This is a genomic window from Janibacter sp. CoH_79_TC_3 (genome assembly GCF_058197955.1).
This window is the reverse complement of sequence record NZ_JBXWIV010000008.1, coordinates 57,672-115,342: the sequence shown is the minus strand read 5'-3', so window position 1 is coordinate 115,342 and position 57,671 is coordinate 57,672. Positions and strand designations below refer to the sequence as shown.

General features: G+C 43.6%; 51 protein-coding genes (2 of these 51 cut by a window edge). 27 read left to right on the top strand and 24 right to left on the bottom strand.

From position 1 onward, the window contains the following. The 3 genes from potC to AC2FA3_RS08960 form a co-directional block, all read left to right on the top strand. Positions 1-54, top strand: the end of a protein-coding gene (gene potC, locus AC2FA3_RS08970; protein WP_490509273.1) for a spermidine/putrescine ABC transporter permease PotC. Its footprint begins 765 nt before the window's first position; the window shows 54 of its 819 coding nt (coding positions 766-819); its start codon lies off the left edge, out of view; the stop codon is at positions 52-54. Between the two features lie 119 nt (positions 55-173). Then, on the top strand, positions 174-1,064 hold the full coding sequence (locus AC2FA3_RS08965; protein ID WP_490509272.1) for a LysR family transcriptional regulator: 891 nt from the start codon (positions 174-176) through the stop codon (positions 1,062-1,064). Between the two features lie 277 nt (positions 1,065-1,341). Continuing rightward, the gene (locus tag AC2FA3_RS08960; protein WP_490509271.1) at positions 1,342-1,719 is read left to right on the top strand and encodes a tetratricopeptide repeat protein; all 378 of its coding nucleotides are present in this window, start codon (positions 1,342-1,344) and stop codon (positions 1,717-1,719) included. Between the two features lie 137 nt (positions 1,720-1,856). On the opposite strand, the gene AC2FA3_RS08955 is transcribed toward AC2FA3_RS08960, so the two are convergent. The 4 genes from AC2FA3_RS08955 to AC2FA3_RS08940 all read right to left on the bottom strand — a co-directional run bounded on the left by AC2FA3_RS08955 (position 1,857) and on the right by AC2FA3_RS08940 (position 4,593). Continuing rightward, the gene (locus AC2FA3_RS08955) at positions 1,857-2,228 is read right to left on the bottom strand and encodes a CrcB family protein (RefSeq protein WP_490509270.1); all 372 of its coding nucleotides are present in this window, start codon (positions 2,226-2,228) and stop codon (positions 1,857-1,859) included. A gap of 58 nt (positions 2,229-2,286) precedes the next feature. Further along, a complete protein-coding gene (gene tsaD / locus AC2FA3_RS08950) occupies positions 2,287-3,345 on the bottom strand; it encodes a tRNA (adenosine(37)-N6)-threonylcarbamoyltransferase complex transferase subunit TsaD (RefSeq protein WP_490509269.1) in 1,059 nt (352 codons plus the stop codon). Between the two features lie 185 nt (positions 3,346-3,530). Continuing rightward, positions 3,531-4,049, bottom strand: coding sequence for a c-type cytochrome (locus AC2FA3_RS08945; RefSeq protein WP_490509268.1), 519 nt, complete (start codon positions 4,047-4,049; stop codon positions 3,531-3,533). Between the two features lie 133 nt (positions 4,050-4,182). After that, complete coding sequence (locus tag AC2FA3_RS08940; RefSeq protein WP_490509267.1) at positions 4,183-4,593, bottom strand: hypothetical protein; 411 nt, start codon at positions 4,591-4,593, stop codon at positions 4,183-4,185. A gap of 428 nt (positions 4,594-5,021) precedes the next feature. Here AC2FA3_RS08940 and rpsU point away from each other — a divergent pair, with 428 nt between their 5' ends. After that, a complete protein-coding gene (gene rpsU, locus AC2FA3_RS08935; RefSeq protein WP_201545528.1) occupies positions 5,022-5,237 on the top strand; it encodes a 30S ribosomal protein S21 in 216 nt (71 codons plus the stop codon). A gap of 204 nt (positions 5,238-5,441) precedes the next feature. Further along, positions 5,442-5,891 (top strand): GatB/YqeY domain-containing protein, encoded by a 450-nt coding sequence (locus AC2FA3_RS08930; RefSeq protein WP_490509266.1) that lies wholly within the window; start codon positions 5,442-5,444, stop codon positions 5,889-5,891. Between the two features lie 198 nt (positions 5,892-6,089). Here the strand turns inward: AC2FA3_RS08930 and AC2FA3_RS08925 are convergent, their stop codons facing one another. Further along, positions 6,090-7,640 (bottom strand): M48 family metallopeptidase, encoded by a 1,551-nt coding sequence (locus AC2FA3_RS08925; RefSeq protein ID WP_490509265.1) that lies wholly within the window; start codon positions 7,638-7,640, stop codon positions 6,090-6,092. A 398-nt stretch (positions 7,641-8,038) separates the two neighbouring features. Here AC2FA3_RS08925 and AC2FA3_RS08920 point away from each other — a divergent pair, with 398 nt between their 5' ends. The 4 genes from AC2FA3_RS08920 (at position 8,039) to thiS (ending at position 10,439) form a co-directional block, all read left to right on the top strand. Further along, a complete protein-coding gene (locus tag AC2FA3_RS08920; protein WP_490509264.1) occupies positions 8,039-8,524 on the top strand; it encodes a sulfurtransferase TusA family protein in 486 nt (161 codons plus the stop codon). A 79-nt stretch (positions 8,525-8,603) separates the two neighbouring features. After that, on the top strand, positions 8,604-9,629 hold the full coding sequence (rpoH, locus tag AC2FA3_RS08915; protein WP_490509263.1) for an RNA polymerase sigma factor RpoH: 1,026 nt from the start codon (positions 8,604-8,606) through the stop codon (positions 9,627-9,629). Between the two features lie 59 nt (positions 9,630-9,688). Beyond that, positions 9,689-10,060 (top strand): DUF423 domain-containing protein, encoded by a 372-nt coding sequence (locus AC2FA3_RS08910; RefSeq protein WP_201611927.1) that lies wholly within the window; start codon positions 9,689-9,691, stop codon positions 10,058-10,060. A gap of 178 nt (positions 10,061-10,238) precedes the next feature. Next, positions 10,239-10,439, top strand: coding sequence for a sulfur carrier protein ThiS (gene thiS, locus AC2FA3_RS08905; protein WP_490509262.1), 201 nt, complete (start codon positions 10,239-10,241; stop codon positions 10,437-10,439). A 213-nt stretch (positions 10,440-10,652) separates the two neighbouring features. On the opposite strand, the gene hpf is transcribed toward thiS, so the two are convergent. Then, a complete protein-coding gene (hpf, locus tag AC2FA3_RS08900) occupies positions 10,653-11,033 on the bottom strand; it encodes a ribosome hibernation-promoting factor, HPF/YfiA family (RefSeq protein ID WP_201545504.1) in 381 nt (126 codons plus the stop codon). 435 nt (positions 11,034-11,468) lie between these two features. Next, a complete protein-coding gene (gene rpoN / locus AC2FA3_RS08895; protein WP_490509261.1) occupies positions 11,469-13,154 on the bottom strand; it encodes an RNA polymerase factor sigma-54 in 1,686 nt (561 codons plus the stop codon). A 300-nt stretch (positions 13,155-13,454) separates the two neighbouring features. Between rpoN and AC2FA3_RS08890 the strand changes: the two genes are divergently transcribed. Next, positions 13,455-14,351: a nitrilase-related carbon-nitrogen hydrolase gene (locus tag AC2FA3_RS08890; protein ID WP_490509260.1), complete on the top strand. Its 897-nt coding sequence runs from the start codon at positions 13,455-13,457 to the stop codon at positions 14,349-14,351. A 46-nt stretch (positions 14,352-14,397) separates the two neighbouring features. On the opposite strand, the gene AC2FA3_RS08885 is transcribed toward AC2FA3_RS08890, so the two are convergent. The 4 genes from AC2FA3_RS08885 to lptM all read right to left on the bottom strand — a co-directional run bounded on the left by AC2FA3_RS08885 (position 14,398) and on the right by lptM (position 18,408). Beyond that, complete coding sequence (locus tag AC2FA3_RS08885) at positions 14,398-15,435, bottom strand: tyrosine recombinase XerC (protein WP_490509259.1); 1,038 nt, start codon at positions 15,433-15,435, stop codon at positions 14,398-14,400. 58 nt (positions 15,436-15,493) lie between these two features. Beyond that, positions 15,494-16,381, bottom strand: coding sequence for a diaminopimelate epimerase (gene dapF / locus AC2FA3_RS08880; RefSeq protein WP_490509258.1), 888 nt, complete (start codon positions 16,379-16,381; stop codon positions 15,494-15,496). Between the two features lie 230 nt (positions 16,382-16,611). After that, the gene (gene lysA, locus AC2FA3_RS08875; RefSeq protein WP_490509257.1) at positions 16,612-17,946 is read right to left on the bottom strand and encodes a diaminopimelate decarboxylase; all 1,335 of its coding nucleotides are present in this window, start codon (positions 17,944-17,946) and stop codon (positions 16,612-16,614) included. Positions 17,947-18,069: 123 nt separating this feature from the next. Then, on the bottom strand, positions 18,070-18,408 hold the full coding sequence (gene lptM / locus AC2FA3_RS08870; RefSeq protein ID WP_490509256.1) for an LPS translocon maturation chaperone LptM: 339 nt from the start codon (positions 18,406-18,408) through the stop codon (positions 18,070-18,072). A 733-nt stretch (positions 18,409-19,141) separates the two neighbouring features. Here lptM and AC2FA3_RS08865 point away from each other — a divergent pair. The 8 genes from AC2FA3_RS08865 (at position 19,142) to AC2FA3_RS08830 (ending at position 26,969) form a co-directional block, all read left to right on the top strand. Next, the gene (locus tag AC2FA3_RS08865) at positions 19,142-20,374 is read left to right on the top strand and encodes an acetate/propionate family kinase (RefSeq protein WP_490509255.1); all 1,233 of its coding nucleotides are present in this window, start codon (positions 19,142-19,144) and stop codon (positions 20,372-20,374) included. A 180-nt stretch (positions 20,375-20,554) separates the two neighbouring features. Further along, positions 20,555-22,711 (top strand): phosphate acetyltransferase, encoded by a 2,157-nt coding sequence (gene pta, locus AC2FA3_RS08860; RefSeq protein ID WP_490509254.1) that lies wholly within the window; start codon positions 20,555-20,557, stop codon positions 22,709-22,711. Between the two features lie 197 nt (positions 22,712-22,908). Beyond that, positions 22,909-23,805 (top strand): nicotinate (nicotinamide) nucleotide adenylyltransferase, encoded by an 897-nt coding sequence (gene nadD / locus AC2FA3_RS08855; protein WP_490509253.1) that lies wholly within the window; start codon positions 22,909-22,911, stop codon positions 23,803-23,805. A 141-nt stretch (positions 23,806-23,946) separates the two neighbouring features. Continuing rightward, a complete protein-coding gene (gene rsfS, locus AC2FA3_RS08850) occupies positions 23,947-24,360 on the top strand; it encodes a ribosome silencing factor (protein WP_490509252.1) in 414 nt (137 codons plus the stop codon). Between the two features lie 237 nt (positions 24,361-24,597). After that, on the top strand, positions 24,598-25,365 hold the full coding sequence (locus tag AC2FA3_RS08845) for an MOSC domain-containing protein (RefSeq protein ID WP_490509251.1): 768 nt from the start codon (positions 24,598-24,600) through the stop codon (positions 25,363-25,365). 95 nt (positions 25,366-25,460) lie between these two features. Further along, positions 25,461-26,345, top strand: coding sequence for an N-acetylmuramoyl-L-alanine amidase (locus AC2FA3_RS08840; protein WP_490509250.1), 885 nt, complete (start codon positions 25,461-25,463; stop codon positions 26,343-26,345). Between the two features lie 28 nt (positions 26,346-26,373). Then, positions 26,374-26,565, top strand: coding sequence for a hypothetical protein (locus tag AC2FA3_RS08835; protein ID WP_490509249.1), 192 nt, complete (start codon positions 26,374-26,376; stop codon positions 26,563-26,565). A gap of 8 nt (positions 26,566-26,573) precedes the next feature. Further along, the gene (locus AC2FA3_RS08830; RefSeq protein ID WP_490509248.1) at positions 26,574-26,969 is read left to right on the top strand and encodes a hypothetical protein; all 396 of its coding nucleotides are present in this window, start codon (positions 26,574-26,576) and stop codon (positions 26,967-26,969) included. Between the two features lie 378 nt (positions 26,970-27,347). Here the strand turns inward: AC2FA3_RS08830 and purL are convergent, their stop codons facing one another. Continuing rightward, the gene (gene purL, locus AC2FA3_RS08825) at positions 27,348-31,361 is read right to left on the bottom strand and encodes a phosphoribosylformylglycinamidine synthase (protein WP_490509247.1); all 4,014 of its coding nucleotides are present in this window, start codon (positions 31,359-31,361) and stop codon (positions 27,348-27,350) included. 503 nt (positions 31,362-31,864) lie between these two features. On the opposite strand from purL, the gene AC2FA3_RS08820 reads away from it, so the two are divergent. Both AC2FA3_RS08820 and AC2FA3_RS08815 read left to right on the top strand, forming a co-directional pair. After that, positions 31,865-32,359 (top strand): pyridoxamine 5'-phosphate oxidase family protein, encoded by a 495-nt coding sequence (locus AC2FA3_RS08820; RefSeq protein WP_490509246.1) that lies wholly within the window; start codon positions 31,865-31,867, stop codon positions 32,357-32,359. 354 nt (positions 32,360-32,713) lie between these two features. Further along, positions 32,714-33,208, top strand: coding sequence for a pyridoxamine 5'-phosphate oxidase family protein (locus AC2FA3_RS08815; protein ID WP_490509245.1), 495 nt, complete (start codon positions 32,714-32,716; stop codon positions 33,206-33,208). Between the two features lie 116 nt (positions 33,209-33,324). Here the strand turns inward: AC2FA3_RS08815 and AC2FA3_RS08810 are convergent, their stop codons facing one another. The 5 genes from AC2FA3_RS08810 to acs form a co-directional block, all read right to left on the bottom strand. Then, on the bottom strand, positions 33,325-34,140 hold the full coding sequence (locus AC2FA3_RS08810) for a hypothetical protein (RefSeq protein WP_490509244.1): 816 nt from the start codon (positions 34,138-34,140) through the stop codon (positions 33,325-33,327). A 247-nt stretch (positions 34,141-34,387) separates the two neighbouring features. Beyond that, positions 34,388-35,074 (bottom strand): CDP-diacylglycerol--glycerol-3-phosphate 3-phosphatidyltransferase, encoded by a 687-nt coding sequence (gene pgsA / locus AC2FA3_RS08805; protein ID WP_490509243.1) that lies wholly within the window; start codon positions 35,072-35,074, stop codon positions 34,388-34,390. Between the two features lie 623 nt (positions 35,075-35,697). Further along, on the bottom strand, positions 35,698-36,081 hold the full coding sequence (locus AC2FA3_RS08800) for a hypothetical protein (protein WP_490509242.1): 384 nt from the start codon (positions 36,079-36,081) through the stop codon (positions 35,698-35,700). Between the two features lie 220 nt (positions 36,082-36,301). Beyond that, a complete protein-coding gene (locus AC2FA3_RS08795) occupies positions 36,302-37,504 on the bottom strand; it encodes an NAD(P)/FAD-dependent oxidoreductase (RefSeq protein WP_490509241.1) in 1,203 nt (400 codons plus the stop codon). 236 nt (positions 37,505-37,740) lie between these two features. Next, on the bottom strand, positions 37,741-39,702 hold the full coding sequence (acs, locus tag AC2FA3_RS08790; protein WP_490509240.1) for an acetate--CoA ligase: 1,962 nt from the start codon (positions 39,700-39,702) through the stop codon (positions 37,741-37,743). A gap of 383 nt (positions 39,703-40,085) precedes the next feature. Here acs and AC2FA3_RS08785 point away from each other — a divergent pair, with 383 nt between their 5' ends. Both AC2FA3_RS08785 and AC2FA3_RS08780 read left to right on the top strand, forming a co-directional pair. Then, positions 40,086-41,387: a BaiN/RdsA family NAD(P)/FAD-dependent oxidoreductase gene (locus AC2FA3_RS08785; RefSeq protein WP_490509239.1), complete on the top strand. Its 1,302-nt coding sequence runs from the start codon at positions 40,086-40,088 to the stop codon at positions 41,385-41,387. Between the two features lie 258 nt (positions 41,388-41,645). Beyond that, positions 41,646-42,617 carry a pirin family protein gene (locus tag AC2FA3_RS08780; protein WP_490509238.1) on the top strand — a complete coding sequence of 324 codons (972 nt, stop codon included), beginning with the start codon at positions 41,646-41,648 and terminating at the stop codon, positions 42,615-42,617. 115 nt (positions 42,618-42,732) lie between these two features. Here the strand turns inward: AC2FA3_RS08780 and AC2FA3_RS08775 are convergent, their stop codons facing one another. Then, positions 42,733-43,836 (bottom strand): alkene reductase, encoded by a 1,104-nt coding sequence (locus tag AC2FA3_RS08775; RefSeq protein ID WP_490509237.1) that lies wholly within the window; start codon positions 43,834-43,836, stop codon positions 42,733-42,735. A gap of 356 nt (positions 43,837-44,192) precedes the next feature. On the opposite strand from AC2FA3_RS08775, the gene AC2FA3_RS08770 reads away from it, so the two are divergent. Beyond that, positions 44,193-45,326 (top strand): hypothetical protein, encoded by a 1,134-nt coding sequence (locus tag AC2FA3_RS08770; RefSeq protein ID WP_490509236.1) that lies wholly within the window; start codon positions 44,193-44,195, stop codon positions 45,324-45,326. Positions 45,327-45,439: 113 nt separating this feature from the next. Here AC2FA3_RS08770 and AC2FA3_RS08765 read toward each other — a convergent pair whose 3' ends face one another. Beyond that, positions 45,440-46,846: an outer membrane protein transport protein gene (locus AC2FA3_RS08765; RefSeq protein ID WP_490509235.1), complete on the bottom strand. Its 1,407-nt coding sequence runs from the start codon at positions 46,844-46,846 to the stop codon at positions 45,440-45,442. 322 nt (positions 46,847-47,168) lie between these two features. On the opposite strand from AC2FA3_RS08765, the gene AC2FA3_RS08760 reads away from it, so the two are divergent. Further along, positions 47,169-47,894 (top strand): YidX family protein, encoded by a 726-nt coding sequence (locus tag AC2FA3_RS08760; RefSeq protein ID WP_490509234.1) that lies wholly within the window; start codon positions 47,169-47,171, stop codon positions 47,892-47,894. A gap of 48 nt (positions 47,895-47,942) precedes the next feature. Here AC2FA3_RS08760 and AC2FA3_RS08755 read toward each other — a convergent pair whose 3' ends face one another. Then, complete coding sequence (locus AC2FA3_RS08755) at positions 47,943-48,845, bottom strand: DMT family transporter (RefSeq protein WP_490509233.1); 903 nt, start codon at positions 48,843-48,845, stop codon at positions 47,943-47,945. 97 nt (positions 48,846-48,942) lie between these two features. Further along, entirely contained in the window at positions 48,943-50,169 is a 1,227-nt protein-coding gene (trpB, locus tag AC2FA3_RS08750; RefSeq protein WP_490509232.1) for a tryptophan synthase subunit beta, read from the bottom strand. Between the two features lie 379 nt (positions 50,170-50,548). Here trpB and AC2FA3_RS08745 point away from each other — a divergent pair, with 379 nt between their 5' ends. Further along, positions 50,549-52,147, top strand: a complete 1,599-nt coding sequence (locus tag AC2FA3_RS08745; protein WP_490509231.1) for a GMC oxidoreductase — start codon at positions 50,549-50,551, stop codon at positions 52,145-52,147. A 97-nt stretch (positions 52,148-52,244) separates the two neighbouring features. Here the strand turns inward: AC2FA3_RS08745 and AC2FA3_RS08740 are convergent, their stop codons facing one another. Beyond that, positions 52,245-53,231, bottom strand: coding sequence for a hypothetical protein (locus AC2FA3_RS08740; protein ID WP_490509230.1), 987 nt, complete (start codon positions 53,229-53,231; stop codon positions 52,245-52,247). 142 nt (positions 53,232-53,373) lie between these two features. On the opposite strand from AC2FA3_RS08740, the gene lplA reads away from it, so the two are divergent. Further along, positions 53,374-54,378, top strand: a complete 1,005-nt coding sequence (gene lplA, locus AC2FA3_RS08735; RefSeq protein WP_490509229.1) for a lipoate--protein ligase — start codon at positions 53,374-53,376, stop codon at positions 54,376-54,378. A gap of 33 nt (positions 54,379-54,411) precedes the next feature. Next, positions 54,412-54,828: a VOC family protein gene (locus tag AC2FA3_RS08730; RefSeq protein ID WP_490509228.1), complete on the top strand. Its 417-nt coding sequence runs from the start codon at positions 54,412-54,414 to the stop codon at positions 54,826-54,828. 104 nt (positions 54,829-54,932) lie between these two features. Here AC2FA3_RS08730 and AC2FA3_RS08725 read toward each other — a convergent pair whose 3' ends face one another. Further along, positions 54,933-56,360 (bottom strand): phospholipase D family protein, encoded by a 1,428-nt coding sequence (locus tag AC2FA3_RS08725; protein ID WP_490509227.1) that lies wholly within the window; start codon positions 56,358-56,360, stop codon positions 54,933-54,935. A gap of 360 nt (positions 56,361-56,720) precedes the next feature. Continuing rightward, positions 56,721-57,671: the 3' portion of a serine hydrolase domain-containing protein gene (locus tag AC2FA3_RS08720; protein ID WP_490509226.1), read on the bottom strand. It continues 255 nt past the right edge of the window; only the last 951 of its 1,206 coding nucleotides appear in the window; its start codon lies beyond the right edge, outside the window — the gene reads right to left on this strand; its stop codon occupies positions 56,721-56,723.

The window sequence follows — 57,671 nt, the reverse complement described above, 5'->3', positions numbered from 1 at the left end:
GTTGCTTCATTAATTTTGGTGGTTATCTCGCAATTGCTCCTACGTCGGCGCTAATTTTAATTTTACTTTCATAACAGCTTTAACATCATATTAGATAAAAAGTTTGAATCGTTCTTTCAGCCTTTATAAGTCGCAATTACTTATTTCTTTAACGTCAGTGGTTAGGTTATTTTATGCTAGAGCTCCGTCATCTTAATACACTAACTGCGCTGCGAGCCCATGGCTCATTGGCCGCTGCTGCCGATGAGCTACATGTCACAGCCTCTGCGGTCTCGCATCAGTTAAAAGAGTTAGAGAATTACTACGATATCAGCTTGGTTAATCGGCGCACGCGTCCGCTAACCTTTACGCCAGCAGGTAAAACGGTACTGGCACTTGCTGACAGCATCATGCCACAGGTCACGCGCACCAAAGCAAACTTAAAACGCTTAGCCCATGGTCAAGCGGGTCGATTGCGCTTAGCCTCTGAATGTCATAGCTGCTTTGATTGGTTGATGCCGATACTTAATCATTATCGCCGTGAATGGTCGGATGTCGAGCTGGATTTCGCCACTGGTTTTGAGCCTGAGCCGCATCACTTATTGATGGAAGGTGATATCGATTTATTGATTACCACCAGTAATTTACCGATAGAAGGTATCAGCTATCAGCCGTTATTTGAGTACGAGAGCCGTTTGGTGCTGTCGCCGACTCATGACTTGGCTGAGCAACAATTCATTCATGCCCAAGACTTGGTTGATGAAACCTTGATTGCCTATCCGGTGGAAGCTAAGCGCCTCGATATTATTGCCAATTTTATGACCCCGGAAGAGGTCAGTTTTAAAGCTATTCGTACCACCGAGCTAACGGCGATGCTTATTCAATTGGTTGCCAGCGAACGTGGGGTAGCAGCATTACCCGATTGGGTGGTCGCTGAATATGAGAAAAAAGGCTGGGTGGTTTCACGCCCATTAGGTAACGGCGTCTACTGTCAGCTGTATGCGGCGACGCGCACCTCAAGCCAAGAGACCGCTTATATGCAAGGGTTTGCCAGTTTATTAGAAGGAATTGTGAAGCCGCTGTAGTTTCATTACCAATTAGTTTTTTATAATTATGAAATATTAGCCACTTTTTCATATCATAACGACTATTATGGTAAATGATGGTTCCCTAGTAAGGACCTGAAGGTTTGGCTGTAGGCTAAGACTATCAAATGGTTTTGGTTGTTTACTTTATTGATAATATACTTAACAGATAATTTTTAATTACTGAGACAAACCTATGGTTTTTCCTATAATCAAGTTAACCGCCACTTTTTGCGTTGTCTTCTTATCGCCTATGCTACTTATAGGCTGTCATAAAATGCATAGCGCAACGAGTTCACAAATTTCTCAGGTGCAACCGCTAATCGAAGAAAGTGGTGAGATTATAAAACTAAAAAGATTTGCTGAAAAAGGCAATGCTGAGGTACAGTATAAACTTGGTTTGATGTATGACATGGGTAAAGACGTAGATCAGGACTATGGCAAAGCGTTTGAATGGTATGAAAAATCTGCTAACCAAGGACTCGCAAGTTCACAAAGTAAACTGGGTTCAATGTATCGATATGGCAAAGGAGTAGAGGTAAATCATGCCAAAGCGAGTGAATGGTACTGGAAAGCCTATGAACAAGGAAATGAAGAAGCTCATTATCAGCTTGGTACGATATATATATCAAACAAAGAGAAACTTAGCCATTAAAAAAACCATTCTTGTGTCACATGAGTCGATTTTCACTGGGGTATACCCATACCCTACAGGAACTAACTAAACAGACTTCTTAAACTATTCATAGACCACCCAAAATAGACTGTTAATTAAATGATATTTATTAAAGCTCAAAGCACCAACTTAAAAAAGTAAAATCCCAGCGCGGTTGCTAATAACGTCAGCCCAACATGTAATCCGATGAGCCCTAAACCCGCAAGCAGTTTGCCGTTATTGATAAAGGTAAATACTTCAACGCTAAAGGTACTAAAAGTCGTCAGTCCGCCCAAAAAACCAGTTATGACAAACAATCTGACATTTGGAGACAAGCTGCTGCCCACGCGTTCAAACCACACTAAGGCTAGCCCTATCAAAAGTCCACCTAAGACATTGGCACCCAAAGTGCCGAGTGGTATCCAACTATGCAGCGGATTAAAACGCGCCAGCCAGCCTCGCAGGCAAGCGCCAATGGCAGCACCTAATCCAATCGCAAGCCACTGCATAAGCTATCCTTGAGTGAGATAAAGTTTAATAAATTGGGTACAAGCGACTTTATAGCATTCATACTGCAGGCAGCTCGGTCATCGGCCAACGCGGTACGCAGCTAACAGCCAAATCATCTGCCTGACCTGCTTGCAAGCGCTCGTAACCGGCATAAGCAATCATCGCGCCATTATCGGTACATAACGCTGGCGGCGCGTAATGAACGGTGGCATTGATTTTAGCAAGCTCACTCTCTAATGTCTCACGCAAATGACTATTGGCACTGACGCCGCCAGCTATTACCAATCGGCTCATATCGACTTGTTTAAGGGCTTTGACGCATTTTTTCACTAGCGTATCAACTACCGCATGTTGAAAGCTTGCGGCAATATCAGCGCGCACTTGTGGATCGCTAGCAAAACCATTGCCTGAGCCGCCTGAACATGGGGTATCTTTAATCAGATTGTGCACCGCCGTTTTCATACCGCTAAAAGAAAAGTCTAAACCGCGATGCAGCATTGGACGCGGTAAATCATAAGCATTTTTATCGCCGCTTTCCGCTAATTTGGCAATATTTGGCCCACCAGGGTACGGCAGACCGAGCATTTTTGCCGCTTTGTCAAAACACTCGCCCGCCGCGTCATCGATGGATTCGCCGAGGATTTCATATTGCCCGATACCATAGGCGGCAATAAGCAAAGTATGACCACCCGATACCAGTAAGGAAACAAACGGAAATGCCGGAGGATTCGCTCCCATCAAAGGTGCTAATAAATGCCCTTCCATATGATGAACACCAATCGCTGGTATATCCAGACCATAAGCCAAGCTACGACCAAATAATGCACCCGTCATCAGCGCACCGATAAGTCCAGGGCCTTTGGTATAGGCAATGGCATCAATCTCATCTTTAGTGATATTGCACTGCTCTAGTAATTCGTTAAATAAAGGCACCAGCTTACGAATATGGTCGCGGCTCGCAAGCTCAGGCACCACACCGCCATAAAGGGCGTGCAGTTCTATCTGCGAATACAGCACTTGCCCGAGCAGACCTTTATTGTTGCTATCTATCTGCTCGCTATCGAAAATCGCTAGACCAGTCTCATCGCAAGAGGTCTCTAAACCCAATACTTTCATCTATATGCCTTTATATTTTGTCTTGCAGTGTTTATAACTGTGCATCGTTTATTATGACTATACAAAGTTTATTGCTTAAAAACAGCTTTTTAGAATATACGTTATAGCGGTATTGCATCGCCAATAAAAAGCCGCCACTGTTAGCTTACAATGGCGGTCATTCTAGCAAATTTCAACAAGCAATATTAGCTAGCGGCAGCAACCATATAATCAACTGCTGCATGAACTTGTGCTTCAGTGACGTCTCCAACCGCTTGCGCAGGCATTTTATTGAAGCCTTTGGCAGAATGCATACGTAATGTTTCTATGTCTTTGGCAAGGTGTGGCGCCCAAGCTGCTTTATCACCAAATTTCGGCGCTTCAAGCAAACCATTTTCATGACAAACTTTACACTGTTTTTCATACAGCTGCGCACCAGCATCTGCGGCCAACAATTCAGGCTCAGCAGCAGCTTCAGTTTCAGCTTCTACGACTGGCACTTCCGTAGGCTCTGCTTCAACCGCAGGCTCAGGAGTTACCACTTCAGTTTCTGCAGCAGGCGCTTCTGGCTCTAATACTGTTTCTGTCTCATTAACCGCGGCAGGTTCTTCTGCCTTATTGTCACCGCCACTACAAGCACTAAGTGCCAGTAAAGCACTAAGACTTAGGCTAGATAACGCTAATTTAGCAATCGATTTTTTCTTCATATTTTGTTGAATAGTCATAGTTATTCCTTCATCTATAGATTATTGGTAATGAACCCCAATGTAATAGCTGGCATAGTAGTCAAAAGCTGGCAATGATGAATCGCTATTATTAATCGAGCGTACTACTTACTGACTCGCTTGCTTATTGTTATTAATTGCTTGCGGGCGCATTAGCAGTCGCATCAGTACCTGCCATCTCTGTATCCGTACTAGCCACTTCGGTATCCGCACTTGCAGTCGCTGGCGCTTCTAATGCATCAGTGGCAACTGTACCGTCTTGTGCAGTAGCAATTTCAGTACCTGCTTCAGTATCAGTGGTCGCGTCTGTCTCAGCCGCTGGCATTGGCGCAGCTTCTGGGAAATCTAGCTTTTCTGCTTCAGGCGCATTTTTACGGGCAAGCTCTGCCGCTTCGTCTACTTTATCTTTTGCTAAGACTTCACCAGACTCTGCGCCCGCTGCTTCTTTATCATTGCTACACGCACTGATGCTAACGCCCATTGTAAGAAGCAAGGTCGCCCATAATGCCGTACTAACCGCTGTTTTTCTCATGCCAATTTTCATCGAAAAATCCTCAATATGATAGCTATAAAAGCCTTGTAGCGCCTGCCTCTACTTTTGGTTTAGGTTTCAAGGTCAGACTGAACATAGCATAGCATAGAGTTAATATAAGCCGTTATTGCCAAACAGGTGTTTTGTCCATCTTTTATTGATAATTTGTTAAAAGATTATTAAAAATATTAACACTTCTATTTAAATTAACGTCCTATTAAATTTGTACCGCTCAGTGTATGGTTAGTGACTGATACTTAAAATAGATACGCGAAAGCCTTTGACTTTGCTGCCATTTTTTATTAAAATAGGCGCCCTTGTGCTATTGCGCAAGATTATCCTAGTTTGAGCTGATGCCAGTAATCTTGAGATATTACGGCTAAACACTAATATACAGCCAAACTAATGCCCTTATATCTCATCCTAATCGAGGAGTCTTCATGCCTGCAGTTAAGGTTAAAGAAAACGAACCAGTTGATATCGCTATCCGTCGTTTCAAACGTGCTTGTGAAAAAGCTGGCGTATTGGCAGATGTACGTAAGCGTGAATTTTATGAAAAACCAACGCAAGTACGCAAGCGCAAAGCAGCTGCTGCAGTAAAGCGTTATAAGAAGAAATTACAACGCGAAACTATTCGTACCACTCGTATGTACTAATCGATTATTCGACTAGCTAAATACCAGCGCTACACTAACGCCACTGTTATCGATGAATAACAGTGGCGTTTTTTATGCTACAATTTTTGTTATTCATGCTGGCAAATACTCAGCAGATTTTATTTGAAACTTTATCCCCTATTACTTTACCAACAGTTATTTTACTAAAAATTATTTTATCCATACTCATAAGGAATAATAACAATGAGCCAGCTTAAACAGACGTTAACTGACACCATCATCGTCTCTATGAAAGCACGTGAGATTGAACGAGTCAAAGTCCTACGTAACGTACAAGCGGTTATCAAACAAATCGAGATTGACCGTCAAAAAGAACTTAACGATGCCGAAGTACTTGAGATTTTACAAAAACAGCTCAAGCAACGCCATGAATCCTTGACTATTTTTACCGAAAACGGTCGCGATGATTTGGCAAACAAAGAGCAGTTTGAGATTGATATTATCAATGAATATATGCCAAAACAGATGGATGATGCCGAGCTTGCCGCTTTGGTCAATGCCGAAATCGCTGCACAAGGCGCCACATCGATGCGTGATATGGGCAGCGTGATGGGTGTGTTAAAGAATAAAACTGCGGGCCGTGCTGACCCTGCCTTAATATCTAAACTGGTGAAAGACGCTTTGCAAGGTTAATTGAAGTTAAGAAAAGCGCTAGTTAGTTTGAAATAAACTTGATACGTTAATAACCACGTGCGACTGTTATAAATTTTCCTTGCTTGCTGCTATCACAGAGGCTACGAAAAATTCATCCCAGTCGCACTGTATCGACTTTAAAGCCCGTCTGCTATATATTCTTAATTATTGTATAAACTTAAGCTCTCAAACAACCGCCTAAGGCTTAAAGTCTTTGGCGGTTTTTACCGCTTTGATTTCCGCATTAATATTGGCCAGTAACGGTCGGGCGCTGCTCGCTTGCGCAGTTTTTTGCATTTGCTCAGTCAATTGCTTGGCTTGCGTCAACGAGGTCAGCGCACGCTCATAGCGTCCACTCCACAGCTGGTCATGACTTCGATAACGCAGCGCATTGATGGTGGCAATTTTTGCAAGCGGCACCGAGTCGGTGGTTTTAGCAATTTTCTCATTGGCCAATTGCAAACTTTGCCACGCATAACGGTCATTTGGCTGCTGCTCAGTCAAGGGTTTAAGCAATACTTGCGCTTTGGTTGGCTGATTGCTATTGGTCAGTGCTTCCGCTAAATAAAGACGCAGGTCACGGCGCTCAGGATAAAGGCGCTGCTGACTCTCGAGCAGTTCAGCCGCTTGTTGCCATTTATTTTGCTCAGTAAGGATTTGGCTTTGGGTAATGGACAATAACGGCTCTAATACTTGGCGCTGCGTTGCGGGTAATGCCGACAGCTCATTATATATCTCATTGGCCTCGCCAAAGCGCTGCTGCTCGCCATACCAATACATCAGCGCCAATTTTGCGCCGACGCTATTTTTAGCGGCAGTCGTCAGTGCGGTTTCAGAGACATGCTTGCCGGTACTTTGCGTACGCCAGTACAGTAAATCAAACAACGCTTGATGGCGTTGCTGCTTTGACAAAGGCAATGCATCATAACGCTGAGCACGGCTTTGCGACTCGCTTAAACGCTCATTGCTTAAAGGATGCGAGCGCACAAAACTGGGTAAGAATTGATTGGCGGTTTGGTTCAATTGGCTTTTTTGATTCATCGTCGCAAAAAATCGCGGCATGGCGCGTGGATCGTAACCAGCTTGGTTCATGATTTGCATACCGACGCGGTCAGCATCACGTTCATTATTACGGCTAAAAGCCATGCTGCTATTCATCGTCGCAGTTTGACTGCCCATCATGACGGCAGCGGCTGCATCACCATCGACCGCTGACGCGGCAATAGCCGCCAGCATGCCGCCTATTTGCATCAGCAAGGCTTTTTTACGCTCATCCGCGCCGCTCTCATAATGATGCTGACTAATATGTGCCACCTCATGGGCAACGACGCTGGCAAGTTCATCCATACTGCTCGCCGCTAGTATCGTCCCCGTATTGAGACCAATAACCCCACCTGGCGCCGCAAAAGCATTGATACTGGGATTATCAATAATAACCAAGCCAAGTGGCGCTTGCTGGCGGGCTTGCGCATTTAGTCGCCATGTCATCTCCTTGACCGTTTCTTGAATCCAAGGGTCATGCTCCATCTTAGTGCGACCATTAATGTTTCTTAATGACCATTCGCCAAGCAGTTTATTTTCATACTGCTCCGCAAAGCTTAATCCCTGCCCGCGTAAATTGGGCAAATCTAACTCTTCAGCATTGGTAGGCTGCCGTGAATCATAAGCAAATGGTGCCGCTTGCGTGCCAATACTGTTGGCAGTGGTTGCTAGCGCCAGCAAAGTAGCAGATATGCTAACCCTTAGCACAACAGCGCCTTTTAATGTGTTTAGCAGCGATGGTCTATGAGAATAATACAAGTGCGTATCCTATACGAGTAATCATAACGTCTTTTTGACTATACGAGCTTGTTTATTCAAGGTCAATTGTCGTCTGCTTCTGGCTACCAATCACGCTGCCGTGCGTCACGATTGTGCAACATGATTGTGTAAATCTAGGCTGTATAAATAGAAGCGGTAAATTTAAAGTATCAATCTATTATCCAATGCTAATAAGATATGCTGATTGACCAATCATTATGATGATTATATTCAACTGCAATTATATAGTGGCAATTTGCTATAATAGCAAGTCATGATAAAGGCTTCTGAGCAATACTATACTAAGCCAAGCTCTGTTAAACACTGATATTTTATAGGTTTATTTTATGTCCTTTGATAATCAACCCATCATTGTACGAGGTGAGTATGCTGTTTATTTGTCAGATGCTTTACCTGGAGTAAAGCAGCAAGTGATAAGACAACTGATGGATTTATTGAGCGACAATACTATTAGATTAATTGATAACGTTAAGCTAAATGATAACTCAAGTCTGACGCAAACAATCATTCAGATTAAAGATATAGTAGATGGGCGCGGACTTGCCTGCCCGATGCCGCTGCTAAAAACCAAAGTGGCATTACGTCAGGTAGCCGCGGGTGAATCACTATATGTGGTTGCAACTGACCCAAATTCGCAAGCCGATATCACTGCTTTTTGTGCGCAGAGTCAGAAAACGGACACAACAAACCTATTATTATTGCTTATTAATCAGAAGACAGTGGCAAATAGCGAAGAAGCTATAGCGACAAAACCTAGAGATTCTGTTGATACAATATATCACTTCATCATTACCAAAACTGATAGCAACTAAGCGGCGCTATCCTTTACAATTACAACTATAAAGATTTTTATCTGACTCATTGCTTATCTATTTAACCAAGGTCAAGAATATGGCTAATACTTCTACGAACGCTGCAAACTCCCGTAAAAAAGACAGTGCAGCGCCTGCAAAAAACGAAGCACGTGATGCGGCGTTAAAAGCGGCAGCGGCGCGTCCGCCTTATGACGCCAGTGCGCTTGGCGATACCAGCACCCGCGATTTGGTCCCTGCGATGCCAACGCATCTATCTGCGCCTGGGGTAAATTTGGGTGCCTATATTAATACCGTGCATCAAATACCAATTTTGACACCGACTCAAGAGCAAGAGCTCGCTCATCGCTACTACGATGAAGGTGATGTTGAAGCCGCACGCCTGCTAGTTATGTCACACTTACGCTTTGTTATTCATATTGCGCGCAGCTACTCAGGCTATGGTCTGCCACAAGCCGATTTAATCCAAGAAGGCAATTTAGGACTAATGAAAGCGGTTAAACGCTTTGACCCCAATAAAGGCGTACGTTTAGTATCGTTTGCTGTGCATTGGATTAAAGCTGAAATTCACGAATTTGTCATCCGTAATTGGCGTATTGTCAAAGTTGCCACTACTAAGGCACATCGTAAATTATTCTTTAACTTACGTAGCCTTAAAAAGACCAACAACCAGCTAACGCTTGAAGAAGCTGATGCGATTGCCAACGACTTAAATGTGACGCGCAAGCAAGTGCTTGAGATGGAGTCACGTTTGACGTCGTATGATGCGTCATTTGAAGCGCAATCAAGCGATGATGACGATGGACGCTATGCGCCGCAGCTGTTCTTAGAGGACGGTATCGACCCTGCAGAAATGGTTGAGGAATCTGACTGGGAAGAGAACAATTCATCTGCACTGCTAGCTGCAATGGATACTTTAGACGATCGTTCGCGCGATATCGTCGAGCAGCGCTGGCTTTCTGAGCAAAAATCCACCTTGCATGAGCTAGCGGCGGTTTACTCTATATCGGCAGAACGTGTACGCCAAATCGAGAAAAATGCCATGGATAAAATCCGTGAAGCCATGACCATCGATAGCGTGATTTTACCGAATGATATTCAGTAAGCTGCTTATCAGATGAAAAAAGCCATTATTAAAGCCCTTTCTATAACACGAGTTTTACCATGCTAAATTGGATAAGTATTGCGGCGCTTAATTTGGCTATCGCCGTGGCTTTAGGCGCCTTTGGTGCTCATGGCCTTAAAGCTATCGTCAGCTCTCAGCAGCTTGAATGGTGGCAAACGGCGACCTTATACTGGTTTATACATGGGCTTGGATTGTTACTCGTTGGTATACTCATTCGCCTTAACTATACGACTCAAACCACAGCTTGGTTATTACAAATCGGGGTGATTATCTTTGCCGGCAGTTTATATGCGATGACGCTTGGTGCGCCGCGCTGGTTTGGGGCCATCACCCCTATCGGCGGCGTATTAATGATTGCAGGTTGGTTATGGCTTGCTGTATCGACGTTCCGTTTAGGTCATGTTACTTAACATCTACCTGTTTAATAGGTATTTTCTTAGTAGCTACTCTGGTTTAAATAGTCAAAACGCTTCATCAATCATGCAAAATAAATTATTGGCAATCATATATAAAACATCAGTTAAATATCAGATTATACAAAAGAAAAGCTGATAAAAAGGAATATCAAGTCATTAGGGAGCACATACTATGAGTAATATTAGTGTAAACGGTAAAAGATTGCAGACCACCCATCAGACGGTACAATTGGTCGTCAATGAGCTTGGGCTTAGTAGTGGACGCTATGCCGTTGAAGTAGATGGCGAGCTGATACCAAAAAGTGAGCTTGATAAGCTACATGTCGTTGAAGGTATGAATATCGAAGTCGTACAAGCGGTTGGTGGCGGCTAGTATTTATAAATCATACAGCCTAAAACAAGATAATAAAAAAGACCTCAACAATGATACGTTAGAGGTCTTTTTTTTGCTTAGCTTAGTCAGCTTAGCATGTCGTTTTAATTACTAAAGCTGTCAATCATTTATCATTAACCATCCTGCTATTTATACTATTTATTGATTGGCTAAGATTGATTAATATTGCGACAGCAAATCCTATAATGGCAATTAAATCGCTGGTGCTGCTTCAGCATCTTCTAAATCTTCATAGCGTTCATCACGTCCTGGACCCTGAGTTTTCTTGCGGTCTTGACGGGTTTTATATTTACGCACTTGTCTATCAAGTTTGTCTGCCATCTCATTGATAGCTTTATACATATCATCTTCAAGCGCTTGAACAAACATCTCTTGACCTGCCACTCGCATAATCGCTTCGGCTTTATGGGTCTTTTTACCGCCATCACTTGCGCCGCTGTTGTCTAGCGATAATATCACTTTAATACTTTGAATCTGATCGAAGTGACGCTCTACCTTTTCAAGTTTTTCGCGAACGGCTTTGTCCATGGCATCGGTAATACTGATATGGTGACCACTGATAGAAACATTCATATTATTGTCCTTTTATTATTGCTTATATTTTTACTTACAATCAACAGATGAGCCAGCATTGCTGCTTTTATCACCCTGCCTTACCAAACATTTACCTAGTATCTTTTTTATCTCAGATGGCTTAGCTTTTAATTTTTTAGTGACTAACGCCTTTATTCCTCTACTCCTTTATTAAAATAAAAATGTATTTTTATCATATTTGATGATTAATAATTTATATAAATAAGCCAAACCGATACTTGGTGTTCGTTGTTGGTATGACTCTAATTTGTCATGAAAAGCGAATAGTAGCAAGACGTTAAAATGTAACCAAATGTAATAATAACTGATGTTTCTTTTATGTTTCTATATAATCAAAAAATTTTATTTTTTATTTCATTTGAAAATACTTTAATCACAGTAGCTCGCTATTTATAAGCCATTGAATCGCAACAATTAATACTTTTGTTTGCGCTGAGTGGAGGAGCCAATATTCATGGCTTCACGGTATTTAGCCACCGTTCGTCTAGCAATATCGATACCTTCTGCCAATAGAATATCTTTTATGCGACTGTCAGAAAGCGGTTTTTTTGGGTCTTCATCAGCGATGAGCTGTCTAATCATGGCGCTGATAGCAGTTGAGGAGATATCACCGTCGCTACTGCTAACATGAGATGAGAAGAAATGCTTGAGGGAAAATAACCCTTGTGGCGTCAAGATGGTTTTGCTAGTGGTCAGGCGCGAGACGGTCGATTCGTGCAAATCCACTTCTTCGGCAATGGCTTTTAGAATAAGGGGTTGCATAGCGGTTGCGCCATATTGCAAAAAATCTTGCTGGTAGCGCACGATACTGGTTGCAACTTTTAATAGGTTTTGATTGCGCTCTTCGATACTACGAATAAACAAGCGCGCATCAGTGAGATTTTCACGCAGATATTGATTATCAGGGCTATCATCACCGCGTTTGACTAAATTGGCATACTCTTGATTGACCCGTAGCTTGGGCAAGGTTTCAGGATTGAGGCGCACCTGCCAGCCATCTACCTGCGCACTAGTATCGCTGCCGTTTTTGTTATTGGTGGTGTTATTGCTATTGTGACGGCGAATAGGCGTAACCAACACATCAGGAATATCGTAGCTTTCTGATGGTTGCATATAATCAGGCTGACTGCTTTGGAATAACAAGCCAGGTGACGGGTTCAAAGTACGTAATAGAGTAAGAGCGGGTGTAATGTACTCAGGCGCGAGTCCCGTCAGCTCAGTTAAGGCTTTGATATTATTACTGACTAAATGTTCGCTTGCTGAGAGAAGAGCTTGGGCTTCTTTGAGATACTTTGTATTCGCATTAAGCTTGGATAATTGCAGCGCTAAGCATTCATTGAGAGTGCGCGCGCCAACACCAAGCGGATCACACGATTGGATAATGCGCATTACCGCCATGACCTCATCATGCTCAACACGCTCATCCCATTGGTAAAAGCTTGCCATGGTATCAAGGCTTTGCAATAACTCATCGATGTCAAGGCGTATAAAGCCCATGTCATCCATAGAGTCCATCAAGTATTCAGCGATGAGCGTATCTGTTTCGGAAAGATGTTTGAAATTCAGCTGCCAGCGTACATGGTCTTGAATTCTCGCGCTAGTACTGCCTTGATAACTATCAAAGTCTGCATCGCCTGTGTGACTGCCAGCGCTGGTCGCCGCAGAGGCATAGTTACTATTTTCAAAACCACTATAATCGTCGCCATCAAGCGCATAGTTGTCTATCGCATCATCATCAAAACTGGCTTGCTGTAATTTATCCAAACTGTCACTAAAGTCATTATCATATTCAGAGGCATTATCATCATCACCAGATGAGGTGGTAGACGATGTAGAAAATGCATCAATGCCAGTATGTTGATTCCAACTATCCAGCGTTAATGATTCGCCAAACTCATCAAATGCCTCATCTTTATGACTGTCGTACTCATCGTCATCATCTTCAATACGTTCAAGCAATGGATTGCTATCGAGCTTCGCCTGAACCTCCTGCGCAAGCTCAAGACTAGAGAGCTGCAACAATTTAATAGCTTGCTGCATTTGCGGGGTCAGTTTTTGCGAGGTACTTAGCGTGGTCGCCAATCCAAACGACATACTCATGGGTGACTTATTACACTCCGATCGTGGTGAGATTCTATATATTATGCTGGTTAAAGCCTGCGCTTATTAACGCTTATAATCATTAAAAAGCGCTTTAAGCTGTCAGGTCATGACGATAGCATTTTTTGCTACAATGTTGCTATGATAATTTATACTCTATTCAGATAAGCTATTTCTCGCCTCTTGCTCAAATCATAAAACATAAATAGCTTTGTAGGGATGTCGAGCCTTTAAATATAACAGGATAAAAAAATAAATAAGAGCAAAGCCTTATAAAGCTTAAAAATTGAGAACAACACTATGAATGAGACAATAAACAACGCGCACCTGACCGTTGCTGCTGTGCAAATGAATAGCCAGCAAAATATCGAAGACAATTTAGCAGATATAAAAGCCGCCATTATCGATGCAAGCAAGCAAGGTGCTCAGCTAGTCGTTTTACCAGAAAACTGCTGTAGTATGGGTCGACAGTTTGCCACTGCAGAGCGTTTTGATGAACTGTCCAAAACGATGGCAGAATATGTGCGTGCCTCTGGTATTTATCTATTAGCAGGCTCATTGCCCTGCCCTTACCGACCTGATGGCGTAATCGTACCCGATGGCAGGCTGCGTCAAGTCAGTCAACTGTTTGCGCCCGATGGTACGCGTGTTGCGCGCTACGATAAGATACACCTGTTTACCGCGACTGTTGCCGATAAGCAAGGCAGCTATAATGAAGCGGCGACCTTTGAGCCTGGCACGCAAACAGTGGTTGCAACATTAGAAGCAAATGATGCGGTTTATCAACTCGGTATGATGGTTTGTTTTGATTTGCGTTTTCCAGCCTTGGCGCAGCGCCTACGGCAAGCAGGTGCAGAATTATTGAGTGCACCGTCCGCTTTTACCTATCTAACCGGACAAGCGCACTGGTCGCTGTTGCTACGCGCGCGCGCGTTAGACAGTCAATGTATGGTGATTGGCGCAGCGCAAGGTGGTGATCACGTTTATAAAGATGGTCATGCACGGCAGACATGGGGGCATACGGCTATCACTGCTTATGATGGAACCGTTATGAGTAGCTATGAAGATAGTGAATTAAACCATTCTGCTAAAAAAGATCATAAAAATTATGCTTTAGTTTTGGCAACCTTAGATAAACAGGCACAACAGCAAGGGCGACAAAAAATGCCTATTTTTGACTGTCATCGTTTGGCATAAGGCTGTTTTCTAGCAAGATGCATTTTTAGAAAGTCATTCTATGAGATTAGGTGGTTGGATTGCTATCTTTAGGTGCGTGAGTTGCACGAGGATGGGCACGGTCATAGACTTGGGTTAATTTAGCAAAATCAACATGGGTATAAATTTGCGTGGTGCTGATATCGCTGTGACCAAGCATTTCTTGGACGGCTCGTAAGTCGCCACTGCCTGAGAGCATATGCGAGGCAAAGCAATGACGCAATAGATGCGGATACATATTTTGTGCGATACCTGCACGCGTGGCCGCAATTTTAAGACGCTGCTGTACCGCCCGTGTTGATAAGCGTGTACCTAATTTTTCACTAATAAATAAGGCGCTATCCATCTGCTCTACCCACAGATTTCGGTGCGGTAGATAACGCTTAATCGCCTCGGCGGCTTTGATACCTAAGGGCACTAAGCGCGTTTTATTGCCTTTACCTGTCACGCGCACACGCAAATCAGTCAAGTCAATATCTACTATATCAAGCGCAACCAGCTCCCCGACACGCAGACCACTGCTATAAAGCAATTCAAACATCGCTTTATCACGTAACCATAAGCGCGCCTGCTCGGGCGTATCAGGTATCTCTTGGTCGAGCAACTGAGTAAGCAAATCTACATCGGCAATAGACGGCAGCGGTCTAGGGCTGCGTTTAAGCTGATAGCCCGTGGTTGGATTGATACGTGCTAAATCCTCTTCTATCAGCCAGCCGTAAAAATGACGGATAGCCGATAGCTCTTGCTGAACGCTGGCAAGCGCTAACTTATCTTCATCGAGGCGTTGGCTAATATGTTGGGCCAATTGGCGCTTATCACAGCGCGTCCACGTCAGACGTTTACCGCGTAAAAACAGCGCCAATTGATTCAGCCCTGCAAAATAAGCCACTAGCGTATGTTCGGAATGGTTACGCACCGACAGCGTATTTAGCCAACGATGTACCGGCGCTAACAATTCTCGTAGTGCGGCATCCGACTCTATAGCAGCAGCGTGCTCAACTGATAGCCATGATTTTGACTTAGAATCCGGGGTACGCTCTGTCATCTGAGTGTTTTTACTGAACATAGCATTTACCTAACGGCTGATATTCACCGCTTATCGTTGTCCATTCAGCTATTATCTATTAGCCTTCTGGATTTGGCTTAATGCCTGCTTGCGCCATCAAACCATCTGGGCTAAACACACCTTCATAGACAAATACGGTTGGGCCGGTCATCATCACAGAATAACCTGGCTGCCATTTAATCACCATACTGCCGCCATAAAGCTGCGCGCGTACGTCTTCGCCTTCGTCGAGCCAACCTTCACGAATACCAACTGCCACGGCTGCACAAGCACCCGTACCACAAGCTTGGGTCTCACCAACACCGCGCTCATAGACACGCAGGCGAATATGACGCTGATTCATTACCTGCATAAAGCCAACATTGACGCGCTCCGGAAAGGCAGGATGTGATTCGATGGCTTTGCCCAGTTTTTCGACGTCGGCATCGAGTACGCTATCCACTTTGATAACCGCATGCGGATTTCCCATATTGGCCACATACAGCTGCACTGGCGTACCATTAACGTCTAAGTGATAGGCGTTTTGGATTTTAGTCGTCGCTTTTGGGGTAAAAGGGATTTCGCTTGGCTCGAATTTTGGCTTACCCATATCGACTTCAACCCAACCATAGCGATCTGTCGTCAGCGAAATAATCCCGCTTGCCGTCTCGACGCGCAAACGCTGCTTAAACGATAGCTTACGCGCTTGCACAAAACGGGCGAAACAGCGCGCGCCATTACCGCATTGCTCCACTTCCATACCATCGGTGTTAAAAATGCGATAGCTAAAATCAACATCCGGACGCATCGGCGGCTCAACGACAAGCAATTGATCAAAGCCAATGCCTAAATGACGATCGCCCAACAGTTGCACCAAATCTTTGGTCAACTCTAGGCGCTGAGTCACCAAATCGATGACCATAAAATCATTACCCAGCCCATGCATTTTTGTAAATTCTATTAGCATATCCTTGTTATCCTATCCTATTTTTATGTATGCCTTATATTAGCACGCTGTCAGATACAATCATAATTATCACCGCTATCAAACGCTAAGTTAACTTTATGCTAAATAAGCCTTATACCGTCAAATTATGTCTCTCAATAGACTTTTAATTAAAGCAGGCAATAAAAAACCCATTGTCGTTATAACAATGGGTCATTTTCTATCCGCAAAAAAGCGAGGTTTTTAATAGGCTATTTATCCTGCCACAACATCTCATCAGCATATAATGCTTCAAGCGTTTCGCGTTTACGAATCAATTGATGATTATCATCAGCTACCATCACCTCGCTGGCACGACCGCGCGAATTGTAGTTGCTACTCATGGTAAAGCCGTACGCGCCGGCACCGGTTATAGCCAAGATATCACCAGTGGCAAGTGCTAATAAGCGGTCTTTTGCTAAAAAGTCACCGGTTTCACAAATCGCGCCAACGATATCCCACGGCTGCATATCATCAGTATCAATGCCATTCTCAGGTAAAACACTTGGAATCACCGCCATTTCAGCTTGATATAAAGCCGGACGAATCAAGTCGTTCATTGCCGCATCGACAATAGCAAAGTTCTTATATGCGGTTGGTTTAAGTACATCAACTTTGGTTAATAGCACACCAGCATTGGCCACGATACTACGACCCGGCTCAAAAAATACCGTTAAACCAAGCTCACTAAGTTTTGGTAATAACGCTTGCGCAAATTCATCAATAGATACGGGCGTCTCATCGATATAACGCACGCCCAGACCACCGCCCAAATCGATATGACGCAGCTCAATCCCTTTATCACGCAGGCTATGTATCAGCTCAATCACTTTATCTAAAGCTGCGACAAATGGCGCAACTTCCGTCAATTGCGAGCCGATATGACAATCGATACCGACGATATCGATATGCGATAATTGCGCGGCTTGCTCATAGACAGCGACGGCATTTTCATGGTCAATACCAAACTTATTGTCTTTTAGACCGGTTGAGATATACGGATGGGTCTTGGCATCGACATTAGGATTGACCCGTAATGAGATTGGGGCAGCTTTATCTAACTTCGTTGCCACCTCATTGATTAAGGTCAGCTCACTGATTGACTCAACATTAAAGCAACCAATACCTTGCATCAGTGCATATTCGATGTCGCTATAGGTTTTGCCCACACCTGAGAACACCACGCGTGTAGCCTCACCGCCTGCCGCCAATACGCGCATCAACTCACCGCGTGAGACGATATCAAACCCTGCTCCTGCTTGCGCCAAAATACCAAGTACCGCCAAATTGGAGTTGGCTTTTACCGCATAACAAATCTGGTGCTTTAGACTGGCAAAGCTCGTCGTATAAGCTTGATAAACATCTAAAATCGCTTGCTTTGAGTAGACATAGCACGGCGTACCATAGTGTTTGACCACCTCAGCAATATCGACTTGCTCCATATATAACGCGCCGTTTCGATAATCTAGCGCGGGCAAATGGGTGGTTAAGGCTTCAGGATGCACATACAATCCTTGCTCAGTTTTGGTAGTGACTGACTGACTCATATAAGTATCTCTAATTTAATCAATGTATTAATGCATAGAGGTATTAATGCATAAAGGTAAATAGCAGCTCGGATACGCTAACAATAGTTAGTCTCTTAATAGTTAATAAGCAACGATTAATCATTAATAGTCGTTAGGATCGGTACTCGGCTCAGGCAACTGAAAACTATCTGCGTTTTGCTCTCTATTTTGATTGTCATCAATTTTAGCAAAGGCAGCATCTTGCGGATGACTGCTGCTCTCAAGTGCAGGCGCATTACCTTTCACTGTTTGGCTACTGGCGTCAGTTAGATATAAATCGCCTTTTTGTCCGCAGCCAGTTAATATTGCTGAGCCTAGCACAAGAGTAGTTAAAATGAGCTTATAAATAGCAGGGCGACTGGCGCTAATACTTGAAACATTTCTTGAAAAAGCGCTTAAGTCAGCGCTTTTAATAGTGGGAGTGCAGCGTATAGTAAACATAGAGTGACTAACCTTTAATCTTGCAACAATTTGTCTTGCAACGGCTTAGATAGAATCGAAATAAAAATAATTACCAGCGCAAAAAGCAAGGCTGCAATAGGGAAAATAGGACAATTTTTTAATCATAGCATTATTCGCTAAAGCTGTGCGCCTACGACCTCTGTTTGACCTATAAATTTATCAAAATAAATGCCTAAAACTATCAATAAATCGGCTGTATAGATAAGTCATAGAGAAGTGATAAAGCTCCACCAGATAAAATTAGACAAATTTACTTACAATTTTTATAAAGATTACATCTGTCTCATTATGGCTGATAAACACTGACGACCTTCGGTGTACACTTGTATTAAGCATGCCTAAGGTAGAAGATTAAAACCTTAGAGTTATCGTGGTATAAGCATAAAAATATGGTACATTATACTTAACACTTGTGGCTGTGACGAGGTGCTAGTCTGCGCCTTATTAAACTTTAAAAACCCAAAAACTTGGCGTTTGCCATAATTGGCAATAACAGATTTCTGAAAATAGCTTTCTAAAAACAGATAGCTATAAACCTTTAACGTACTTTAAGTCAGTCTCAGCCCAAGAACAATAAAAAAATCAGCGATGTCATGGTTTGTGTATGTCAGCTGTTTGGCATGCGCCAGCAAGGATATGGCTGGTTTTTTTATACAACCGGTGATAATCGATGATGACTCACCACTTACAAAATAAAATCTAAGGATAGAGTATGAGCGCCAGCCTAACCACAACTTTTGATGACAAAAATACCGGAACATCAAACCTGACCAACCCCACTTTAGTCCTCAACTGCGGTTCCTCTTCTATCAAATACGCCTTGATTAGTGAAGACAATGATACCCGTATCACGGGTCTGGCCGAAAACTTAGGACTCGATACCGCTCGTATCAAGCACACCACATTAAACGGCGAAAAGCTAGAAATCACCATTGCTGGTGGTCGTCATGAGCTTGCCTTAAAGAAAATCCTTGAGTTACTAGAGCAGTATCACTTTATCGCTGTTGGTCATCGTGTCGTTCATGGCGGACGTGAATATTCAGAAGCGGTGCGTGTTGATGATCATGTGCTGCAAGAAGTGAAGCGTTTAAAAGTACTCGCGCCACTACATAACCCGGCCAATGCGCTAGGTATCGAAGCGGTTCAAGCTATTTATCCTGATATTCCACAAGTGGTGGTATTTGATACCGCTTTCCATCAAACCATGCCGCCCGTTGCCTTCCGTTATCCGCTGCCAAAAGCCCTTTATGCAGAACACAAAATTCGTCGTTATGGCTTCCATGGCACCTCGCATGCTTATGTGTCAGAACGCGCCAGCGAAATCACCAGCGCAAAAGGACCACATGGTTGGTTAACGGCGCATTTAGGCAATGGCTGCTCAGCGACCGCTGTTTACGAAGGTAAAAGCCTTGATACTAGCATGGGTTTGACCCCGCTCGAGGGGCTAATGATGGGTACACGCAGCGGTGATGTTGACCCAAGCTTGCACATTCACCTTAAACGCCAACTCGGTATGAGCTTAGAAGAAATTGACAAAATGCTCAATAACGAAAGCGGTCTGCTTGGTATCTCGGGTTTATCGAATGACTTACGTACTATTGAGCAAGCAGCTGATGAAGGTCATCAAGACGCTAAACTTGCGATTGAGATGTTCTGTTATCGCGTCGCCAAATACCTTGCCAGCTTAAGCTGTGCGCTACCTAATTTTACCGGTATCGTCTTTACCGGTGGTATCGGTGAAAACTCGGTTTCCACGCGTACGCGTATTTTAGAGATGATGCCGCATTTTGGTATCAAAGTAGATGCCGATAAAAACGCCAGCTTGGTCGGTGGTAACGAAGGCAGTTTCCAAGCCGATGATAGCAGTATTGAGCTGTGGGTAATACCGACCGATGAAGAATACCGTATCGCGCAAGAAACGCGTGAAGCATTGGGTATAGAATAAGTCTATTATTAATATCTAAGGACTATTAGCAACGCGTCAAGACTAGTGGCAATGCTTAAAGGCTAGTAGCAACGCGTAAAAATTAATAGCAATGCAATGCGTATCAGAGGCTCTCAGAACCTTTTTATAGATAAAAGAATGAGAACCTCGTTAAAAATATAATAAACAGTAGGATACATTATGCAAACTTTTTTACTTGTGCCTATCAGCCGCGGTATCGGTGTGACGTCAGCGGCGTTAGGTTTGATTCGTGCTTTTGATTATAACGGTATCAAAGCGGGCTTTATGAAGCCGTTTTTGCAAGACGACACCCTTGATAAACAAAACAGTCTAGATAGCTCAAGCGCCCTAGCCATGCATGCTTTTGGTCTTAATCCGCCCAAGTCTATCAGCCGTCAACGCGTTGAGCGTATGCTTGGTGATGACAATCTTGATGATTTGATGGAAGAAGTAGTCGTTAATTATAATACCCTTGGTGATGACTATGATGTGGTCATTTGCGAAGGCTTAGTATCGACGACTGAGACCTCTTATGCGTCGCAAATCAACCGCGCGATTGCCAATGCGCTAGACGCCAAAATCATCTTTGTCAGCACCGCAGATAGCAGCAAACCTGCCTATTTAGCCGACAAGCTTGACGTCCATGCTCGTGAATTTGGTGGTATGGCCAGTGATCGTACGCTCGGCTGTATTTTAATGCGTATGCATGATTTGCCAAATGTCCAAACTACCATTGAAAATCAAATGGTCGCCCCGGGTGAAGCCGTCATTCATTTAGACCAAGGTTTTATACAAGAAGTTCAGCGCCTATCACCGCATTTTAATACTGAGCAGTTCCGTTTAATCGGTGTGGTGCCATTTAGCGATTCACTTTCGGTACCGCGTACGTGGGATATCGCCGCTGAGCTTGATGCTACTTGGTTAAATGTTGGTGAAGCAAAATCGCGCCGTATCAACCGTATCAGTTTGACGGCGCGCTCGGTTGCGCGGGTCGATGAAGTCTTTAAACGCGGCACGCTGATCGTCGTACCGGGCGACCGCGATGATTTATTATTGGCAGCGGGACTTGCCTGCATCAATGGCATCCCATTGGCAGGACTGGTGTTAACCGGCGGCGTAGCACCAAGCCCAACGGTAGCCGAGCTTTGGCAATCGGCGCTGAAAACTGGCATTCCGGTCATGAGTGTCGAGAGTGACAGTTATGAGACCGTACAAAGTCTTGTCCATATGAGCGCTGAGATTCCAAGCGATGATACCGAGCGCGCCGAAGAAGTGGCGAGTTATGTTGCCGCGTATTTAGACCTTAACTGGATTAAAGAATATTTCAGTCAAGAATATGAGACGCGTTTATCACCTTCTGCATTCCGTCATCAGGTGGTCAAAAAAGCACAAAGTGCCAAAAAACGTATCGTCTTACCAGAAGGCTCTGAACCACGTACGGTCGAAGCTGCTTGTATTTGTCAAAGCCGCGGTATCGCTAACTGTGTATTGCTGGCGAAACGTAGCGACGTCGAGCAAGTGGCTAAAAACCGTGACTTAGTGTTACCTGAAGGGTTAGAGATTATCGATCCTGACACCCTTGATATGGCTAAATATATTGCTGCCGTGGTTGAGCGCCGTAAAGGTAAAACCAATGCCGAAGTGGCTGCTGAATATCTAAAAGATACGGTTTATTTGGGTACGACCATGCTCGAGATGAATGAAGTTGACGGTCTCGTTTCTGGGGCGATTCATACCACGGCGAATACCGTGCGCCCAGCATTTCAGTTGATTAAAACTGCACCGCATTATTCGCTTGTATCGTCAGTATTCTTTATGCTATTACCTGAGCAAGTGGTGGTCTATGGTGACTGCGCTATCAATCCAAATCCAAATGCTGAAGAGCTCGCTGAAATCGCTATTCAATCGGCGCAGTCTGCCGCTGCCTTTGGTATCAATCCAAAAGTGGCGATGATTAGCTACTCAACTGGCTCATCAGGTACTGGCGCTGATGTCGAAAAAGTCATCCGTGCCACTGAAATCGTCCGCCAGCGTGCGCCGCATCTTGCTGTTGATGGACCACTGCAATATGATGCCGCTTCGGTCATGAGCGTCGGTAAACAAAAAGCGCCTGACTCACTGGTTGCAGGACAAGCCAATGTCTTTATCTTCCCTGACCTAAATACGGGTAATACCACATATAAAGCGGTACAACGTAGCGCCAATGTGGTCAGCGTCGGACCGATGTTGCAAGGCTTAAATAAACCCGTTAATGACTTATCACGTGGTGCCTTGGTCGATGATATTATTTATACCATCGCTCTAACTGCCATCCAAGCCGATAGCGATGCGATTTAATTACGTTAAAATTTATAAGTAATCATTCTATATTTAACCGACTATCGCTATGATGGTCGGTTTTTTATTGGCGCTTAACCGCTATAGTTAGGCATAATAAAATCGATAAGCACGATAAGTGAATGGCCACATGTTATAGTCCATTTAAAATAAATTAACCATAACCGCCTTTTTATCAGATTTTTATTCACTCATTTATGCCAAATACTGTTCATCATTACCCTACAATAAAAACTGCCCCAGTTATCCGCGCCTATTTGGGCGGCTCATTTGATCCTGTGCATAATGGTCATTTACAACTGGCAATGACCGTTTATCAAAGTCTGTTACCGCTAGCTAAGCAGCAACAGCGCGAGTTACAGGTTTCATTATTGCCAAACGCACGCTCGCCTTTTAAAAAAGACAGCACCGATCCTGAGCAGCGCTTGGCCATGCTAAAACTGGCAATACAAGATACGCCATTACAAATTAATGAGCTTGAACTTTGGCAAGCGCCGCCCGTCTATACCATCGATAGCGTACAGACATTACGCGACCGCTATCCAAATGACAGTTTGATATTTATCATGGGGATGGATAGCGCGCGCAGTTTGGATAAATGGAAAGACGGTTTACGCCTCACAGATTATGTCAATTTATGGGTGTTTAATCGTGAAGAAAATACTGAGTTTAACAAAGATTTCTCTAAGGCTAATTCGCAAACTCCATTAAAATCTCAACTGCCCGTGCCGCTGCAACCTTTAACCGTTGATACAGCTACAGAACTTGTCATACCGCCTATCCGACATTCAACCGCCAGTTCTATCTTGAAAAACACTTATCAAGGTCACATTTATATAGACCCGCGCCCTGTGGCAGCCGTATCAAGTACGCAAGTACGTCAGCAGTTGCAGCAACAACTTTATCAACAACGACCGCAAGCGCCTCAATCTCTAAATATAAAGCACGCTGCCGAAATGCAAATCGCATCTTTGCAACCAATAAATGATATCATAGGCGATACTGCACCCAATTCATTCGCTAAATGGCTAAATCCTGCTGTTTATCAATATATTATTGCCCATCAGCTATATTCTGCTGCTCAATTCCGTTAAAATCATCATATTATTGTCATTTTGTATGTCTTGCCTAGATACGTCACTGCTCATATTGGGTCAGCTCGGCCATACAACTTTATGCAAATTGACGATTTACCATTTTATTTTTAATATTTACGATTCAAGAGATTACATTTTATGACCAACACCATGACTGACGAACGCTTAAAAGAATGCTTAGCGGTAGTCGAAAGCGCGCTAGACGATATGAAAGCGAAAAATATCACTGTAATGAATGTAGAAAGCTTAACTGACGTGATGGAGCGTATCGTCATCGCTGACGGTACTTCTAAACGCCATGTGCGCGCGATGGCGGACAGTGTCGGCGCTGAAGCTAAGCAAGCGGGTTTTATGCCACTTGGTCGCGAAGGCGGTATCGACTCTGACTGGACCTTGATTGATTTGGGCGCTGTGGTCGTGCATATGATGACCCCACAAGCCCGTGAGTTTTATGACTTAGAAGGTCTATGGTCATCACCTGAGCAATTGGCTGAGCTGGTTGCCGTGCCGCGTGAAAAGAAAACCGCTGGTCGTCGCAATAAAAACAAATAAGATTATCCATTGCGATAATTGTTTAATACTGAAAAACGCACAATTAAAAAGACCAGATAGCTATTCTGGTCTTTTTTTGTTTAAAAAATAGCACTCATAAATTTTAACGTGCTGATAAACTTTAAAATGCTGCAACCGTATAATCAGCCGCATGATTAGGCTAAGATAATACGCATCATTCATACCACTAATGAGTTAGCCACTCGCCTAATAAATCCCTATTGATTAGGATATTCCATGAGCATAGAGCAAATAGTATCTTCGAGCCAAAAAAATAATACTGATTTCAATCAAGCGCTGCCGCTACATATCGCCAATCTAGTCTGCGTCCGTGCTGGCAAAGCCATGCCGTTTGCCCGTGAGCAGATGAGCGCGATTGATAAAGCGCCCATCAAAGCGCCTGTCGCCGTCAATTTTATGGGTCTCACCACCGACGAACAAGCCGACCGACGTCATCATGGCGGCCCACTAAAAGCCGTACATCAACTAGCAACGGCAACTTACGATAAGATTAACGCTGAGTTTGGTTTAAAGGTTCGCGTTGGCACATTAGGTGAAAACTTAACGACTGAAGCGGTCAATGGTTTGCCTGCAATGGATGAGTCGACGGTGTGTATTGGTGATGTCTTTCAATATGGTGGGAAGTATGGCAATAATGATAATAACGAGAGCGTACAACTTCGCATCGTACAACCGCGCCGTCCATGCTACAAAATCAATGATCAAATCGGACAATTTAATAAAGTGCCCAATATCGCCTCTTGGGTGACTACACAAGGTATCGCTGGCTGGTATTTTCAGGTCGTGCGTGACGGTATGATTGGCGCTGATTTGGCGGTTTATCTTATCGAACGTCCCTATCCTTTTGCCACGCTTGAAAAGTTATGGCAGCTAGGCAATTCAAAAGAGAAGTTTGACGCCGAAATTATTGAACCTTGGCTCGCGATTGAGTGTTTGGAAGAAAGCTGGAAGGTGGTTTTGGCGAAGAAGATTCGCAAGGATTAAAGAAGTTTTAAAAAAATATCTCGATTTTACTATCTACTACCAATATAAGATAAAGGTAAGTATCAGCGCCTACCTTTATTCATACAGAGCATTTCATGGCAAAAAATATCCTTTTAGTATTAGCATGTGCCTTAACGCTGCCCTTAACTGGCTGCGTGACCACTCATAACACCCAAATGGCGAACAGTGAATCTTTCATTATCGATAGCGAAACCTATCAAGCCACTGGTAAGAGCGAGCGAATTAAATCCATCGTCCTACATTACACGGTGAGCAATAATGCCAGATCTATCAACACATTGACTACAGGTCAAGTCAGCGCCCACTATCTAATTTTAAACCATGATGATAACAAGATTTATAACCTAGTACCGGAAAGTGAACGCGCTTGGCATGCTGGTAACGGCGGCTTTGCGGGTAGAACGATACTCAACGATACCTCTATCGGCATCGAGATTGTCAATAGCGGCATTAAGCATGAATATCGAAACGCCTTAAAGAACGGCGCGCTCGACTACCATTCTTACGAGCACTATGTTGAATTTGATGAGTTGCAGATTAAAAAAGTCGCGCAATTAGTGCAAGACTTGGCAGCGAGATATAAAATTTCACCAAAGAATATCATCGGTCATGCGGATATGGCACCCTCACGTAAAATTGATCCCGGTGCAAAGTTCCCGTGGCAACGACTGTATTTCGATTACGGGATTGGCGCTTGGTATGATGAATTTGATAAGCAATTTTTTATGCATCAAGATGCGTTTGCAGCGGCAACGATACCTGAGATTAAGCAAGCGTTTCGCGATTACGGCTATCAAATCAATGACAGCGCTGAGTGGGATAAAGCCAGTCGCAATGTCGTTTATGCCTTTCAATTGCACTTCAGACCGCAGCAGCCAACGGGCGAGCTAGATTTAGAAACTTATGCTATTTTAAAGGCACTCAATAAGAAGTATGCTGGTCGTGATGACTTTTATTAAACGATAAAAATATTAGGAGACACAAGCCATGAGTAACCCTCAATGCAACGAGCAAAATGAGCAAGACGAGCTTCAAAAATACTTAGAAGAAAAAGCCAAACAAGCACAAGAAAAACAGCAAGAAACTGAACCTCTCTCTGCGTATGATGCTTGTGTGCTGAAGGAAAGCGCGAAGATTCATGAGTTGATTGCTGAGGCTCAGAAAGGGAAAGCTAATTAGGAAAAAATATGGATAAAAAAATCATCTTTTATGATCTTCGTATGCTAGCGAAAGCAGAAAATGAAGCTTACACTTTAAATATTTCTGTTGAAAGTGGTTTCGCAGAATATAACGTGATCATAGATATAAATGCTCAAGACTTTAAAGTAATCGAGAAAGATAAATATAGAGTGGCATTGCTTCAAGCTGCGCTACATAGACCCTTTCAACTTCAAGAAACTGCATTAGACAAGAGTGAACAACGATATTACTTAGATAAGATACTTCATGCGAATGAATCTGAGGTCAATACTTTTCTTACAAAGCTAGACCATGGACAAGCTAACGGTGCAATATCTAACATGGTGCGTAAATCAAGTGACAGAGAGATAGAAAATCTTCGTAATGGCGACTGGTTTTATTGAAAAGCTCGTAGTGTGCACCTAGCGCACCGATTAAAATTAAAGTTCAGACTAATTTATCATAAAATGGTCATTCAGCGGCGCGGTTTAGCCCCGACTGTAGCGGCATCCTGCTGGTTTGGGCGAGTTACGGTGGCTATGTTCTTTAGAAAATCATAGATTTTCTCTTGCGTCGGGGCAACTGTCTCCCAGACACTTGCTTTTCCTCTCCTCATATCGAGGCAACAGTAACATCTCAACTCGTGTCACCGCCTCGCCCAGACTGGCAGATATAAGCGGAAGGCGGGATTAGCTCCCCTACCTCTAAAAAATCAAACCCCAAACATAAAAAAGGTGAGCCGAAGCCCACCTTTTTTATTATCTACAATAACTTAAACCAGATTATCTAACCCAAGCACGCGCATTACGGAACATACGCATCCATGCGCCGTCCTCGTCCCACCCTTCAGGTTTCCAGCTGTGATTGTAGGCACGTAGCGTACGCTCAGGGTGCGGCATCATGATAGTAACGCGACCGTCAGTGCTACATAGACCAGTGACACCGCCAACCGAACCGTTTGGATTGAGCGGATAAGTCTCAGTTGACTGACCTTGGCTATCGACAAAGCGCATGGCGAGCTGACCGTGTTTTGCCATACCATCGATTTCTGTCTCGTTAAGGGTGGCATAGCCTTCACCATGAGCAATAGCGATTGGCAAGATACTGTCCTGCATACCTTTAAACAGGATAGACTTGGTGCGCTCAACTTTGACGTTGACCGTACGCGCTTCAAAGCGAGCTGATCTATTGGCGATAAAGCGTGGGAAGTTTTCCGCGCCTGGGATGAGGTCTTTTAACTGCGCCATCATCTGACAACCGTTACAGACACCGAGTGAGAAGGTATCAGGACGGGCAAAGAAGCGTACAAACTGCATGCGCAACTCGTCATGGAACAAGATAGAGTTCGCCCAGCCAGAGCCTGCGCCCAATACATCACCGTAACTAAAGCCACCACAAGCGACCAGACCGTCGAAGTCACGTAGATTGATGCGACCGCTGAGCAAGTCGCTCATGTGCACGTCGACCGCTTCAAAGCCTGCTTGGGTAAAGCCTGCTGCCATTTCCGTCTGACCGTTGACGCCTTGCTCGCGCAGGATAGCAACTCTTGGCTTAGTTTCACGGCTATTTAGGTACGGTTCTTCAACTTTTTGATTGAGGTCAAAGTTTGGTGCAGCGATAAGACCTTGATGGCTAGCGTCGCTAATCAAGTCATACTCTTGCTGGACGCAAGCTGGGTTGTCACGGCGACGAGCGATTTGATAGCTGACCTGACTCCATTCTTGCTGTAGCTCGCTACGGCTAAAGCTAAGCGTTTTATCACCGTTTAGCGTTGGCGTTTGGATAATTAAGCTATCTTCCTCAGAGCTTTGACCAACAAGGCTCAGCATATCGCTGACATTAAATTCTTCCGCCAATTGCATTAATGCCGCGACGTTTTCTGGTAATACTTGAATAACCGCGCCAAGCTCTTCACTGAATAATTGACCTAATAAATTGTCATCAGTCAATGACAGCTTGACACCTTGACGGCTAGTGAATTGCATCTCAGCAATAGTCGCCAGTAGTCCGCCATCACCGATATCGTGATAAGCGCTAATGACGCCTTGCGCGTTACCCGCTTGGATAAAGTTAAAGAAGTCGACCAAGTCGCTTGGCTGCGCCAAGTCTGGGCAATCATTACCTAATTGGCTTAAGGTTTGCGCAAGGATTGAACCGCCTAGACGTAGCTTGCCTTTAGACAAGTCAATACGGTAAAACGCACTATCACCGTTAATGAGTTCAGGCGTTAGGGTCTTTGCCACGTCAACAACAGGAGCAAAAGCGGTAATAACCAAGCTCATTGGTGAGACGACTGATTTATCTTGGCTGCCGTTATCGTCTTCGTCCGTCCAATTGGCTCGCATCGATAGTGAATCTTTACCGACTGGAATAGCGATACCAAGTGCTGGGCATAGTTCTTCACCAACCGTATAGACCGCATCAAACAATGCCGCGTCTTCGGTATCATCGCCACATGCTGCCATCCAGTTTGCTGACATGGTGATATCAGATAGCTGACTAATACGTGCGCCTGCGATATTAGTAATAGCTTCACCAACCGCCAATCGAGCAGAAGCTTTTGGGCTGATCAAGGCTACTGGCGTACGCTCGCCAACACTCATTGCTTCGCCGCTCATTGGCTGACCATCTAGCGCAATCAAGCCTGAAGCAGTCACGGCACAATCTGATACCGGTACTTGATAGCGACCAACATACTGATCGCGTACAACCATACCCGTGATAGAGCGGTCACCAATGCTAATCAAGAATGATTTGCTAGCGACGGTTGGATGACGTAACACATCTTTGATTGATTCCGCTAGATTGACTTCGCCTAACTCTAATGCTGGTAAAGTAGTTTCTTGGCGCTCAAAGCTACGCTTCATCTGCGGCGTACCACCGAGCAATACTTGCATTGGCATATCGACTGGCTGCTCAGGGAGCAATTCGTCGTTAACGACTAGCTGACGTATTTCAGTGGCTTCCCCTAAGATGGCATACGGGCAGCGCTCACGGGCACAGATGGCATCGAACTGATCTTTACTCTCAGGACGAATTGCCAAGACATAACGCTCTTGTGCTTCGTTTGACCAAATCGCCATTGGCGACATGCCGGCTTCTAGCGATGGAATTTTACGCAAGTTTAGCACCGCGCCCATTTCATGGTCATTAACCAATTCTGGCATCGCATTTGATAAACCACCGGCACCGACATCATGTAGTGAAACGATTGGGTTGCCATCTTTACTGTTGTTACTCGCATCAATATCGTTGCCCGACTGTCCATTACCGGCTAAGGCCCAACAGCGATCGATGACTTCTTGACAGCGACGTTCCATCTCAGCATTGTCACGCTGTACGGAAGCAAAGTCTAAGCCTTCATCAAGTGAGCCGCTATCGACAGAAGAGGCCGCACCGCCACCTAGACCAATTTGCATCGCAGGACCACCAAGGACGATTAATAAATCCCCTTGTTGAATGGCATTTTTTTCAATTAAATTACGTTTAATATTACCGTAACCACCGGCAAGCATGATTGGCTTATGATAACCGCGCATCTGACTGCCATCTTTTGCCGCTGAGGTATCCAATTGGAAACTACGGAAATAACCGCATAAATTTGGACGACCAAATTCATTAGAAAAGTTGGCTGAACCGAGTGGTGCTTCGGTCATAATTTCAAGACTGGTCGCCATTCGATCTGGCGTACCATAATTCTGCGTACTTAATTGACCTGACTGCTCCCATTTCTCAGCTAATTCTGGAATATGTAAGTGTGAAACGTGGAAGCCCGTTAAACCCGCTTTTGGCTTACCGCCACGACCGGTTGCGCCTTCGTCACGAATCTCACCGCCTGCGCCCGTCGCTGCACCTGCATAAGGGGCAATAGCGGTTGGATGGTTATGGGTTTCGACCTTCATTAAGATATCAATTTCTTCTTGATGGAAATCGTAAGGATGCGCAGAGTTGACATCCATCGCATCAGTAGGCACAGGATAAAAACGCATACCGTCAGACCCTGCCATTACTGCGGCGTTGTCTTTATAAGCAGACAAGATACCTTGCGGATTGGCTTTATAAGTATTCTTAATCATCTGAAACAGTGACTTTGGCTGTACTGTGCCATCAACCGTCCATTCAGCGTTGAAAATCTTATGACGGCAATGCTCTGAGTTTGCCTGTGCAAACATCATTAGCTCAACGTCGGTTGGGTTACGCTTTAGCTCATTGACATAAGCATTCATTAAATAGTCGATATCTTCTACAGATAACGCAAAACCAAATTCGGTATTGGCTGATTCAAGCGCCGACTGACCTTGCCCGATCACGTCAATATGATTCAGCGATGCTGGCTGCTGATCTTCAAACAGTTTATTCACATCATTTAAATCATAAACCAAGCTTTGGGTCATACGGTCGAACAATAATTGCTCAGCGTCTACTGGCAGTTTCTCGCCTGCTTCTCCATCGACCGTTAGCGTATAAACAATCACGCGCTCGACACGATTGATGGCAATTTCACAGTTATTAAAAATATCGGTCGCTTTACTTGCCCATGGCGATATGGTGCCAAAACGCGGACCGACGATGACTTGTAACTGATTGCTTTTTGGCGCGGCAAGGACAGTGCTACTATCGACAGCAAGTAAGTCTAGCGCTTTTTTATGCTCATCACCGGAAAGTTCTCGTGATAACACATACACTTGCTGGGTATGAATTTGGCTGACATTTAGCTCGGTTTTTTGCTGAAACTGACTGATGAGTTGCTGCGTCTGAAAATCGGTAAGAAACGGTTGTCCGGCGATGGTCATCATAAAGGCATATTCCATAGGATATAGGCAATAACAGGCATCTCTGCCATGCAAAGTAAATGGTCCGCGTATTATAACAAGAAGCCCTGTAATAAGCAGGTCAAAACCAAGATAAATTGCGCAAGTGGTTAGATATAGATTTGGCAAACCATTGCCAAACAGTTAGGGCTAAATAACTGTGCTGACTTCATCTTAGTCTTGTCATTTTAGCTTCTGTATTGCGCTTCTAACTTTACACATAAGCATTTCATCATAAAAAGCTTATGCGTTTAAGGTCACAATTTTTACTCAATCCTTATAGTCCTTACAAACACTCACATCGCATTACTGGCAACCTATATAAATAACCTACCAGTAATCGTTATTCTAGGTAGCAGTTATTAACGAGGGCTAGCAAGCTAATTACTTAACCGTCTAAACTGAATATCTAATAAGATAGAAATCTAATCAATAACAATAATCCATTAACCAGAAATCAATCACTATAATGAAAAAGGACAATCACCATGAGTAACCAAGAGCATATTGCTAAAATTCAAGACGTTATTAAAGATGTGAAGTTCGCCATGATGAGTACCACCAATAAAAAAGGCGATATTCATGCTTGGCCTATGACCACCAATGAGGTCAATCTCGATAAGAAAGAAATTTGGTTTATCGGTGATAAGTCCTCAGACGTCGTCAAAGACATTCAAGATGACGCTAGAATTGGTCTAACATATGCTACCCAAGACGAAAAAAATTATGTCTCTATCAGTGGTAATGCAGAACTTGTTTCAGATAAAGACAAGCTAGACGAGTTATGGTCACCTGTCTATAACGCTTTTTTTGCCGATGGCAAAGAAGATAAAAACGTGCAGTTGATTAAAGTCGTGCCTCATGGTGCAGAGTGCTGGTTAAGCGGTAGTACTGTCGTGAATATGTTTAAAATGGCAGCCGCGGCGCTACAAGAAGGTAAAACGGCTGAAGATATGGGCGAAACCTTTTCTGTCTCTTTATAAGCTATCAGTAGCGCACTGAAGGTAAATAAAAGGAAGGTAGATAAAAAGAAGATAAACAAAAACGCCATTAGCAATATGCTTACTGGCGTTTTTTATCGCTTAAATCTCTCCTATATTTCCATCAATTCCTTTATATTTTCAATAACATAAAAGCTTACAAAGCGTCACCGCCCATTACAGAGCACCTATATAGTTTTATTAGGCAACTTCATTATATTAACAACTGATTCTACATTTATTGAGTCATTCACTAAGATTTATAAACGACGTATTATTTTACTACGGCACAATTTCCTGATGACTTTTAAAGCCAAAATTTTTAACTTAACATTTCAATAGTAAAGGACAACTATCATGAATAAACAAGCGCAAATGGACACTATCCAAGCGATGGTAAAAGATATTAAATACACCATGATGACCACACGCAATGATGAAAATCATCTGCACTCTTGCCCGATGAATACCACCGAAACCAGTATTGGCGCTAAAGAGATTTGGTTTATTGGTCATAAGCCTTCTGAGACCGTTGATAATATTAAACAAAATCCAGAAGTGAATTTAGCTTATGTCACTCAAGAATCTGATAAGTATTTATCTATTAGTGGTACTGCTGAACTGGTTGAAGATGAAGAAAAGCTAAATGAGCTTTGGTCGGTCATGTATAACGCTTATTTTGAACTAGGTAAAGACGACCCAAAAGTCCAACTCATCAAGGTTGTGCCACATGGTGCAGAGTATTGGGCCAATGGTAATGCGATTGCCAGTGCGGTCAAAATGGCAGCAGCGGCTTTGACTGATAATGCAGTTGAAAAAAGCTTAGGTGAGAATTTTTCTATCAAGCTATAATAACTTAATAATGAGTAGAAGTAAGATAAGTAATCACGAATACTAATAATAAAAACGCCAGTCGCTTATCACGATTGGCGTTTTATATAATTCATATAATCATGCATGATTGATAATTATTGTGGCGGCTTTGCATATGCATTATCTGCTGGAAATGCTTTTGGCGATTTTGATTTTGGCTCAGGTCGTTTAGGCTTAGCAGGATCATATAGCTCATAAATGACGGTGCCAATTACTCCAGTATTCTCTATAGAACCGCTATCCGTATTGGCGGCATAGGCGTTATCTGGCTTGCTAAAGATAAAGGAAGCGACAGCATCTTCACTCTTACGGAAGCCTTCAATGACTAAATCGTCGTTGGGCTCTAATACATAACCGCTGTCATAACGACTGGCGGTACTGCCATCGAGCACATTTAAACCATCGACACTGGCGACAATCTCATAGGTGTTGGCGCTATTATTATGATATACCAACCGATAGGCTTGACCAGCCCTACCTTGCAGATAGTAATGACTACCATCACGATAAAGCGGTAATTTACCATTATCACTAGCCGCTGAAAATTCAACTTTTCCCGCCAGCAACGACATACTATTGACCGACCGCCCCTTATAACTTTTGTCCGCATAAGCAACTTGCATTTGCGCAATAGGCTCGTCACTGACGCGACGTAGATCGACGGTGGTCACTGACGAGTCTAAATCATCACCCCACTGCGTTCCCAAACGTTCTGATTCAGCGGCGTCCTGCATCGCCTCTGCTTGTACTGAATTGGCTTGCCTGTCTGCTGAACGGTCTTGTGACTCCGCTTGCGTATTTTCTTGTGCGCCATCGGCACTTTCTTTTTGCATGCTTGGCGATGATGAACAACCCGCTAATAATGCAAATAATAAAACGGCGCTGAACGACAGCTCTTTGTTTAGCTTCATAAGGTATTCCTCACCTAGTTTATTATTTCCATATATTGACGCGCCTATTTTGGCTCTCATTAACTATTTTTAGTATATCTTAACGATACAAACAATCAAGATTTAAAATAGTTATAGCAAAGCTTTAAAGGCCATATCAAGGACAAAAAAATATCAGAGACAAAAAAAATACCAGTAGCTTGATACTATTGGTATTTTTTATCTTTCATTAGCTATTTATGAGCATATCTTTACAGCGGTGAGCGAGCTAGCCACTTTGCTTTAAATAAGGCCAAGCCGCTCTTAGGTAAATCATCATTGACCACAAGGTTAAAATTACCGCCGCCACCATCAATACATACCCTATCATCTCAAGCGATTGCCAGTTTAATAATAAAACCGTGATAGCAATCATCTGAAAAGTAGTTTTGAGCTTGCCCACATAAGACACTGCCACACTGGTACTTTTACCGAGCTCTGCCATCCATTCACGTAATGCCGATACCGCAATTTCACGCGAGATAATCACAATCGCGGCAATCGCCATAATAATATTGGGATGCCACTGTACCAAGATAATCAGCGCGGCTGCGACCATGAGCTTATCAGCAACGGGGTCTAAAAAACGCCCAAAGGCAGATACTACGTTGAGCTTGCGAGCAAAATAACCATCAAGCCAATCGGTAATCGCCGCAATAATAAAAACGCCGGTCAGCAATAAATGGCGCAGTAAACTGTCGCTAAAATCACTCATACCTACCCGCGCAATCACGTTATCCGAAATCGCTGGCATACCAATCCCCATGGCAGGCGGCCAATAAGCAATCGCTACAAATAGCGGAATCATTAAAATACGCGCAATCGTTAGATTATTGGGCAGATTAAAAATGCTTTTTTCATTTTGCGCCGGTAGCGGTTTTTGTTCTGGCGTGTGCAGCTTTGTACTCTCGGTCATGGCAAACCCAGTTGATAGTGAACGATAAGAATGTGGCTAGCTTAGCATTTTTCGGTCATGGCGTCATGCCATCTGTGTAGGTTGGTTCTTGCTGTAATAAAGCATCGGTTATTTTAACCGGTAAATGGTTATAAAAACCTTGTTATTCTACTCATTATTTAAGGTCAAAGTTAGCGTCAAGCTGCTTATCGACTTCCCCAAACGTAATGACATGTAAGCAAACTAGGTAAATTACTAAATTTCGGTTATGATGAAAAAGTAAAAATACAGTTGTACACTGAAATTTGTAAGCAGATGTAAGAATTTCTTGAAATATTGGATTCTGACATCATCTTTATATTAACAATAATAAATCTTGCTCAATTTATTTGTGACTTGTATGCATTAATAGCAGCTCAGTCGCATGATAAGTTTTCCTCAGCCCACGACCCCTCCTTCGTGGGCTCTTTTTTTGCCTGTAAAGAATTGATTTATATAAATTTGATGGTTCTATATATTGCATTGACCACCAATTTGGCCAGCATCTGCTCGAAATTTTAATTCTACTTTTATAATTTTCGCTGATACTGTGACTCATAGGTAGCAATTGCCTACTTAGCAATGAATTTTTACTAGCGGCCTTATCACTTAATGCATAGCGCTGAACCTAACTGAATAACATCATTGATATTAGCATCAAGTTGCTGAATATTCTGAATATCTAAGGATTGCCAGCCTAGATTATTTTTATCTGAATATAGCTGTGCCGCATTATTGAGAGAATATGTTGTACCCTCAGAGCTATTAAATGATATTGCCTTGTCACTACCGGCGTTATCACATCTTATGACGCCTGCAGCCGAAGTAAATGGCCACTCACCTTGAAAAGTCTGTTTATCTATATATCGCTCATTCATATATGGATCTGATATAGCACCCACGTTGTTAATAACGATCGCTAAAAATAAGATAACGAATACAGCAATGACTGCCAACGCTATAAGTATGCGAGATTTAAGCTTGGCCATTAACTGCTCCGGTTAATATAAATTTTTATCTATATTCATAATATGACAAACTTTTGAAGACTATCAGATGATAAAAACTGTCGCACGATAATAGTTGTCGCATGATAAAACTATCGAACATTAGAGCTTACGTTTTGACTTAAAGGGCTCTGAAAACTGCAAAATTAAAAAGCCTACGAAGGATAAAATAATAGCAATCTCATAGCGACCGTAGGCTAACTCATGAGTGCGCGCAAATCCTTGCTACGGCTTGTGTTGCCATCTGATAACAGCTTTCGATATTACCTTGCCCGCACCAGTCTCCGCTGACAATCCATTGCTGCTCGTTATCAACCAATATTCCTAATGGCTCTTTATTAGAATCTATATTATTAGAAACTGTATTAGACACCTTGACGGTCGCAGCATAACGCCAGCGATGACAGTCAATTTGGCTCGGCGTGCTTTTCTCATTCCAATTCAAAGCTTGCTGGGCTGCTTTCAATAACTGCGCCTTTATCGTATCGATATCGGCATCGACGTGCTGCTCTGACCAATCATTGCGCGCATGAATAGTGATGCTAGGTAATAGCTCATCATGGGCAGGCTTTTGATGCTCGATAAAGATTTTATCAAGTATAGAATCTTGCACATATGCCACATCCCACGCTTTTGCTTGATGGCCTAATACCTCAGGTAATGGCTGCTTATCATCCCAGCCGAGCATCAAGGTATAGCACGCTTGCATTTGTGGCTCAGTGATTTTTGTTTGTTCAGCAAAGCCACTAGCTGCCATGAGCTCTATCGCTTGCCAATTTGGCGCGGTGCAAATGACCCAATCAAAACTGCCCAGACTGCTGCCTTCTTCGTCAAATAGCTCAGTTTTCTTACTGGTTTTTTTGCTAGTTTTATCAGCGAGAGTTTGGTTATATTGAGCCAAAGGTGCAACACGGGTTTTAAAGTTGATGGTTGTCTGCTGTAACTCATCGGCTAATGCTCGCCCCCAACTGGTCATTTTTGGCGTACTGATATAGCGCGCTTGTGTGCGGCTCCATTGCTCTTTAAGTTGAATATCAGATGTCTGATTAGTCGCATTTATTGGGATTAAATTCACTACTTGCGCGCACCACGGTTGGAGCAAACCCGTCTGTAGCCAAGGCTCAATAAACTGCTGAAAGCTTGCACTTTTGGCAGTAAAAAACTGCGCGCCAAATGCCCATTGCCAGTTTTTATTAGTATGGTTATAGCTACGATAACGAGTCGCTAAACGACCAACGCTACGGGATTTTTCAAAAATGCTAATTTCTGGTATTAAGGATTTGTCATTGATTTGGCTAAAAGCACGTTCTAATAAGGTAGCAGTAAATAAGCCCGTTAAGCCGCCCCCAATAATGGCAATTTTCGGTACTGATGTCTGAGTAGGCTGCAAAGAAGAGTACGGCATAATGACAGTAAACCTTATAAAGTATGGGGCAAAATAGAAACGATAGCCGTTAGGCTATAAAAACCGCACGGTAATTTTAGTATATTGAACCTTTAAAGCCTGCCAATATCAATATTATCTACGTAAAAAAGCCATGCTATCTTTAATAACATGGCTTTTTAGAAATTAAGCGTCAGTCTAATGCATATGTTTATAGCAACATCCTCTTAGCGATATATAGCTATTGATAATGCTATTTAGTCGCCGCGTTCAGCCTTGACCACATCAACCAACTCATTGATAACGGCGCTATCAGCAAGGGTCGATAAATCCCCCAGTCCAACATACTGCCCTGCTGCGAGATTACGCAGGATACGGCGCATAATTTTCCCAGAGCGTGTCTTGGGTAAAACATCAACGATATAGATAGCATCTAAATTGGCAATCGGACCAATCTCCATACGTACATGGCGATTCAGCTCTGATTTTAGTGATTCAGTGGCGGTTTCACCCGACTTGAGAATAATAAAGGCGCAAATACCCATACCGCGAATCTCATGCGGCATACCGACGATAGCTGCCTCAGCGGTCGCTGGATGCGCAACCACCGCGCTCTCAATCTCTGCCGTGCCCAAGCGATGCCCCGAAACATTAAGCACATCATCTACCCGTCCAGTAATCCAATAATGCCCGTCTTCGTCACGCTGCGCGCCATCACCCGTAAAATAATAACCCGGATACTCTGTAAAATAGGTTTCTAAAAAGCGCTTATGGTCATTATAAATAGTGCGCATCTGCCCCGGCCAACCGCCGCTTATCGCAAGATTTCCTTCCGCAGCACCTTCGAGTATCTCGCCATCACCGTCAACGACGACCGGTACAATACCGTACAAGGGATTCATCGCCGCGCCCGGTTTCATATCTACCGTGCCCGGTATCGGCGCCAGTAAGATACCGCCGGTTTCCGTCTGCCACCAAGTATCGACAATCGGACATTTACCGCCGCCGACGACATGATAGTACCAATCCCACGCTTCCGGATTGATTGGCTCACCAACGGTACCGAGCAAGCGCAAACTTGAGCGATCCGATTCACGCACAAAGGTATCACCTTCTTTCATCATGGCGCGAATAGCCGTCGGTGCCGTGTATAAAACCGTGACTTGGTGTTTATCTATGATGTGTCCGATACGCGCCCACGTTGGATATTCTGGTACACCTTCGAACATAACCGTCGTCGTGCCATTGGCAAGCGGCGCGTAAGTAGCATAGGTATGACCCGTCACCCAGCCGACATCAGCCGTACACCAGTAGACATCATCCTCTTTAATATCAAAGACATCTCGAAACGTAGATAGCGCATAAGTGATATAACCACCAGTCGTATGCAACACGCCTTTGGGCTTGCCCGTTGAGCCGGAGGTATATAATAAAAATAGCGGATCTTCGGCATTCATCACCTCAGGTTCGCAATGCTTTGACTCACCATCGATCAAACTGTGATACCAAACATCGCGGCGTCCGCTCATCGGAACAGAATTACCCGTACGATGCACGACAATGACGTTGGTCACGCTGTCCGTGCCATCCATGTCTAAAGCCCGATCGACACTGGCTTTGAGCGGCGTGCGCTTATTGCCGCGGATACCTTCGTCAGCGGTAATGACCAATTTAGATTGGCTATCAATAATACGGTTGCCCAAACTCTCAGCAGAAAAGCCGCCAAACACTACCGAATGCACCGCCCCAATGCGGGTACACGCCAGCATTGCTACTATGGCTTCTGGTATCATAGGCATATATAAGGTGACGCGATCGCCCTTTTTGACCCCAATTTTGCGCATGGCATTACCTAGGCGACAAACCGCTTCATGCAACTCTTTAAATGAGATGATTTTATGCAATGACGGATGGTCACCTTCCCAAATAATCGCCGGTTTATAGGGGTTATTTTTAACATGACGATCAAGACAGTTGACCGAGATATTAAGTTCGCCATCTTCATACCATTTGATACGGAAGTCTTCTAAATCGTAGCTGACATCACTGATTTTGGTGGGCTTTTTTATCCAATCAATCAGCTCGGCACGCTTTGCCCAAAAGGCATCGTTTGCCTCGGGTGACGCAATGGATTGTTGATAGTCTTTGGTATATTGCTCGGCGGTAGTATTGGCAGCGGCGACAAATTCAGCCGTGATAGGAAATGATTTCTGAGTCATCGTAGTCATCCTTTTCTAATTATTATGACCTATAGCGGTTGTTGTCGAACATTAGTCGTCGAGCAATAGCTGCTACAGGTAATAAGCGTCATCTTCCATAATGTGACACCTAAGGATAGTTTGACAAATAAGCGCGAGGGTTGCAAGACATCAACCGTGAATCACAACAATTGCATAGCACACCACTGTGTTTAACAAAAAATATTGTATAGCAGCTATTTTTTAAAATGTAGCTGCAACAATGCTATTTAATCCTTGTAACCTGTTATAAAACATGGACAATAGCAAACTGCTATAAAGCGCTGCAACTTATATCCCATTCTTTATATCACAATAGGCTCTATGAGTCTCACTTGCTCTTTTAAAATCAGGAACTATCGACCATGGACAATCACCGCACTGCATCACAATACTCGCATTATGATGTCATCATCATTGGCGCTGGTGCGTCAGGGTTATATTGTGCACTCACCGCTGGTCGCCGTGGTCGCCGCGTCTTGGTACTCGACCACGCCAATAAAGCTGGTAAAAAAATCCTCATGTCCGGTGGTGGCCGCTGTAACTTTACCAATTACTTTGTCGAGCCTGAGCATTTTATCGGTAGCAATACGCATTTTTGTAAATCAGCGCTAAGCCGTTATCCGAGTTGGGAATTTATCGGCATGGTTGAGCAACATAAAATCCCTTACCATGAGCGCGAGCATGGGCAGCTATTTTGTGATGACTCAGCGCAAGATATTTTAACCATGCTACTTGATGAATGTGCTGCCGTGGGCGTGCAAGTCAGGCTTAACACCCACATCGAACAAGTAAAGACTCATGAGAATAGTGAAAAATCCCGCTTTGAATTAACCACTAGCAAACAGCTGAGTAAAAAAGAAAAACAAGAGAGAAAAGACAGCGGCAATCAAAGCAAGCTGCCGCAAACAAGTTATCGCTGTGAGTCGCTCGTGGTAGCAACGGGCGGTTTGTCTATTCCAACGCTAGGCGCAAGCGGATTTGGTTACGAGCTTGCGCAGCAGTTCGGTCATACATTGGTAGCAACCGATGCTAGCCTTGTACCCTTTACCTTTACCGATAAAACCGGTGAGCTGATTCGCACGCTTGCCGGTATCAGTCTGCCGGTAATTGCCAGTAATGAGCGCATCTCCTTTAAGCTACCGCTGCTCTTTACCCATCGCGGACTGTCTGGTCCGGCTATGCTGCAACTGTCCAACTATTGGCATGTTGGCGAAACCATCACCATCAACTTGCTGCCTGATATCGATATGACTGCGCTTTTACTTGCTCATAAAAAATCACACCCACGCCAGCTTATCCGGACGGTTGTGGCAGACAATACCGACAATGCTTTACCAAAAAAACTGCTGGCAGCGCTACAAACGCATCTATGGGACGATATCAAAGCCACCGAGCTTGCTAATATTAAAGATGAGCGCTTGATAGATCTTGGTGCAATACTCAATGGCTGGCAGCTAAAACCGTCTGGCACCGAAGGCTATCGAACTGCTGAAGTCACACGCGGCGGCATCACAACCGATGAAGTCTCGTCAAAGACCATGCAAAGTAAGCATCAAGACGGGTTATATTTTATCGGCGAAGTCCTCGATGTCACAGGTTGGCTTGGCGGTTATAACTTTCAATGGGCATGGGCCAGCGGTTTTGTTTGTGGCGAAGTCGTTTGATATTAAGGCATGCTTTTAATGTAAATTCTAACCATTCAAAGGCTATTTATCAAAAAGTAGGTTGTTTAAATAGGATAGAAACCGCTAAATACTTGATAATTATAAATATAATCACAATATAAATCGGTATAAATTTAGAATTACTTAATAGTTGCCTGTCGTTATTACTAAAGAGTTATTATTTAATAATGAGCGTTTAAAGAATGATGATGAAATAAATAAGTATTCTTTAATACAGTTAGGTTTACGAGGTGCTCAATGCGTTCTATCCAACATATTCATAGCGATAAAGCGCCGCATTGGGTCGGCGATGGTTTTTATGTCAAAACCTTGTTCAATCATTTAGATAATGATGCTGATTTTAATCATTATCATACCGATCCGTTTTTATTATTAGACTATGGTCAGCCGACCAACTTTGCGCCAAATCCAAACTATAAGACGCAGCCGCACGGCATTGGGCAGCATCCGCATAAGGGTTTTGAGACGGTAACGATTGCTTACGCCGGCGAGATTAGCCATGCGGATTCGGCCGGTGGTTATGGCGTCATTCAAGAAGGCGGTGTGCAGTGGATGACCGCAGGGCGCGGCATCAAGCACGAAGAATTCCACTCGCCCGACTTTAGTCAGCGTGGCGGTCCTTTTAGCATGGTGCAATTATGGGTCAATTTGCCAAGTGCCCATAAGCTGACTGAGCCTAAATATCAAACGCTGAAACGTGATGACTTACCTATTGTTAATTTAACGGACAATAAAGACGAAAATTCGATAGGTAAAGCAGCGATTATTGCTGGCGAATGGGAAGACACCGCGGGCGCGGCAAGTACCTTTACGCCTATCAATTTATGGGATATCGCCTTGCATAGCGCTGGCTCAACGACGCTGCAAGTGCCAAACAGCCATAATGTCATGATATTGGTGCAAGAAGGCGCGTTACTGATTAATGATACGACAGTGAGCGCGGGCAGTCTGATTCAGTTTGCCACGCCGACTAGTACTGCTATTGATTCTATAAATGAACAAGCAGCAACGCAGATAAGCGATAGTATTGAGCTAACGTATCCTAAGCTTTCTGGTGATGAGCAAGCACCAAGTACGGTTAAATTATTACTATTAAGTGGTGAACCTATCAGCGAGCCAGTAGCAGGCTATGGTCCCTTTGTGATGAATACCCAAGAGGAGCTGCGCCAAACCTTTCGTGATTATCAAACGGGTAACTTTGGTAAATAGCTAAAATTTACCCATTAAAAAAGCCACCTTGCTGATTATCGCAGGGTGGCTTTTTTATTTAATGTCACTTTATTATAATCAATAAAGCCAGTCGAATGATTTATCCGATAAACATTTATGCTTGGTTTAAAAACGGATAATCGGTGTAGCCTTCGGTGCCGCCGCCATAAAAGCTTTCTGGCTGCTGCTCATTAAGCGGCGCGCCTTCGCGGATACGCTCCGCTAAGTCAGGATTGGCGATATAGTCACGACCAAAAGCAACCGCATCGATATAGCCATCCTTGATATTTTTTTCTGCTTTTTCAGCAGTATAGCCACCAGCGGCAATAATCATTTGCCCAAAAGCATCACGAACGCGTTGACGGAATTCCGTACTATAAGGCGTACCACCTGCCCAGTCAGGCTCAGAAAGATGCAGATACATCAGCCCGCGCTTATTAATCTGCTCAATTAGCCAAATATTTTCGTCTTCATTGTAGCCTGCTTCGACATTATTAAACGTACCAAGCGGTGATACGCGAATACCGATATGATCAGCATCCCACGCAGCGACGCAAGCATCGATGACATCAAGAGTCAAACGCGCACGATTCTCGCGGCTACCGCCATACTCATCATCGCGCTGATTGGTTTGTTCCACCCAAAACTGATGCAACAGATAACCATGAGCGCCGTGAATCTCTACGCCATCAAAGCCCGCTTCTTTGGCATTTTTGGTCGCAAGACCAAAGTCAGCGATGACTTGCTGCACTTCTTCAAGCGTGGCTGGACGTGGCGTGGTTGCTTCAACGCGAATGGCTTGATTGTTGCTGTCGCGCAGTGACGTACGTACCCCCACATGAACATCAGACGCTGAAATAGGCGCTTTGCCATCAGGTTGGACGCTTTCGTGTGCAACCAAACCTGTGTGCCATAACTGTACGACAATTTTTCCACCTTTGGCATGGACACTATCAACGATGGTTTTCCATGCGGTCGTTTGGTCTTCGGTATGAATACCGGGGGCGCCCGCATAGCCTTTTGCTTGAAAAGATACCTGCGTCGCTTCAGTGATGACCAATCCAGAACCAGCACGCTGCGCATAATATTCACTTGCTAATGCGGTAGGAACATCGCCTGGCTCAACCGCGCGTAAGCGGGTTAACGGTGCCATGATGATGCGATTTTTTAGAGTTTGAGTGCCCATTTTGACGGGTTCGAATAAGTTATCGTGTGCCATGAGATGCCTTGTTTGTTGTTATAAAAATACGGTATTAAGAGCCGTTAAGCATTGATAAACAGCGCTTGTCATTGTGACTTATCATTATTAAGCGGTCTATTTATCAGCCGTGTTCTTTATAGGGGGTAGAGAGGATGATTCCAAGTAACACTTACAAACAAAAACACCGACGCAAGTATATTTTCAACCTTTTAAACGCTATTATTTATGTGAGCTTATAAGGGTATTAAGATAATAAAAGCAGTGAAAATTTTATTAAATGTTACATGCACCACTCATGCATCTTTTGTCAATTTTTAAATAACTGTCACTTTTATTAGTATTTATTTTTAGCCTTTACTTAAGGGATAGAGTCCATGCAAAAAACCATATTATCGCTGGCAATAGGGTTAAGTTTCCTCTTAGGTGTGAGCGCCTGCCAACCCAAATCAGATGCGTCATCTGAATCAAGTGAGGTCAAAAATACAGAACAAGTTAATAAGCCGACGCCCTTAGAAAAGTCAGCAACCAAAACGACTACCGCAACAGACTCAGCGCTAGATGCAACAACCTGCTTAGCGCTTAGTGACGCCATGAAAAAAGTTGATAACAGCAGTAAGATTGAAGCTATTTACGCCATTCAAAAATTACTAGAAAACTGCTTACCAACGGCTAGTAACGCTGAGGTATTGAATTTACTAAAAGACTATCAAGCGATGTATGAGCGTTTTTTATGGGAGGAAACTGATCTTAACAGTGCAGAATTTGACCAAGATTTTTTTGACGTGATGAACGCCTTAGAGCAAGGCGAAAAAATAGCAGAAGAAAAACTAAAAAATCTGAGCCCACGCGTACGCTACTTGATTGGTCTTATCCAAAATGATGCCAATGTTAGAGTTTATAGTTTAGGCGAAGGTTACTATGCCTTTAGTCATGATTTGAAAGCTATGGCAGACATTTTTATCCCTTATCTACGTCCTGACCAAAAAGCATTCATTCAGCGGATGGCAAAGGATAATCAAGATATCTTTTGGAGCGATGCCGCCATTACGACCTCTTTTGAAGAGTTGGTTGAGCGTGCGGTGTTTTGGGAAGATTATATAACGCGTTATCCAAATGGCTACGCGGTGAAAGATGCCAAGATTTTATTGGACTTATACCGCTATTCTTTATTCTTTGGCTCAGACAATACTGGATGGACAGATGATGCCATTCATGAGTTTCTTGAACCAGAGTATAAGCAGACGATGGTTGCACTCACAAAACGTCCCAATAGTATCTTGGCAAAGGATGCAACAAACTATTTTAACTTTATGGCGTTGTCCGATAGCGAGCGTCAAGAGCTTTATCCAGTGCCTAGCACTACCGAAGATGGTTATGAGATGGATGACTGGACAAGGATACATGAGCAATTAAATCAAGCGATGCAGATACCTCCTATTTGGAAAATCGGCAGCAGTAATCGAGAATGCTTAAATGGGTTGTTTTGCCAAACCGAAAGCGTTGATTAATAAAGCGCTTTTCAAGCAGTAAAAAAAGCACCTACTTTTTAAAGTAAGTGCTTTTTTCTACTTTCTATCAGCGCTAATATGAGCTATTTTTAATAAATAATCTCAGTCAACTCTTAAAAATGATAACCAAGTTTCATGCCAAGCGCATAGCCTGTTCCATCGTCGATATTGGCTACGCGACCATCAACCTTGGTATCGACTGGACCGCCTTCAAACCACATATACTGACCGCCCGCAGAAACACTAAGCTGCTCGGTCAATTTATATTGCGCGCTTAATCCTAAGCTTTTGATAGAGTCATAAGGTCCCAATAGACTGAGCGGCGCACCAGTACCGTGGTCATAGCCCAAGCGTACTTCGCCTGAAACTTTTGGATTAAACTGCTTACCCAATGCCACTTCAACCGCATAACCGTCCTTTTTATAAGTAGCTAAGGGCTCCTGTGTCGATAATGTCGCTAAAGGCGGGGCAACATTAAAGTTACTCCAATCTACCCAGCGCGCGTTGACCATTCCTAATAACTGATATTTTTCACTGAGACCCGTTTGGAAGTCTAAATTGACCGACTGTGGCATTTTCACTTCGGTCTTGCCCGCTAGCGGTAAGGCAATTTCGTCAGTAGCTGGTCCCGGTGTTACCCCATCACCACCAGCGATAGGTGGTAAAATAACTTGTAGGTTTTCTACCCCAGATACCTGATATTTGGCAGGCGCGCGATAGGTTAATGATGCGCGCAAGGCAATCTCTGGCTTTTCATACGCCATCCCAATGACAGGCACTAGCGTATTTTCGTTTTCAAAGTCTAACGTATAATAGGTCGGCGCTGTCGCTACAGGATTGATAGCCGTCTCATTAATAGCACCCAAAGTTGCGGCTTCAGTTGGCGTAATCGTGCCGTTATTTTGTTTATTAACCAAATCATAATAAGCCTCAGTGGTTGGTATACCAAAAAGCGCCCCCGCCTGATCGATCACTTGAGAAACAGCAGTAGTCAAGCCTACGGGCTGCGCGCCAGTAATATTGCCTTTTAACGTTTGGTACTCAAGACCACCATATAGCCACACATTATTGCCAATCTTACCACCGCCTAAAAGCGTGATGCCATTTGTCTCTACTCGCGCCTCAGTGGTGCCCATGCTATTGTTAAAAATACTCCCTGCTGGGTATTCAGTATCGACACCAAAGGGTTTTTCGTAAATCACCGCCAATGCCGTATTGGCGGTCGGGGCGATTTTGATAGCGGCTCCGGGTAAATCAAAGTCATCCATCATGTCGCCGATTTTATTACCAGCAGCATCAGTGCCTTCGATTTTTGGATCAACATACGCATAAGATAGCTCGGCATAATTACCCGGCTCAAAAAAAGGCGCAACCGATTGTTTGCTATATTCGATGCCAGCAGCCTGCGCTGAACTAATAGCGAGACTTAGCGCCGTCAAAGTACCAGCAGTGAGCAAATAGCGCGAAGAACGAGAAAGGTTAGCAGAGTTCGTAAATCCTAAAAACAGCTGAGCGCTCATGACAATATCCTTTTGTCAGTTAAAAACACGACCAAACTATAAAATCATGCATACTTTTTATAGTTGGCTTTAATCCCTAGATTAAATAGCGAATGTCGACCTTTGTCAATATATCAGTAGCAACTTTATAGGATTCTCTGCTTGAATAGACGGATATAAGACTTAAGCTCTTGATATATGTCTAAATTTTTTCGCTAAAACTCTTGATATTTTACTTATAATTATTTAGCAAATTAGCCAACTTATTTATGCAAAACTGGCTTAATATCACATTTAACAATCTCTTCTCGATGGTCTCTTATTTTATTAAGCAGAGAAAAACATGATGTCAAAATCACTTTCTAAACTATGTTTAGTTGGCTCATTAGTTTTAGGTTTAAGCGGCTGTATCGTCACCGAAAAGCTCGATTACCAATTGATGCTACAAGAAGATGAAAAATGGGTTGCCGATGAGCAGTTTACCGATACCATCATCGCTGTCGGCAAGCCCGCCGCGCCTATTCAAGGGGTTGAGCATGCCATTGTATTTGCCGGAGAAAAGCGCAGCTATTTAATGCAGAGCGCCAATAGAGATCGTGAATTTATGGATATTTTAGACCAAGTGGATTTGGCTTATTTTTCTTTTAAGCCGATGCCGGCATTCAATGCGCCCTATTTTAGAATAAGAATAGGCGAACAAGGCTGCAGCTCAGGGCAAGGATGCATTGCCACCATATTATTGTTTGAAAAACCAACGCATCTACTAGTCGCAGGTGAAACGGCTAAACTTGAAGGGTTTGATTTTACTTGTCATGATGGCTTCGCGGGTGGCATGACACGCTGTACAAAAAATCTCTGGCGCCTCCCTGTGACGGTGGCGCCGGCGGTGAAAAATATCGAGATGCTCGCCTATCGCTTGCCGCAACCGACCACGCTGAAGTTTTATACTTATCAGCCAGGCAAAGCATTAGCAGAAGAAAAAAGGCTCAAAACGCTGATGCCGATAGCCAAGGCCTTTGACATTATTACCTTTCCTATTCAACTTATCATGGTAGAAGGTGCTAAATAGTTGGCAGCTACTAAGAGCCAATTTATCACTTAGAAAACAATAAGTATCTTAGGATTTCAGCATATTTTTAATAGACAACTCTAAAGACAAATACGTACCGCATAATATCACTACCGAGCCGATAATCGCTGGCGTGTCTAAAGCCTCACCAAGTAGCAGATAGCCTAGAATAATGGCAAAAATCGGAATCACTAAGGTAATACTGGTCGCTCGCATCGGACCGATACTTTTGATGAGTTGATTCATAAAAATCAGCGCGATGGCAGTTGAGAATACACCAATACAAATCACTGCTGCCCAAGCAGTAAGACTGATGGTTTTCCCATAGGGAAACTCATAAACCGCTATCGGCAGCATGATAATACTGGCAATGATAAGCGAGCCTGCGGTAATTGCCACTGGCGAGACATCGTATAAATAGTTTTTGGTGATATTCGCGCCGACAGCATAGCCAACACAAGCCAATAATGCGTAGCCCATCGGCAATAACCCTGAATCTGACTCAGCATCCTGCCCGCTAGCGCCAAATAAGTTCTCACTCATCAAAATAATCACACCGATAACGCCAATGATTAAGCCGATAATTTGTTTTTTTGACAGTCTGTCTTTAAAAAAGGTACTGGCGATAAAACCGCTCATCATCGGCACAGACGCATTAAGCACCGCCAACACCCCGGCATTGACCGAGCGCGCTGAAAAGGCAAATAAGATAAAAGGAATTGCTGCAGAAAATAGTCCAACCAACGCCAATACTTTCCAGTTATCGCGTATGCCTTCTCGGTTTTTTGGACTGATTAAGACAAAAACCAGCATTACCAAACCGGCAAATACCACCCGCAAACTGGCAAATGCTAACGAGCCAAATTCTGGCACGCCGATACGGTAAAAAATAAAAGACAGCGACCACATAAAGGACAGGGTCATAAAGATAATGAGGTCACGGTTGGACATGGGTAAATCCTATCAAGCGTTAGATGGTAAAAAACCACGATGATAACTTTTTAAACGCTTGATGGATGTTGTATTTTTATACTGCTTTCAGATTTCTTTATAGCTTTACTTTATCCAAAATAAAATCAATATCTTTATCGCCGCGCCCTGACAAGTTGACCAAAATCGTCTCATCCGCTGCCATATCTTTGGCGACTTTCATCGCATAGGCAATGGCATGCGCCGACTCTAAAGCAGGGATAATACCTTCAAGGCGTGATAGCGCCATAAAGGCTTCTAAACATTCTGCATCAGTTGCCGACTCATACGTAGCCAGTTGTAAATCTCTTAGGTGCGAATGCTGTGGTCCAACCCCAGGATAATCTAGACCTGAGGCAATCGAATGTACGGGAGCTGGCTCGCCTTTTTCATCAAGAAGTACATAACATTTAAACCCGTGAATCTCGCCTTTCACGCCCAGTGACATCGTCGCCGCATGATTGGGCGTATCCAAGCCCTCGCCTGCTGGTTCTACGCCTATTTTTTCCACATTTTCATCATCAAAAAATCCGCTAAACATACCAATAGCGTTAGAGCCGCCACCAATACAGGCCACAACCTTATTAGGTAGCTTACCGGTCGTCGCTAGGAACTGCTCCCGTGCTTCATGACCAACTACTGACTGAAAGTAGCTGACCATTTCAGGATATGGCGCCGGTCCTAATGCCGAGCCAATCGCAAACATACTGCTATCAAGCTCATTTAAATAAGTCTCAAAAGCACTATCAACCGCTTCTTTTAGTGTACCTGCGCCGCGTGAGACTGGTACGATATTGGCACCCAAAATCTTCATCCGGCTGACATTTGGATGTTCTTTTTTAATATCGACCACACCCATATGAATCTCACATTCCAACCCCATCAAGGCCGCTGCCGTTGCTAGCGCTACGCCGTGTTGCCCTGCGCCCGTTTCGGCGATCACTTTGGTTTTGCCCAGCTTTTTAGCCAGTAGGACTTCGCCCAAACAGTGATTAATCTTATGCGCACCCGTATGATTCAAATCTTCACGCTTAAAATAAATCTGCGCGCCGCCGCAATGCTCTGTCAAACGCTGCGCATGATAAATGGGGCTTGGACGACCAACGTAAGTCTCACGCAGACGCTTCATCTCAGCGATAAAATCATCGTCTTTAATGATTTCACGAAAACCCACTTCGATTTCTGCCATGGCTTTTGTAAGCTCAGGATGAGCAATTTTGCCACCGAATTCGCCGTATAGGCCATCGCTATTAGGTAATATTGATGCGTGTAGACCGTAGCCAGTGGCGGTATTTTGCGTTGTCATATAAAAGCCTTATTATTTTAAATGGAGTATTAATATTGGAGCTTTCGCCTAATTATTTAGCTTTTTTAAGGATAAGAATAATTGAATGTATTTGCGTTCTAGTACATTGAAACAAGATAATAAGGGAAATTTTCTATTCGGTCAAGTTTACGAATCAATCTAACAAGATTGGTCGAGTGATTGAATAAAAGCTGGCAAGGACTATGAGTAAATTAAAGTCCTTTTTCCTATAAGTATTAAAGCAATCGCGTGACTGAAATAATAACGCAACCTATGTTTGCTAATATAGCGCTCTTTCGCCTTGCCGCACCCTTGCTAGCCAAAGTCAAGATTACTTAACTCGGGCTTTTTTAGCTTAAATATCAAATTAGGATACACCATGCAACGACGCCAACTTATTAAAGCCATGGGTTTAAGCTTAGGTGCGATCAGTACCTCTGCTGCGGTGAGTGGCTGTCAAACGCTTGCCAAGCAACCAAAACTACCCAGTACCATCACCCAAGCTGGACACTTTCCTAATATTATCGTTGGGAGTGGCTATGGCGGCGCGGTATCAGCACTGCGGTTGAGCGAGAAAGGTCATAAAGTGCTGATTGTTGAGATGGGGATGCGCTGGGACAGAACACCCGAGCACGATACCTTTTGCAAAATGATTACTGCCGATAAACGCTCTAGCTGGTTTAGCAATATGCCAAACGCCCCTATCCCGATTCCGATTCCTATCAGAAAATATCCTGGGGTTTTGGACTTAATCGAATATGACGATATGAAAGTCTTTGCAGGGCGTGCTTACGGTGGCGGCTCTATCGTCAATGGCGCGATTGCCATTCAGCCAAGACGCTCCCACTTTGAAGAAGTGTTTCCTTGGATTAATAGTAATGAGATGTATGACATTTATTTCCCTCGCGCCATGAAAAATCTGAAAGTCAGCCAAATTCCTGAGTCGTTTTTTAATCAATCTGAGCACTACGAATTTACTCGTTCGGCTGAACGCCAAGCAGAAAAGGCGGGAATGAAAACCGAATTTTTTGGCAACAGCTACGATTTTGACTATATGCAAAAAGAAGCGCGCAGTGAAGTCTATAAATCTGGCCTTGGCGGTGAAGTCATCTATGGCAACAATGCGGGCAAGTACTCACTGGATTTGACCTATCTAAAAGACGCTGAAGCCACGGGCAATGTCACGGTGAAAACCCTACGCAAAGTAAATAGCATTCAAGCACTGGATAATGATCAACTGCGCTTAGAAGTTCATGTTATTAATATGACGGGCGGCATCGATAAAATTGAGCATTATACTTGCGATAAGCTATTTTTAAATGCTGGCAGTACGGGCACTTCAGAGTTACTGCTTAAAAGCCAAGCTGAAGGGAAATTAAATAACTTAAACGAACATATCGGACAACATTGGGGACCCAACGGTAACATCATGACAGGGCGCAATTTCGTCCACGCCGCGGGCACCACCCAATCTACCATTCCGGTCAAAGGCATCAATATGTGGGACGGTGATAGAGGCGGCTCAAAGTACAAAATCTTTGCCGAACTCGCGCCACTACCGTTAGGACTTGAGACGTGGACGACACTATATCTTGCCATTACTGATAATCCAGAACGCGGTAATTATTACTATGATAAAACTAGCAAAACCGTCAAGCTCAACTGGAAACGTGAGCAAAATGAGTACTCGGTAAACGCTGCCAAAGAGCTGATCGAAAAACTCGCCAAAGTAAATGGTGGCTCGACATCAAGCTTACTATTCACCAAAGGCTTCGGCGATAACTTCTGCTATCACCCACTTGGTGGCTGCGTACTTGGCAAAGCGACTGATGAATTTGGGCGCGTAAAGGGTCATAAAAATATCTATGTGCAAGATGGCGCGTTAATTCCCGGTAGCGCTGGCGTCAATCCGTATGTATTTATCACCGGACTTGCCGAGCGTAATATGGCGGCTATTTTGAAGGAAGATTTTGGGTAGGGTTTAGCGGAATAAGTTATATATAAACGTTCTTAAACATTAATTAGATGGTGGGTTACGCTTGAGCTAACCCACCCTACGCGCTAGCCTAGAATTTTTAGCAATCGTAATCCTCATAGCAAATGATGTTAGTATTAAGTATACCTTCAAGGTGCTGAACCAGCTCCTGTGTTTCAGGTCTACTATGCTCATTACTAATATTAAAATCTCCTACTGAAATAGAACCATGACCACTCCCTTTGGCTGGCAAAATATTACTCCATGAGATTTTAAGAGAATGATCTAACATTATGGTTTTTTTATCATTCGATAAATAATAATCGCCTGTTGTTGTTTGCCAAGTACAAACCTCAGATGGCTTAAGTTGCGCCTGAATTTTTAGTGGCGTCTGAAACAAGGCTCGGTTATGAAAACCGTTTAAAGCCCTTGAAATAAAATCGATAGAATATTGAGGGTATTTGCGAGCGTCCAATGACCATGGAACATTTTGTCTTAGCTGCATCTGAAAATTTTTGATAGTAGTAAGGTCAACCTTATCTTGTAACAACTCTTCTATGTCTCTGAGTGGCTGTGAATAAAGCGAATCTAATAGTTCAATATCATTTAGAGTAATACAAATAAGACCAATATTTGCTTCACCGTTCTCTTCACGAACCTCTCCAAATATACTTACACCAAATTCACAATTATCAAAGAGCCATGTGGCGTTTTCTATTACACTGCCACTACCATTATTATCGCCTACTCCATGCGTTGAGGGTGATCCAAATTGCTTTTTTAGCTTTTCGATTAAGGGATGCTTGATAAATATTTTGAGCCAAGAATTACCATAGCTCTGCTCATTGGCTGCTATATTAATCCATATTCGATCAACCAAACGATCCTCAGCTGGCGCGCTAAATTCGCAAGAATTGGTTTTGATCGACCACATCTCAGTTAGTTTGATAGTCAGCGTTTTATCTAAAGCATAGGGATTGACATTTTCAACATAGCTATGCTCTATGGCAAGCTGAGCTTTTATATCAGCGAGCTTATCGCCCCATTTAAAAGTAATGTTACCAATTTGAAAGCTTTCTTTTCTCATTATTATAAGCACTCGCTTTTGCTACTTGTAATTTAGTTACAGCAAAAAGATGAATTGAATTTAAACCTAACTTCGTTGAGAATAACTATACCGTATTTATTAACATAGACTTATAAAAGATCATAACAATAAGGATAATTAAATGAAACTGCGCATCTTAAAGTCTGCCGTGACCAACCCTTGGTTTAACCTCGCCACCGAGGATTGGATATTTAATACGCTCAATCCCGACTCGCACACGCTATTCTTATGGCGCAATAGCGAGACCGTGGTCATTGGACGCTCGCAAAACCCATGGGTAGAATGCAAAATTGATAAGATGGAAGAAGACGATGTGTTTTTGGCACGGCGTCAGAGTGGCGGCGGCGCGGTGTTTCATGATTTGGGCAATACTAACTTTACCTTTTTATCGCCCAAAGACGACTACGACCAAGCAGCGAACTTTACCATTATCATCAATGCGCTCAAAAAATTGGGCATAGAAGCAGATTTATCTGGTCGTAACGACATGCAAGTCGGCGATAAGAAAATATCAGGTAGCGCTTTTAAACATGCAACTGACCGCAGCTTTCATCACGGGACTTTATTGGTCAATGCCAACATGCAAAAGCTAGGCGATTATCTCAATCCGCATCCGCTTAAGCTAAAAGCCAAAGGTATTAAATCTGTCCGTGCGCGCGTCGCAAACTTAGTAGAGTTTAACGAGTCGATTAATCACGAGATTTTATCCGATGCCATCATCGAGGCGTTTTGCGAGTATTATGGCGATACTGCTCCGATAGAAGAATTGGATGAAGCCAGTCTCGCCAAGCAACCTAACCTAAATAAATACTATCAGCAAATGGCAGATTGGGACTGGCGCTTTGGCAAAACCCCTGAGTTTACCCATCACATTGAGACGCGCTTTGATTGGGGCATTATTGATTTGCACCTTGATGTGAAGCGAGCAGTGATTACGGAGGTGGTCATTTTCTCTGATGCGCTAAATGTTGAGTTGATTGATTTGTTAAAGGAGTCACTGGCAGATGTTAAGTACGACAAGCATGAGATTAAAGCTAAGTTTGATGAGTTGGCTAAGGCGCACCCTGAATTAGCAGCGCAGATTGATGATGTATCTGAATGGTTAATTAGTGAGATGAAAAACTAGAACGATATTCAAAGCTAATAAATAAGGTGTTTTATGAAATATTTACACGCAATGATTAGAACCAATAAACTAGAAGAAAGCCTTACCTTCTACTGCGATCTTATGGGTCTTAAACTGCTTAGGAAGAAAGACTCTGAAGCAGGACGATTTAGCTTATACTTTTTAGCGACCCATGAAGGTGCGTCAGAGATTGAGTTGACGCATAACTGGGATGAGGAAGAATACAGCAACGGCAATAACTTTGGGCACTTTGCTTTTAGAGTCGATAATGTATACGAGCAGTGTGAGATATTTATGGCAGCGGGTGTCGAGATATTAAGACCGCCTAGAGATGGCTATATGGCTTTCGTCAAAGACCCTAACCATATCTCAATCGAGCTACTTCAAGACGGCGAGCGCTTAGCACCTATAGAACCATGGATTTCAATGGAAAATATTGGTACATGGTAGGCTGTAGAAAGCATTTCATGTACCATTTTATAAGAAGATAAATACGTAAAATGCGTAAATGAATTTTCTGTAGCTCGTGTTGGTATATAGCAATATCTTTTTGACTATAAAAGCCATTCAACCGGCAGCCACCCTATCACTGTTAACACGATGCTACGCAGGATAGTAGATCCAGGCTCCGAAGTGCTCACCGATCCCGTATTAGAATCGATCCAAACCAGCTTTCCATCGCGCTGTTCAACGCGCCAAGCCAGTCCATTTATTCCTTCATCGAATGCTTTGTGTACTTTTTGCGCCATCTGCTCACTGTTGATGAGCAAACCCATTTCGGTGTTTAATCTAGTAGAACGAGGGTCAAAGTTAAACGATCCCACAAAAATTCGCTCTGCATCAATCGCAAAGGTCTTTGAATGAAGACTAGCGCCTGTCGATCCAAATGACCCTAAACGGTTAGAGCGAGCATCAGGTGCCGCTTTGCTACGTAACTCAAAAAGCTCAACGCCACTCTCGAGCATGGCTTTGCGGCGCTTAGCATAACCGGCATGAACGGGCAGCACATCTGTTGCCTCCATCGAGTTGGTCAGCATGCGCACATCGACACCGCGCGCCTCAAGCGTAGCAAAGGCTTCTACGCCCTCAGTACCGGGAACAAAATAAGCCGACACCCCATCAAGGCGGGTCTTAATGTCACCTACTGCATTCTTTAGCCGGCTTGCCAATAAATCTTCACGAGGCACGGCGCCTTGGCCTTTTATTGGATCATCACTCACTAACACAGCCGTTGTCCATTCTAAATCAATCTCTCCTGCCGCGAGAGACGCCACGATGTTCGAGCTATGCAAAATGGCTTTGTACTCGCTCATCTGTGGATCACCCTTGAATCCAGCTAATCGAGTACCAATCGGGTCACTCTCTTTATGTGTTCCGACGATCAGAGCTGCTGGATAAACAGATAATGCCGCCCAATAGCGGTCAAAATCAGCGGCGATCTGCGGAACAATATCCCCTACCGCCATGACATCAAAATCAACGAAAAGTGGTGTCGAACCAGTGCCAAAATACTCATCACCGACGTTTCGACCACCAACTATGGTCGCGCGCCCATCTACCGTGAAAGATTTATTATGCATTCTTCGATTCAGTCGGAAAAAATCAAACCCATAAGACAGTATCTTCGCCGTGCGCAGATTAAAGGGATTATACAATCGCACTTCGATATTCGGATGGGCAACGAGCGCTGCTATCTCAGTATCGATTCCCGTTGTACCATTGTCATCTAGCAACAGCCGTACGCGTACCCCTCTATCGGCGGCGCGAACCAAAGCATCAAGTAGCAAAGTACCCGTTAGATCAGCATGCCAAATATAGTATTGAGCATCAATGCTCGAGACAGCCGCATCTGCTAAGAGTATCCGTGCAGCAAATGCGTCAGCCCCACTTTGCAATGGTGCAATCCCTGTCAGTCCTTTATGTGCAGCTTCAAGCTCAATCAGTGACTCGGCTAAGGGTCCGCTCGTGGCTTTTGGCAACACGGTTGTATCTATTCGCTCTTCTATTTCCGGAATGGTAAAGGTCAATCGGGCAATAAAAATGGCGCTCCCGACAACGGCAACAATAAAGAAAAGCACTTTCAAAATCATATTAAAATTTTCCGTTCTGTATTAGAGGGACACTGTGCATTAGCGCTGATACTACTATAGCGTTATTAATGCTAAATAATGTCATTATTCAAGTCGCTATTGTGTATACAGTAAGACGCTTACGACTACGTTCCACTTCATTTTCCGCCTTATGGGTATGATGCCAGTATTACTTGCTTCATCCCATTCAATGATAGTAACGCGACAACGATCAGCACCCATATTACTACGCCCCTATATCCAACCCTCTCTTTACTCCACCACCAAACCATCCAAAATAGTTTTAACCTCGCTAACATACTGACCCAAATCTGGCTCCAAATGAAAGCCATCTACTGGTGTCGGTAAGCCCTTTTGCTTTCCAAGTCTAACGATAATTGCATTTTCTTCAGGTAGCACTAATACGCGCTGCCCCAAATGACCAAGCATGGCATAAAACGGAATCGGAGCGTCCATATCCGTCCACACCGAATGTCCGTAAACTTGCGCTTGCCCTTTTGCAAAGGCTTGGACGTTTGGTGTAATCATAAATTCAACATGTGCTTTGCTAAGCAACTGCTTACCTTGCCATTCGCCACCGTTTAATAATAATTGTCCAAATTTGGCAAAATCTAAAGTACTGGCATTTAAACAGCAGTATACTTTTTCAATTTTCCCTGCCCCATCAAGCGACCAATACCCATCGCCTTGCATGCCTAAAGGCTGCCAAAACTTTTCTTCTAAATAGCTAGAAATGGTATAGCCGTGCGGCTCTAATGCTCGTGATAAAGCAATACCAAGCATTTGCGTATCACCGGAGGAGTATTCAAACCTGCCACCGCACTCCTCGACAAAATCGCGATTGACCATTTGCTTGACTAAGTCATGACCATAATAGGATTCTGCAGTGGGATTAATGGGGAAATAGTAATCTTCAGTCCAATCATAGCCTGAGGTCATCGCTGAGAAATTTGCAAGCGTACAGTTTTGCGCATACTTGTTGCCTGCGTATTCAGGCAGCCATTTAGTAATCGGCTCATCAATGCTACCGATATAACCGTCTTCTACCGCTTTGAGATACAGCATGGTCGTGACAGTTTTTGCCATCGAAAAACTATTGGTATGTGAATTCTCATCGTAGCCTTGCCAGTAGCTCTCATACAAAAGCTTGCCATCTTTAATAATCGCAAAGGCGACGGTTTCATCAGTATCTAGAGCGTTTTG

Bases quoted from the DNA above. Each gene is read 5' to 3' on its own strand.
- pta (WP_490509254.1), top strand. From the start codon at position 20,555: ATGCAAACTTTTTTACTTGTGCCTATCAGCCGCGGTATCGGTGTGACG.
- AC2FA3_RS08780 (WP_490509238.1), top strand. From the start codon at position 41,646: ATGCGTTCTATCCAACATATTCATAGCGATAAAGCGCCGCATTGGGTC.
- thiS (WP_490509262.1), top strand. From the start codon at position 10,239: ATGAGTAATATTAGTGTAAACGGTAAAAGATTGCAGACCACCCATCAG.
- AC2FA3_RS08910 (WP_201611927.1), top strand. From the start codon at position 9,689: ATGCTAAATTGGATAAGTATTGCGGCGCTTAATTTGGCTATCGCCGTG.
- AC2FA3_RS08820 (WP_490509246.1), top strand. From the start codon at position 31,865: ATGAGTAACCAAGAGCATATTGCTAAAATTCAAGACGTTATTAAAGAT.
- AC2FA3_RS08755 (WP_490509233.1), bottom strand. From the start codon at position 48,845: ATGTCCAACCGTGACCTCATTATCTTTATGACCCTGTCCTTTATGTGG.
- acs (WP_490509240.1), bottom strand. From the start codon at position 39,702: ATGACTCAGAAATCATTTCCTATCACGGCTGAATTTGTCGCCGCTGCC.
- rpoN (WP_490509261.1), bottom strand. From the start codon at position 13,154: ATGAGTATGTCGTTTGGATTGGCGACCACGCTAAGTACCTCGCAAAAA.
- AC2FA3_RS08945 (WP_490509268.1), bottom strand. From the start codon at position 4,049: ATGACTATTCAACAAAATATGAAGAAAAAATCGATTGCTAAATTAGCG.
- AC2FA3_RS08760 (WP_490509234.1), top strand. From the start codon at position 47,169: ATGATGTCAAAATCACTTTCTAAACTATGTTTAGTTGGCTCATTAGTT.
- purL (WP_490509247.1), bottom strand. From the start codon at position 31,361: ATGATGACCATCGCCGGACAACCGTTTCTTACCGATTTTCAGACGCAG.
- AC2FA3_RS08930 (WP_490509266.1), top strand. From the start codon at position 5,442: ATGAGCCAGCTTAAACAGACGTTAACTGACACCATCATCGTCTCTATG.
- AC2FA3_RS08740 (WP_490509230.1), bottom strand. From the start codon at position 53,231: ATGAGAAAAGAAAGCTTTCAAATTGGTAACATTACTTTTAAATGGGGC.
- hpf (WP_201545504.1), bottom strand. From the start codon at position 11,033: ATGAATGTTTCTATCAGTGGTCACCATATCAGTATTACCGATGCCATG.
- AC2FA3_RS08765 (WP_490509235.1), bottom strand. From the start codon at position 46,846: ATGAGCGCTCAGCTGTTTTTAGGATTTACGAACTCTGCTAACCTTTCT.
- AC2FA3_RS08955 (WP_490509270.1), bottom strand. From the start codon at position 2,228: ATGCAGTGGCTTGCGATTGGATTAGGTGCTGCCATTGGCGCTTGCCTG.
- AC2FA3_RS08830 (WP_490509248.1), top strand. From the start codon at position 26,574: ATGGATAAAAAAATCATCTTTTATGATCTTCGTATGCTAGCGAAAGCA.
- tsaD (WP_490509269.1), bottom strand. From the start codon at position 3,345: ATGAAAGTATTGGGTTTAGAGACCTCTTGCGATGAGACTGGTCTAGCG.
- AC2FA3_RS08730 (WP_490509228.1), top strand. From the start codon at position 54,412: ATGAAATATTTACACGCAATGATTAGAACCAATAAACTAGAAGAAAGC.
- AC2FA3_RS08800 (WP_490509242.1), bottom strand. From the start codon at position 36,081: ATGGCCAAGCTTAAATCTCGCATACTTATAGCGTTGGCAGTCATTGCT.
- AC2FA3_RS08795 (WP_490509241.1), bottom strand. From the start codon at position 37,504: ATGCCGTACTCTTCTTTGCAGCCTACTCAGACATCAGTACCGAAAATT.
- AC2FA3_RS08770 (WP_490509236.1), top strand. From the start codon at position 44,193: ATGCAAAAAACCATATTATCGCTGGCAATAGGGTTAAGTTTCCTCTTA.
- AC2FA3_RS08745 (WP_490509231.1), top strand. From the start codon at position 50,549: ATGCAACGACGCCAACTTATTAAAGCCATGGGTTTAAGCTTAGGTGCG.
- trpB (WP_490509232.1), bottom strand. From the start codon at position 50,169: ATGACAACGCAAAATACCGCCACTGGCTACGGTCTACACGCATCAATA.
- AC2FA3_RS08960 (WP_490509271.1), top strand. From the start codon at position 1,342: ATGCATAGCGCAACGAGTTCACAAATTTCTCAGGTGCAACCGCTAATC.
- AC2FA3_RS08865 (WP_490509255.1), top strand. From the start codon at position 19,142: ATGAGCGCCAGCCTAACCACAACTTTTGATGACAAAAATACCGGAACA.
- AC2FA3_RS08810 (WP_490509244.1), bottom strand. From the start codon at position 34,140: ATGAAGCTAAACAAAGAGCTGTCGTTCAGCGCCGTTTTATTATTTGCA.
- AC2FA3_RS08885 (WP_490509259.1), bottom strand. From the start codon at position 15,435: ATGTTCAGTAAAAACACTCAGATGACAGAGCGTACCCCGGATTCTAAG.
- rpsU (WP_201545528.1), top strand. From the start codon at position 5,022: ATGCCTGCAGTTAAGGTTAAAGAAAACGAACCAGTTGATATCGCTATC.
- AC2FA3_RS08890 (WP_490509260.1), top strand. From the start codon at position 13,455: ATGAATGAGACAATAAACAACGCGCACCTGACCGTTGCTGCTGTGCAA.
- dapF (WP_490509258.1), bottom strand. From the start codon at position 16,381: ATGCTAATAGAATTTACAAAAATGCATGGGCTGGGTAATGATTTTATG.
- lysA (WP_490509257.1), bottom strand. From the start codon at position 17,946: ATGAGTCAGTCAGTCACTACCAAAACTGAGCAAGGATTGTATGTGCAT.
- lplA (WP_490509229.1), top strand. From the start codon at position 53,374: ATGAAACTGCGCATCTTAAAGTCTGCCGTGACCAACCCTTGGTTTAAC.
- AC2FA3_RS08775 (WP_490509237.1), bottom strand. From the start codon at position 43,836: ATGGCACACGATAACTTATTCGAACCCGTCAAAATGGGCACTCAAACT.
- rsfS (WP_490509252.1), top strand. From the start codon at position 23,947: ATGACCAACACCATGACTGACGAACGCTTAAAAGAATGCTTAGCGGTA.
- pgsA (WP_490509243.1), bottom strand. From the start codon at position 35,074: ATGACCGAGAGTACAAAGCTGCACACGCCAGAACAAAAACCGCTACCG.
- lptM (WP_490509256.1), bottom strand. From the start codon at position 18,408: ATGTTTACTATACGCTGCACTCCCACTATTAAAAGCGCTGACTTAAGC.
- AC2FA3_RS08920 (WP_490509264.1), top strand. From the start codon at position 8,039: ATGTCCTTTGATAATCAACCCATCATTGTACGAGGTGAGTATGCTGTT.
- AC2FA3_RS08845 (WP_490509251.1), top strand. From the start codon at position 24,598: ATGAGCATAGAGCAAATAGTATCTTCGAGCCAAAAAAATAATACTGAT.
- nadD (WP_490509253.1), top strand. From the start codon at position 22,909: ATGCCAAATACTGTTCATCATTACCCTACAATAAAAACTGCCCCAGTT.
- AC2FA3_RS08840 (WP_490509250.1), top strand. From the start codon at position 25,461: ATGGCAAAAAATATCCTTTTAGTATTAGCATGTGCCTTAACGCTGCCC.
- AC2FA3_RS08940 (WP_490509267.1), bottom strand. From the start codon at position 4,593: ATGAAAATTGGCATGAGAAAAACAGCGGTTAGTACGGCATTATGGGCG.
- AC2FA3_RS08815 (WP_490509245.1), top strand. From the start codon at position 32,714: ATGAATAAACAAGCGCAAATGGACACTATCCAAGCGATGGTAAAAGAT.
- AC2FA3_RS08785 (WP_490509239.1), top strand. From the start codon at position 40,086: ATGGACAATCACCGCACTGCATCACAATACTCGCATTATGATGTCATC.
- AC2FA3_RS08965 (WP_490509272.1), top strand. From the start codon at position 174: ATGCTAGAGCTCCGTCATCTTAATACACTAACTGCGCTGCGAGCCCAT.
- AC2FA3_RS08835 (WP_490509249.1), top strand. From the start codon at position 26,374: ATGAGTAACCCTCAATGCAACGAGCAAAATGAGCAAGACGAGCTTCAA.
- rpoH (WP_490509263.1), top strand. From the start codon at position 8,604: ATGGCTAATACTTCTACGAACGCTGCAAACTCCCGTAAAAAAGACAGT.